46 protein-coding genes (1 of these 46 running past the window's edge) are annotated in these 57,671 nt (G+C 40.8%); 16 read left to right on the forward strand and 30 right to left on the reverse strand.

Features of this window, described 5'->3' with window-relative positions; genetic code table 11:
* Positions 1-137 precede the first annotated feature (137 nt).
* The 12 genes from pyrD to AB4140_RS06680 form a co-directional block, all read right to left on the reverse strand.
* On the reverse strand, positions 138-1,160 hold the full coding sequence (gene pyrD / locus AB4140_RS06625) for a quinone-dependent dihydroorotate dehydrogenase (protein ID WP_372000287.1): 1,023 nt from the start codon (positions 1,158-1,160) through the stop codon (positions 138-140).
* A 64-nt stretch (positions 1,161-1,224) separates the two neighbouring features.
* Positions 1,225-6,069, reverse strand: a complete 4,845-nt coding sequence (locus AB4140_RS06630; protein WP_372000289.1) for an NAD-glutamate dehydrogenase — start codon at positions 6,067-6,069, stop codon at positions 1,225-1,227.
* A 266-nt stretch (positions 6,070-6,335) separates the two neighbouring features.
* Positions 6,336-8,690 (reverse strand): RND family transporter, encoded by a 2,355-nt coding sequence (locus AB4140_RS06635; RefSeq protein WP_102437815.1) that lies wholly within the window; start codon positions 8,688-8,690, stop codon positions 6,336-6,338.
* A 64-nt stretch (positions 8,691-8,754) separates the two neighbouring features.
* Positions 8,755-9,765, reverse strand: a complete 1,011-nt coding sequence (locus AB4140_RS06640) for a YCF48-related protein (RefSeq protein WP_102477261.1) — start codon at positions 9,763-9,765, stop codon at positions 8,755-8,757.
* 49 nt (positions 9,766-9,814) lie between these two features.
* The gene (locus AB4140_RS06645; protein ID WP_372000291.1) at positions 9,815-11,179 is read right to left on the reverse strand and encodes a DUF1329 domain-containing protein; all 1,365 of its coding nucleotides are present in this window, start codon (positions 11,177-11,179) and stop codon (positions 9,815-9,817) included.
* A gap of 13 nt (positions 11,180-11,192) precedes the next feature.
* Positions 11,193-13,253, reverse strand: coding sequence for a DUF1302 domain-containing protein (locus tag AB4140_RS06650; protein ID WP_372000293.1), 2,061 nt, complete (start codon positions 13,251-13,253; stop codon positions 11,193-11,195).
* 313 nt (positions 13,254-13,566) lie between these two features.
* On the reverse strand, positions 13,567-13,782 hold the full coding sequence (locus AB4140_RS06655) for a DUF2835 domain-containing protein (protein ID WP_102437823.1): 216 nt from the start codon (positions 13,780-13,782) through the stop codon (positions 13,567-13,569).
* Between the two features lie 80 nt (positions 13,783-13,862).
* Positions 13,863-16,427 carry an aminopeptidase N gene (gene pepN / locus AB4140_RS06660; protein WP_372000295.1) on the reverse strand — a complete coding sequence of 855 codons (2,565 nt, stop codon included), beginning with the start codon at positions 16,425-16,427 and terminating at the stop codon, positions 13,863-13,865.
* A gap of 93 nt (positions 16,428-16,520) precedes the next feature.
* Positions 16,521-18,629 carry a carboxy terminal-processing peptidase gene (gene prc, locus AB4140_RS06665; RefSeq protein ID WP_372000297.1) on the reverse strand — a complete coding sequence of 703 codons (2,109 nt, stop codon included), beginning with the start codon at positions 18,627-18,629 and terminating at the stop codon, positions 16,521-16,523.
* A gap of 22 nt (positions 18,630-18,651) precedes the next feature.
* Entirely contained in the window at positions 18,652-19,281 is a 630-nt protein-coding gene (gene proQ / locus AB4140_RS06670; RefSeq protein WP_102437829.1) for an RNA chaperone ProQ, read from the reverse strand.
* 266 nt (positions 19,282-19,547) lie between these two features.
* Positions 19,548-20,006, reverse strand: coding sequence for a GAF domain-containing protein (locus AB4140_RS06675; RefSeq protein ID WP_102437831.1), 459 nt, complete (start codon positions 20,004-20,006; stop codon positions 19,548-19,550).
* A 24-nt stretch (positions 20,007-20,030) separates the two neighbouring features.
* Positions 20,031-20,324 carry a YebG family protein gene (locus tag AB4140_RS06680; RefSeq protein WP_102437833.1) on the reverse strand — a complete coding sequence of 98 codons (294 nt, stop codon included), beginning with the start codon at positions 20,322-20,324 and terminating at the stop codon, positions 20,031-20,033.
* 206 nt (positions 20,325-20,530) lie between these two features.
* Here AB4140_RS06680 and AB4140_RS06685 point away from each other — a divergent pair, with 206 nt between their 5' ends.
* Genes AB4140_RS06685 through AB4140_RS06695 form a run of 3 tightly spaced genes read left to right on the forward strand, consistent with a single transcriptional unit; the run spans position 20,531 to position 24,408 of the window.
* Positions 20,531-21,160 carry a paraquat-inducible protein A gene (locus AB4140_RS06685; protein WP_102437903.1) on the forward strand — a complete coding sequence of 210 codons (630 nt, stop codon included), beginning with the start codon at positions 20,531-20,533 and terminating at the stop codon, positions 21,158-21,160.
* Positions 21,150-21,782: a paraquat-inducible protein A gene (locus AB4140_RS06690; protein WP_102437835.1), complete on the forward strand. Its 633-nt coding sequence runs from the start codon at positions 21,150-21,152 to the stop codon at positions 21,780-21,782. Before AB4140_RS06685 ends, AB4140_RS06690 begins: the two co-directional genes overlap by 11 nt.
* Positions 21,769-24,408, forward strand: a complete 2,640-nt coding sequence (locus tag AB4140_RS06695; protein ID WP_372000299.1) for an MlaD family protein — start codon at positions 21,769-21,771, stop codon at positions 24,406-24,408. Before AB4140_RS06690 ends, AB4140_RS06695 begins: the two co-directional genes overlap by 14 nt.
* Positions 24,409-24,485: 77 nt before the next feature.
* Here AB4140_RS06695 and AB4140_RS06700 read toward each other — a convergent pair whose 3' ends face one another.
* Entirely contained in the window at positions 24,486-25,712 is a 1,227-nt protein-coding gene (locus AB4140_RS06700; RefSeq protein WP_102531769.1) for a nucleoside recognition domain-containing protein, read from the reverse strand.
* Positions 25,713-25,866: 154 nt separating this feature from the next.
* On the opposite strand from AB4140_RS06700, the gene rsmF reads away from it, so the two are divergent.
* Positions 25,867-27,297, forward strand: a complete 1,431-nt coding sequence (gene rsmF, locus AB4140_RS06705) for a 16S rRNA (cytosine(1407)-C(5))-methyltransferase RsmF (RefSeq protein WP_372000301.1) — start codon at positions 25,867-25,869, stop codon at positions 27,295-27,297.
* A 299-nt stretch (positions 27,298-27,596) separates the two neighbouring features.
* Here the strand turns inward: rsmF and AB4140_RS06710 are convergent, their stop codons facing one another.
* The 8 genes from AB4140_RS06710 to apbC all read right to left on the reverse strand — a co-directional run bounded on the left by AB4140_RS06710 (position 27,597) and on the right by apbC (position 34,308).
* Entirely contained in the window at positions 27,597-28,385 is a 789-nt protein-coding gene (locus AB4140_RS06710) for a TatD family hydrolase (protein ID WP_102437843.1), read from the reverse strand.
* Between the two features lie 199 nt (positions 28,386-28,584).
* Complete coding sequence (locus AB4140_RS06715) at positions 28,585-28,911, reverse strand: PilZ domain-containing protein (protein WP_076536275.1); 327 nt, start codon at positions 28,909-28,911, stop codon at positions 28,585-28,587.
* Between the two features lie 9 nt (positions 28,912-28,920).
* The gene (gene holB / locus AB4140_RS06720; protein ID WP_372000332.1) at positions 28,921-29,883 is read right to left on the reverse strand and encodes a DNA polymerase III subunit delta'; all 963 of its coding nucleotides are present in this window, start codon (positions 29,881-29,883) and stop codon (positions 28,921-28,923) included.
* Between the two features lie 41 nt (positions 29,884-29,924).
* Entirely contained in the window at positions 29,925-30,554 is a 630-nt protein-coding gene (gene tmk, locus AB4140_RS06725; protein WP_102437847.1) for a dTMP kinase, read from the reverse strand.
* On the reverse strand, positions 30,551-31,561 hold the full coding sequence (gene mltG / locus AB4140_RS06730; protein WP_372000304.1) for an endolytic transglycosylase MltG: 1,011 nt from the start codon (positions 31,559-31,561) through the stop codon (positions 30,551-30,553). The genes tmk and mltG overlap by 4 nt, the downstream gene beginning before the upstream one ends.
* 1 nt (position 31,562) lies before the next feature.
* On the reverse strand, positions 31,563-32,378 hold the full coding sequence (pabC, locus tag AB4140_RS06735) for an aminodeoxychorismate lyase (protein ID WP_102520018.1): 816 nt from the start codon (positions 32,376-32,378) through the stop codon (positions 31,563-31,565).
* A 164-nt stretch (positions 32,379-32,542) separates the two neighbouring features.
* Entirely contained in the window at positions 32,543-33,181 is a 639-nt protein-coding gene (udk, locus tag AB4140_RS06740; protein WP_372000306.1) for a uridine kinase, read from the reverse strand.
* Between the two features lie 11 nt (positions 33,182-33,192).
* Positions 33,193-34,308 carry an iron-sulfur cluster carrier protein ApbC gene (gene apbC / locus AB4140_RS06745; RefSeq protein WP_372000307.1) on the reverse strand — a complete coding sequence of 372 codons (1,116 nt, stop codon included), beginning with the start codon at positions 34,306-34,308 and terminating at the stop codon, positions 33,193-33,195.
* Positions 34,309-34,463: 155 nt separating this feature from the next.
* On the opposite strand from apbC, the gene metG reads away from it, so the two are divergent.
* Positions 34,464-36,512, forward strand: a complete 2,049-nt coding sequence (gene metG / locus AB4140_RS06750) for a methionine--tRNA ligase (RefSeq protein WP_372000309.1) — start codon at positions 34,464-34,466, stop codon at positions 36,510-36,512.
* An 80-nt stretch (positions 36,513-36,592) separates the two neighbouring features.
* On the opposite strand, the gene AB4140_RS06755 is transcribed toward metG, so the two are convergent.
* On the reverse strand, positions 36,593-38,533 hold the full coding sequence (locus tag AB4140_RS06755) for a monovalent cation:proton antiporter-2 (CPA2) family protein (RefSeq protein ID WP_102437860.1): 1,941 nt from the start codon (positions 38,531-38,533) through the stop codon (positions 36,593-36,595).
* Positions 38,534-38,579: 46 nt separating this feature from the next.
* Positions 38,580-39,347 carry a Nif3-like dinuclear metal center hexameric protein gene (locus AB4140_RS06760; protein WP_303409898.1) on the reverse strand — a complete coding sequence of 256 codons (768 nt, stop codon included), beginning with the start codon at positions 39,345-39,347 and terminating at the stop codon, positions 38,580-38,582.
* A gap of 196 nt (positions 39,348-39,543) precedes the next feature.
* On the opposite strand from AB4140_RS06760, the gene AB4140_RS06765 reads away from it, so the two are divergent.
* Positions 39,544-39,906 carry a hypothetical protein gene (locus tag AB4140_RS06765; RefSeq protein WP_102437862.1) on the forward strand — a complete coding sequence of 121 codons (363 nt, stop codon included), beginning with the start codon at positions 39,544-39,546 and terminating at the stop codon, positions 39,904-39,906.
* A gap of 69 nt (positions 39,907-39,975) precedes the next feature.
* Here AB4140_RS06765 and AB4140_RS06770 read toward each other — a convergent pair whose 3' ends face one another.
* Complete coding sequence (locus tag AB4140_RS06770) at positions 39,976-40,458, reverse strand: glycine zipper 2TM domain-containing protein (RefSeq protein ID WP_102437864.1); 483 nt, start codon at positions 40,456-40,458, stop codon at positions 39,976-39,978.
* Between the two features lie 53 nt (positions 40,459-40,511).
* On the opposite strand from AB4140_RS06770, the gene aat reads away from it, so the two are divergent.
* The 3 genes from aat (at position 40,512) to infA (ending at position 42,224) form a co-directional block, all read left to right on the forward strand.
* Entirely contained in the window at positions 40,512-41,219 is a 708-nt protein-coding gene (aat, locus tag AB4140_RS06775) for a leucyl/phenylalanyl-tRNA--protein transferase (RefSeq protein ID WP_102437907.1), read from the forward strand.
* Positions 41,179-41,922, forward strand: a complete 744-nt coding sequence (locus AB4140_RS06780; RefSeq protein WP_102437866.1) for an arginyltransferase — start codon at positions 41,179-41,181, stop codon at positions 41,920-41,922. The genes aat and AB4140_RS06780 overlap by 41 nt, the downstream gene beginning before the upstream one ends.
* An 83-nt stretch (positions 41,923-42,005) precedes the next feature.
* Positions 42,006-42,224, forward strand: a complete 219-nt coding sequence (infA, locus tag AB4140_RS06785; RefSeq protein ID WP_011496276.1) for a translation initiation factor IF-1 — start codon at positions 42,006-42,008, stop codon at positions 42,222-42,224.
* A gap of 181 nt (positions 42,225-42,405) precedes the next feature.
* On the opposite strand, the gene clpA is transcribed toward infA, so the two are convergent.
* Together clpA and clpS are read right to left on the reverse strand one after the other, a co-directional pair.
* A complete protein-coding gene (clpA, locus tag AB4140_RS06790) occupies positions 42,406-44,664 on the reverse strand; it encodes an ATP-dependent Clp protease ATP-binding subunit ClpA (protein ID WP_102437868.1) in 2,259 nt (752 codons plus the stop codon).
* Between the two features lie 58 nt (positions 44,665-44,722).
* On the reverse strand, positions 44,723-45,031 hold the full coding sequence (gene clpS / locus AB4140_RS06795) for an ATP-dependent Clp protease adapter ClpS (RefSeq protein ID WP_102437870.1): 309 nt from the start codon (positions 45,029-45,031) through the stop codon (positions 44,723-44,725).
* 193 nt (positions 45,032-45,224) lie between these two features.
* Between clpS and cspD the strand changes: the two genes are divergently transcribed.
* Positions 45,225-45,431 (forward strand): cold shock domain-containing protein CspD, encoded by a 207-nt coding sequence (gene cspD / locus AB4140_RS06800; protein WP_055024439.1) that lies wholly within the window; start codon positions 45,225-45,227, stop codon positions 45,429-45,431.
* 359 nt (positions 45,432-45,790) lie between these two features.
* Here cspD and AB4140_RS06805 read toward each other — a convergent pair whose 3' ends face one another.
* Positions 45,791-48,016 carry an NADP-dependent isocitrate dehydrogenase gene (locus AB4140_RS06805; protein ID WP_372000314.1) on the reverse strand — a complete coding sequence of 742 codons (2,226 nt, stop codon included), beginning with the start codon at positions 48,014-48,016 and terminating at the stop codon, positions 45,791-45,793.
* Positions 48,017-48,298: 282 nt separating this feature from the next.
* Between AB4140_RS06805 and AB4140_RS06810 the strand changes: the two genes are divergently transcribed.
* The 6 genes from AB4140_RS06810 to AB4140_RS06835 all read left to right on the forward strand — a co-directional run bounded on the left by AB4140_RS06810 (position 48,299) and on the right by AB4140_RS06835 (position 53,968).
* Positions 48,299-48,952, forward strand: a complete 654-nt coding sequence (locus AB4140_RS06810; RefSeq protein ID WP_102477245.1) for an rRNA large subunit pseudouridine synthase E — start codon at positions 48,299-48,301, stop codon at positions 48,950-48,952.
* A 36-nt stretch (positions 48,953-48,988) separates the two neighbouring features.
* Positions 48,989-49,468: an NUDIX hydrolase gene (locus AB4140_RS06815; RefSeq protein WP_372000316.1), complete on the forward strand. Its 480-nt coding sequence runs from the start codon at positions 48,989-48,991 to the stop codon at positions 49,466-49,468.
* Positions 49,469-49,588: 120 nt separating this feature from the next.
* Complete coding sequence (mnmA, locus tag AB4140_RS06820; protein WP_372000318.1) at positions 49,589-50,707, forward strand: tRNA 2-thiouridine(34) synthase MnmA; 1,119 nt, start codon at positions 49,589-49,591, stop codon at positions 50,705-50,707.
* A gap of 3 nt (positions 50,708-50,710) precedes the next feature.
* Positions 50,711-51,331: a high frequency lysogenization protein HflD gene (hflD, locus tag AB4140_RS06825; RefSeq protein WP_076536241.1), complete on the forward strand. Its 621-nt coding sequence runs from the start codon at positions 50,711-50,713 to the stop codon at positions 51,329-51,331.
* Positions 51,332-51,386: 55 nt separating this feature from the next.
* Complete coding sequence (purB, locus tag AB4140_RS06830) at positions 51,387-52,757, forward strand: adenylosuccinate lyase (protein ID WP_102437878.1); 1,371 nt, start codon at positions 51,387-51,389, stop codon at positions 52,755-52,757.
* A gap of 80 nt (positions 52,758-52,837) precedes the next feature.
* Positions 52,838-53,968 (forward strand): cupin domain-containing protein, encoded by a 1,131-nt coding sequence (locus AB4140_RS06835; RefSeq protein ID WP_102477243.1) that lies wholly within the window; start codon positions 52,838-52,840, stop codon positions 53,966-53,968.
* Positions 53,969-54,064: 96 nt separating this feature from the next.
* On the opposite strand, the gene lpxM is transcribed toward AB4140_RS06835, so the two are convergent.
* The 3 genes from lpxM to pheT all read right to left on the reverse strand — a co-directional run.
* Positions 54,065-55,000 (reverse strand): lauroyl-Kdo(2)-lipid IV(A) myristoyltransferase, encoded by a 936-nt coding sequence (gene lpxM / locus AB4140_RS06840; RefSeq protein WP_102437882.1) that lies wholly within the window; start codon positions 54,998-55,000, stop codon positions 54,065-54,067.
* Positions 55,001-55,177: 177 nt separating this feature from the next.
* Positions 55,178-55,477 carry an integration host factor subunit alpha gene (gene ihfA / locus AB4140_RS06845; RefSeq protein WP_102437883.1) on the reverse strand — a complete coding sequence of 100 codons (300 nt, stop codon included), beginning with the start codon at positions 55,475-55,477 and terminating at the stop codon, positions 55,178-55,180.
* 4 nt (positions 55,478-55,481) lie between these two features.
* Positions 55,482-57,671 carry the 3' portion of a phenylalanine--tRNA ligase subunit beta gene (gene pheT, locus AB4140_RS06850; RefSeq protein ID WP_372000321.1) on the reverse strand. The gene runs 198 nt beyond the window's last position, so 2,190 of the gene's 2,388 nt are visible here — the last part of the coding sequence; the start codon falls outside the window, past its right edge; it ends in the stop codon at positions 55,482-55,484.

The raw sequence follows: 57,671 nt of genomic DNA on the forward strand, positions 1-57,671 counted from the left end.
AATATCAAAATATTATTTAAAAACTTTGATATATTTATCATTAAGTTATAACGATCGTAAGATCGTGATTGCGATCGCTATAACTTGATTAGATCTGATTTATTGGATCAAAAGACTAATTTTTAGATCAACTTATATTATTTAGCTTTATAAGCATTAACAATATCGTTTATTAAACCCGGACCTTGATAAATAAAGCCAGTGTATATCTGTACCAATTCTGAACCTACATCAAATTTAGCTAAGGCATCTTCGGCACTATTTATTCCACCGACGCCAATAATCGGGATCTCACCGTTCAAATATCCCGCTAATTGTCTGATCACTTGAGTAGAAAGATCCGTCAACGGCTTACCACTTAAGCCACCCGCTTCGTTAGCATTGTCTAAGCCAACAACCGCATCACGGGTTAAAGTGGTATTTGTCGCAATCGCTCCATCAAATTTACTTTTTAATAGCGATTCAGCAATCTTTTCAATTTCTTCAGAGGTTAAATCCGGGGCAATTTTTAGTGCTATTGGTACATACTTATTGTACTTTTTAGCGAGTTCTGTTTGTTTTTCTTTTAATGAAGATAGTAAATCGTCTAATAACTCACCATATTGCAGCGTACGTAGACCTGGAGTATTAGGTGATGAGATATTTACCGCGATATAATCCGAATATTGGTAGACTTTTTCCATGCAGATTAAATAATCATTCTTACCTTCATCTACTGGGGTATCTTTATTTTTACCAATATTTACACCAACAATAATATCGGATTTCTTCGCCATTAAATTTCTGACTAAATTATCTACACCTTTATTGTTAAAACCCATTCTATTAATGATTGCTTTTGCAGGTTTTAAGCGAAATAAACGCGGTTGTTCATTACCCGGTTGTGGACGAGGCGTTACCGTACCGACTTCAATATGACCAAATCCCATCGCATGAAATGAATCAATTGATTCGCCATCTTTATCCAATCCAGCCGCCAAGCCAACTGGATTTTTAAAATTAATGCCCATACAAGTCACAGGCGCTGAGGCAACTTTTTGACTGTAAAATAGGTTTAAAGGGTTGTTTCCAGTATTTTTTAAACTTCCGATAGCGATATTATGCGCGATCTCTGGATCCATCTGAAACATTACTTTTTGTGCAACTTTATAAAAAAACATGCTTTCTCCTAAACCTAAAAAAAGCCCCGGCTATCGCCAGGGCTCGTTCACTTATTATAAATAATTATCTCGGTCCTTCGCAATGAAGGATCAATAAATTAAGTTCTCGCAGTGCCACTGAGAATTTTGCAAAATCATGGCTTTGAGACACCTTAAATTCAGTCAGTAGGTTAAACCAGCGTTCTAACAACTTTTGATTATTATCAATCCACTGGTTAATGATCACATCTGCATCGCAAGAGTCTGTACAGGCTCGAAGGACTGTAGAGCTTAATGAGCGCTGTTGCCAATCTAACTCTTCTCTGAAGGCTGCGCGGGCTAATCCTTGCCAATGATTGGACACTGGTTGAATACTAATCTGTTCTAAGAACCAATGTAATTCAACTTTTGCACCTAATCTGAAATACGTTTCAGCAACCAGTTTTACTGATTTGTCCTCAAGTTGGGCAATTTGAGCAATATCTAATGCTGAGAATAAGGTACTCATTTTAGCGATAACATGCGCTAAAGACTCTGGTACTTGCTGTTCCTGGAGTAATTTAATTTCAGTTGAAATAGCCATAACTTCTGCAGAAATCATATATTGATCAACATTAGCTTTTAATTCATCAAACACAGGTTTGAAGAATGCTACAGTTTGCTCAATATTTTCACCTTTCTTGCGGTGACGAATTAACCAGCGACAAGCTCTGCGCATGTTACGACGTAATTGGTGCAACATTTCACTTTGAACGTCAGCAGACACAATTCCATTAAGCTTAGTAATTGACTGTGTTAGTTCAGTTAAGCTAAATATTTCTCGAGCCATAGTGTAGCAAATTGCCGCTTCAGCAACTGAGGCACCGGTCTCATCTTGCATACGCTGTACAAAGTTAAAGCCCATATCATTAACCAATTCATTGGCTAATGAAGTTGCAATAATTTCACCGCGCAAAGGATGCGAAATCATCTTATCTGCATATTTATCTTTCAATTGCTGCGGGAAATAGTTCGTTAGCAATTTACTTAAAAAACTATCTTCAGTGATTTCAGCGGTGACCAATTGCTCTTTTAGGACCATTTTGCCATAAGCAACCAATACTGATAGCTCTGGACGAGTCAGTGCACGGTTATTTGCTAAGCGATCGGCTAACTCATCATCTGTTGGTAAAAATTCTAGGGCGCGATCTAATTTGCCATCTTTTTCAAGATATTGAATGTATCGGATATGCTCTTTTAACTGAGCAACACCATGTGCCAGAGTCACAGAAATGGTGCGGGTTTGATCGTTACAGTCTTGCAGAACAATCTCACCGACTTCATCTGTCATTGACTCTAACAGACGGTTACGCTGTTTAACCGTAAGTTCACCATCTGCAACAATAGTATTAAGTAAGATTTTGATGTTCACTTCGTTGTCTGAACAATCAACCCCACCGACATTGTCAACAAAATCAGTATTGACTCGGCCACCATTTGCTGCAAATTCAATACGACCCAATTGGGTTGCACCTAAGTTGCCACCTTCGCCAATGATTTTAGCGTTGAGTTCATTACCGTTGACTCGAATAGCGTCATTAGCACGATCGCCAACTTCAGCATGAGTTTCAGTCGTCGCCTTAACGTAGGTACCAATACCGCCATTCCAAATTAAATCTACACGCATTTTTAGCAATGCTTGCATAAGTTGATTTGGCGTCATGGTGTTTTCGGTAGTATCCAGCATCAGCTTGATTTCTTTAGTCAATTTTAATGACTTAGCTGAACGTTGGAATACTACCCCGCCTTTTGACATTAGCTTGGTATTGTAATCTTCCCAACTTGAACGCGGTAAATTAAATAAACGCTCACGCTCGATATAACTGGTTTCAACATTAGGATTGGGATCGATGAAGATATGCATATGGTTAAATGCCGCCACTAACTTAGTATGACGGGATAACAACATGCCATTACCAAATACATCACCAGCCATGTCGCCAATTGCCAGACAGGTAAAGTCGGTAGTTTGACAATCGATGCCTTCTTCACGGAAGTGACGTTTGACAGACTCCCAAGCCCCTTTGGCGGTAATGCCCATTTTCTTATGGTCATAACCATTACTGCCGCCAGATGCAAATGCATCACCTAACCAAAAGTTGTATTCAATGGCGATTTCGTTGGCAATATCGGAGAATGTTGCAGTGCCTTTATCGGCTGCAACCACTAAATAGGCATCATCTTCGTCATGACGAACCACATCTTTTGGCGGTACAACATTGCCTTCGATGATATTGTCACTGATGTCCAATAACCCGCGAATGAATAAGCGGTAACACGCTTGCCCTTCGTTAAAGAAGGCTTCACGGCCGCCGTCTGTAGGCAGCTGCTTACACACAAAACCGCCTTTTGCACCAACAGGAACAATCACGGTATTTTTAACTTGTTGCGCTTTGACTAAGCCTAGTACTTCAGTACGGAAATCTTCACGACGATCTGACCAACGTAAGCCACCACGAGCGACTTTACCACCACGCAAATGCACCCCTTCAAACCTTGGTGAATACACAAAGATTTCAAATTTTGGCAATGGACGCGGCATCTCAGGAATATCTTCAGGTAAAAACTTGAATGAGATATAAGGTTTAACATCAACATCGTTAATCGTTTGATAGAAGTTGGTACGCAGCGTTGCGTTAATCAAATCTAAGTAACGGCGAATAATGCGGTCATCATCAAGGCTAGAGACATCTTCTAGGCGTAAATCGATTTGCTCATAAAATTTACTGAGAGTGCGGGTTTTAAGTTTAGGGTTAAACTTACGAATAAACATTTTAACTAATAAATCAGCAATTTGCGGATAACGATTAAAGGTTTCTTCGATATATGATTGGCTAAATGTTGCATCAATTTGACGCATATATTTGGCATAAGCACGTAAAATAGATACTTCACGGCCAGTAAGGCTGGTTGCCAACACCATGCGGTTAAAGCCATCATCTTCAAGTTTCTTTTGCCATACTTGAGATAACGCATTTTGGAATCGATCTTGGCTATCTGCCAAGTTTTCAATTGCTGCGCCCTGCACCATCATTAAGAAATCAAGGATCCAATAGGTGGCACCATCTTCAGTTTTCACTTCATATGGACGCTCATTGATGACCCGTAATCCAAAGTTTTCTAACATTGGCAGTACATCAGACAGATGTATCGGTTCATCTTTATGGAACAACTTTAAACGTACTTTATTATCATTTAAGGCTGTTTCTTGCGGCTGATAAAATAGCATGCCTAGTTTATGCTCGTCATTCAACGCTTCAAGGTGCTGAATATCGACCACGGCTGAACTCGGCAATACATCTTCTTTATAGCTTGGTGAAAACGCATTGAGGTAACGTTTAACTAAGCCAGTACCCGATTGCTCACCTAATGAGTTAGTTAATGAACTCTGTAATTTATCTTCCCAAGAGCGCGCCGCTTCAATTAGGTTTTTCTCAATAGCAGCCACATCGACATCCATATTATTATTATCAACTTTCACGATGTAGTGCGTACGCGCTAAAGTCGATTCTGAGAAATAAGTGGTAAATTCAACATCTTCAGTGCTGTTAAAATGCTGCGCTAAAATACGTTGAGTGTCTTGACGTAATTTAGTGTTGTAGCGATCTTTTGAAACATACACCAAACAGGACAAAAATCGGCCAAAACCGTCTTTACGAACAAATACTTTTAATTTGTCACGGTCTTGCATATGTAATACACCACGAGCAACGCTGGCTAATTCATCTTCTTTAGATTGAATTAACTCATCACGAGGTAAATTCTCAAGGGTATTCATCAACGCTTTGTAGTCATGTGAACGTGGTGCTAGACCTGAGCGCTCCATAATCCGTTCAACTTTTTCAGCTAACAGCGGTATTTCTCTGGGGCTACGGTTATAAAGATTGGACGCGTAAAGTCCTAAAAAGCGATCTTCTCCAATCACGTTACCTTTTTTATCAAAGCGTTTAATACCGATGTAATCCACATAAGCGGGCCTATGAACTCGGCTTTTAGTCGAGCTTTTAGTCAGCACTAACAGACTCTCATCTAGAGCTTCTTTTCTTGCTGATTGAGAAAGCGAAGACAGTAATAAGCCACGCTCGCCGTTTTTATTAACAGAGCGGCTCATTAATCCTAAACTTGAATCTAAATCAGGTACTAACTCAACATCACCTTCAACACGCTTTAACTCATAATAGCGGTAACCTAGTAGGGTGAAGTGATGATTATTTAGGTAGGTTAAAAAGCTAATTGCTTCTTCTTTTTCACATTTCGCGCCTGGAAAAGGCTGCTTAGGTAATAATTTTACTGTTTCTGACAATTTGTCAGACATTTTTTGCCAATCAACGACTGACGACACCACATCAGCAAAAACTGATTCAAGTTCTTTACCAATGGCTTTAATATCGGCTTCACTGCTTTGGCGATCAATTTCAATCAAAAACACCGCAACATTTTCTGTGTTTTCATCAGCATCTTTAATAAAAGACACTTCTTTAACTAATTCTTTTTCACGCACCAACGCCATTGGTGTGTGCAGCATCATATGAGCAGTAATCCCCATACGATTTAACGCCATAGCAACTGAATCAACCAAGAATGGCATATCAGGCTGTATAATTTCGATAATACTATGACTTGACTGCCAGCCATGTTTTGACTGACTTGGATTAAATACCCGAATGTGGGTATTGGTTGCAGCAGATTTGTTTAAGGCATTCCAAAGACTTAATACTGCGCCATACAAATCGCTGTCATTACGAGCGTTTAAGTCGTCTTCTGACATATGGGCGTATATACAATGGGCAAATTGCTCAACTTGTTTTGCTTGAGTATTAGGGATTTTTTTATGAATTAAATTGACTACATTTTCTAGTAGTACTGAAGGCATTGCATCTTTAAAGGCCATGTTGCAGTTTCCTTAAGCGTTTATGGCAGCGCTTTTATCATTATATTGGATGCTTCGGCTTGTTGATCCCGTCTTAAACTGAGATCTGCCGCAAAGTTTATTACTAATTTCATGCTATTTCGAGCTAAATTTTAGTGGTAGATCCTCTAAAACCCTTGTTAATTCAAGAATTATAGTCACTAATTGACCAATCAAGCGTTTAGATAGACTAACTATGCAAAAAAAAAAAGGAGCTAAGCTCCTCTTTAATTTATAAACCCTTTAACTTACTTGGGTTTGCGCCAGAAAACGGCTGATAATGCGGGCAAAATAATTATCGCTCCCAACATATTCACTAAAAACATGAATGTTAATAAAATTCCCATATCCATTTGGAATTTCAGCGCAGAAAAGAACCAAGTACTCACACCGATGGCTAAAGTAAGCCCGGTAAAAATAACCGCACTGCCTCGCTCAATTAACGCTTCAAAATAGGCTTGCTGCACCGCCATGCCATTGTTGAGTTTACCTGCCATAGTCGAGAGAATATAAATACCATAATCAACACCAATACCAACACCTAATGCAATCACCGGTAAAGTGCTCACCGCAAGGCCGATATCAAGCCAAGTCATTAATGCTTGTGCTAATGTCGACACCACATATAACGGCACAATCACTGCTACCGTCGCTTTAAGTGATTTGAAGCTAATTAAACATAGGATAAATACAGCGCCATAAACATAAATCATCATAGGTAGCTGCGCTTCACTAACAGCTTCGTTAGTCGCAGCCATGACACCAACAGGGCCAGAAGCCAGTTTAAATTGTAATGTTTCGGTATTGAGCTTTTCAGCTACATCTTTGACTTTAGCAATCACCACTTCAATGGTTTCAGCCTTATGATCTTTCAAAAATAAGAAAATAGGCATCACCGAACAGTTGCCGTTTAATAAACCTGATGTCGTTGGTACTCGTCCTACCGCTTGCACTAAACTTGCTGTGGTTCTTGGCAATATTTGCCACTTAGGGTTACCTTCGTTAAAGCCGGCATTAACCTGCTTAGCCACTGACGCTAAACTGGCTGTTGATTCAACTCCCGGGGTATTGGCCACCATCCATTCGAATTGATCGATCTCAGCTAATATGGAATGATAGGTACAGGCTTCAGGGGTTGCTTCAACAATCACCGTCATATAATCAGTGGTAATTGAATAATTATCAGTAATATAAAAAGTATCTTGGTTGTATCTTGAATCAAGATGCAATGCCGGCGCACCGCCTTGAAGGTCACCTATTTTCATATTACTGGCTTGTTGCAAGCCAAAAGCATATAACAGTGCAGTACAAATCAGCACAATGACAGCATATTTAGGAGTGGCAAATTTAGATAAGCTACGCCAAATCCCTTCAATTTTATCTTTTTGCGCTTTATTCTCTTGAACCGGTTTGATGTTGGTGTAAGAAATAACCAGTGGCAATAAAATTAAATTGGTCAAAATAATAACAGCAACACCTAATGATGCCGATATCGCTAACTCTCTAATAATACCGATATCGATTGCAAGTAAGGTTAAAAAGCCAACGGTGTCTGATAATAATGCAATACCGCCTGGTACTAATAAACTACGAAACGCGGATGCAGCTGCAGCTTTAGTGGCTTGTCCATCACCAACACGGCGCCTAACCGCATTAATCATTTGTACCCCATGGCTTACGCCAATTGCAAACACCAAAAATGGTACAAGAATTGACATTGGATCTAAACCAAAACCTACTACTGTTAACAACCCAAGTTGCCACACCACCGCAATTAAGCTGCATACTAAAGGCAAAATCGTCAGCATTAATGACTTAGAAAATAAATAAACCATCACAGCTGTGATTGCGATAGCAATCAAGAAAAACAGCAGCACGCCCTTAGCGCCTTCAGCTACATCACCAGCCATTTTAGCAAAACCAATAATATGGATTTTGATGGTATCGGTTTCATATTTAGCGCGTAATTCATTTTCAAGTTGCTGAGCAAATTGAATCGTATTTAACGGCTTAAAAGTAACATCCTTTTCAGCGCCTTCAGATGCGGCCATTTCTTCATCTGTTTTTGCTACAAACTCCATTAACTGCGCCGTTAACATAGCTGATGAATAATCATTGGACACTAAGCGGCCAACAATACCGGCTTTTTCGATATTGTCTCTGACAGTATTTAAGCCATATTCATCATTACGAAAGTCAGCAGGAATAACCGGCCCACCAGCAAAACCATCTTCAACGACTTCGGTAAATCGAGTCGAAGGTGAATACAATGACTTAACTTGAGAGCGCTCAACCCCAGGAATGAAAAAGAGTTGATCATGTACATTTTTGAGGGTTTCAAAATACTCTGGGTTAAAAATATTGCCGCTGGTATCTTCCACTGCCACCATGATCCTATTCGCACCACCAAAATCTTTTTGATGCTTGGTATAGGTTTTCATGTATTCATGATTTAATGGAATATTCTTACTAAAAGCGGCATCCATTTTTAATTGGCTAGCTTGGTAACCTAGAAAGAAGGTAATTAATATAAATGAAAATATTACCCACATCCTGTGTCTAAAGAGGTAACTTTCAAATCCATTGACCAGTTTTTCTAACATCTTATCGGCCCTATTATTGTTGTTTTAATTTTAGTTATCATTTTGTGATGGCTATTTGTTATGGCTACTTAAGTTGGAATAAGCCTTTAGTACCTGCAAACCAAAGTTCCCCTTGATTATCACTGGCTACAGCAACAATGTTTTCACCTTGTCTGCGAGCTATGACTTTGGCCTCAAGCTTATTATTGAGCTCAATGATCATGCCAGCGTTACCAACTAAGTAAATTGAACCATCTGTGTTGATATAAGCGTTATGTATCGTTGACTTAACCGGTAATTTAATTTCACTCCATTGTGAAAATTGTTTATCGGTAACAAAAACATGACCACGAAGCCCCATCAAAAAGATATTTTTATCCGTTTCAATGGCATTAAACATTGAACCGTCATAAATAAAATCATGTGCAGTAAAGGTTTTACCATTATCAATTGATGTGGCGACTAACCCCAGTTCGCCAACCATTAATAAACTATTGTCAGCTAATTGAATAACACGGTTAAAATGCGGTAGTAACGCTGCGCGTTCAGATAAATACAGTGCTTCATCTTCAGCCTTTAAATCCGCTAAATAGCCAATATCTTCTTCAAATAAAAGCTCTTCGTGGAATTCTTCTTGCCAGTTCTGACCGCCATCATCGGTGCGATAAAACAAGCCATATGCCCCTAGCGCAATGCCATTTTTATCATCAAAAAATAAAATATCTAATAACGGCTTTTCAATTTCAAATGACTGAAATTGTAAGGTCCAAGTTAAACCACCGTCTTGGGTATGAATGATGGTTGCATCATGACCCACGGCCCAGCCTTGCATCTCATCGAGGAAAAATACTTTGGTTAAGTGCGCGATAACAGGCGTAGTCACTTGTTGCCATTGTTGTTGTTTGACTAAAACATGGCCACGTTCACCAACAGCAACTAGCTTATCGCCAGCGTTAGCAATATCTAACACTAAAGATGATTGAGCAAGGGGTTGGAGTTGAACGCTGAGCGGATCAAATTGAACATTTGCGGATGCAACACTGAAAAAACAGCTAAGGCTGATTACGGCTACATTGCGAAGTGTGCGAAACGACATACAAACTTCCTTAAGAATAACTGGGGCACATGAGCGCCCCATAACGGTCTTAGCGAATACCTGCGCGACGCAGCGCATCAGGTGTGAAATTAGCTTCAGAAAGCTTGGCATCAAAATTATACATGCGGCCTTCGTTGTCTAATCCCATTGCTAAGTAGCGACGAGATTGTAAATCGTGGAAAATTTCTAACGTACTCCAATGAGTCGGAACTTCATAGTAGTTGATAGAATGTGCTGTACCCACACGATAAAGTTCATCACGGTTATCATACATATCGGTTAACGATACTTGCCATGAATCTTCATCGATATAGAAAACACGGGTTTTATAAATATGACGCATACCATCTTTAAGGGTTGCTTTTACTTCCCAAACACGGTGTTTTTCCCAACGAGCATACTCAGGATTGATATGACCAGGTTTTAATATTTGATCATATTTAAGTGCATCAGAATGAAGTTTGTAATCATTGTAAGGAATATAAACTTCTTTCTTACCAACGAGTTCCCAGTTATAACGCACTGGCGAGCCGTTGAACATGTCAAAATCATCTGTGGTTCTTAAACCATCTGAAACAGTACCCGGCGTATCAAAAGCAACATTTGGCGCTTTACGCACGCGGCGTTGGCCAGTGTTATAAGTCCATGCTTGACGAGGTAATGCTTCTTGATCCATGGTTTCTTTAACTAACAATGCAGTACCAGCAAGACGTGCAGGCTGACGAACAACTTGTTTAAAGAAAAACAAGGTATTCGTTTCAGCGAGTTTATCTAGCGTGATCTCTGGACGGCTATATTCAAAACGGATCTCTTCAGCGGTTTCGATCAAGGTGTAAGAGCCACTTTTTGTTGGTGAAGCTTGGCTACGATAAGTTTCCACATCAACACCGCGATAACGCAAGATATGGTTCCAAATCACCTCTAAACCAGTTGATGGAATAGGAAATGGTACACCAATAGATGCCCCACTCACGCCATTACCATTTGAAACTAATTCAGCGTTTAACGCATTCGCTTTAGTGGCTTCGTAAACATACTGAGGAACAGACGCAGTACGACGAGTCTCATAGACATTCATTTTGTAGGTATCTGGATAAAGCTCAAATAACTTCACCTGACCCGGTGTTAAAAACTCAGCATATTGTGCTTTGTTAGCATTGGTAATAGTAAATAACACTTTATCGTTTGGAAAAGGGTCTGGATGATGCATGCCCTTCTCATACCCAGCTGGTGCTGATGTAATCCCCTTATCCCATGCAGGGATAGAGCCATCAGCATTAGCTGCCATAACTGCCCCTAAAGGGGTTAATTCAGTACCTAATTTTGCAGCTTCGGCTTCTGATACTTTCGCCATCGCTACTGGTGCAGTCAGCGATAACATGACAGCAGCCGATAATATCGTCAGTTTCTTCATTATTATTATCCTTTTAGATCGAATACTTGACGTTGAAAGAGACATAATCTCTATCAGTCATTGCATTAGTTGTGCCTACGCCACCAAAGAAGCTGTTATAGGACACATCTGCCCCCCAGCGACTGCGATAGTCAAAGTTTAGACCAACAGCCACAGACTTACGCCCTTCAGTAAATAAGAACATTGGATCTGGTGTAATACCGTCAACATCGTGAGAGAAAATCACCCGCGGTGACATATTCACACCGGCAAAGACATTGTTAAAGTCAGCCTTAGCAACTAAACGATATCCCCAAGCAAAATCAGTAGGGAACGGATTAGTTTCAGGACCGTCATGTAATGCTTCGATAATGCCTGGCATATCAGGATTGCCACCAGAACGAGCTGTTCCTGGGCCATTTAAACGTAGCTCATCAAATCCTGGCATGTCATGGATCCACACGCCGCCCACTTCAGCAAGCATCACTAAATTATCCGTTCCCCAAGTAGGGCCAAATAAATGGGTTAGCGTAAACTGTGCTTGAGTGGTATCTGACAAGATAAAACCATCAATTGTTTCACCAGCTTCGACACCACTAATTTGGGAGACACCATCTAATTCTGGAGCTTTTCCTGCATTAGCAAGTTGTTGCGGCATACCCGCAAATAGCAATTCAACATCATCAATCTGCAGCGGCTCATCAATACGATGGGAGACTTCACCGGCAACAGAGGTATCGCCCACTAATGTGTTAAAACTTGCGCCATATAATTGAATATCTTCAGGATAAACAATTTGTGCTTTAGTGAATGTTTCCATGCTTAGCATGAGTTCACGATCGATTTCACCGCCACTTGCTAATAACTTACCGAAATCACCCGCAATAGCATCATCAGAGAAATCTGACGCTGTACCACTGATAATTGGGCGACGGCTATGGTAGTTCATGTAATACAAACCAAATTCAGTCTCACCGAAATTAGGCGCGTAATAACCTAGTTTGATACCATATTGGCCGTCATCAGCAGGCTCTGCTTCATCTTGAATCAAGGCTACTTTGGTTGCGTATGGCACCATATAAGCTGCCATAGCTTTAAGCTGATCAGGATCAGTGACCTGAGATGCCGCACCATATAATGCGGCATACTCAGACATTAAGAATTCAAGATTAATATCTGGATTTGAGTTGAAGCCCAATTGTGCATTTTGGCTATAGCCGCCAAAACCAGCAAAATCATTAGTGGCAAAATTTGAACCTGGGGTTGGCACCCAAATTGGCTCCCAATCATATTGGTAATAAGCTTCAATGTTTAAATTTTCACTCAGACCTAATGAAGCCCAAACCATGCCTTGTGGACGGAATGCTTCTTTTAGCTCAGCTCCTGGGGCATTCAAGATGTTTAAATCAACTGCGTTAATCACACCGATGCCATGAGGAATTAAGGTACTTTCACCCCATGAAACAACTTGGTTACCCACACGCACTGATAATGGGTTTTTCCCATCATTTAAATCGAAGTTACCGTAAACAAAGGCATCCAATAAGCGAATATCTTTACATTGCACTTCTGATGCGCGGCTATCTTCACACGGGTCAAACTCTTTGCCGGTTAGCGGGTCATTAAAATCATAATCACCATCGCTTAATTTTGTATCGTAGAAATACATACCACGAACAAACAAGCCAAAGTTTTTATATTCTAGAGACAGTTCATGCAAGCCTTTAAAACGTTCAGAGGTGGTATCAGCCTTTGAATAAAGTAGGTTACTCAAATCGTTGTTACTTGAGTAAGAACCCGCTTGATCCCAAATTTGGGCTTTAGAATATATAGGTGTTTGTCCGAAAGGGGCACCAAATGCAGAATAGCCAGACCAATCCATTTGAGGTTGGTTGACCTTACCGATTTGTCCTTCCCAATCTCTATCAGACACACGCCAGCTAGCTCCGACAGTCCAAGTAGAATCGAAAGTACCGCGTACTTCTCCCCAATCAAATGAAACAGCATTAACGCTACTGCTCATCCCCAAAGTTAATGCCGACACCACCCCCAAAGCGAGTGCCGACTTGTTAAAGCGTCTTTTAACAATATTCATTTTGCTTCTCTCCGTAACCTGCCGGATTCGTTGTTATAGGATTTAAACCAACATTTTGTTAGCCTACAGGCAACACCATTGTTACAGCAATTAACATGATTCGGCAAGTTCAAAAAAAAGAAAATTTATGAATGAATTGGTGCAGTTAGATGATTTTATGGGTAAAAAAAGTCAGACTGATTTGAATTGAATGGCTTAAATATATGAGCCGTGAGTAAACTTTAAATGTAATTGTTAACTTTCAATAAGTTAGAGGTGATAATTCCAGCTAATTTAACACCCTCTAATCAATCGACCGTTTGAAGTAAATACTCTAAATCTTGTTTAGTGAAATGAAATTACCTGAGGTATTGAGGTGTAAAATGAAACTGCCATGGATGCCTGAGGCCGTTACAAATGGTCTGAAATACTTACCATTTATATGTAATACTTTGCCGTTACGGTCTAGAACTTCAACGTTTTTTACCACGCCCTGGTAAAAAGGCAGAAAATCATTAAAGCTTACATATATTGAAAAATAAAATTCCATGATGACTCGGTAAAACCCTATAAAAAAGCCCACAATAATTTACTTAAACCCTTGTGGGCGTTAATTGTTATAAACGATAGTTAAGCTTGCTCTAACGCCTTTTCAACTTTCTCGAATAAATCTTTGGATAAATTCGGTAATGCTTTTAATCGCTGTAACGATGCTTTCATCAGTTGCTGACGGTTTTCGTCAAACTTGCTGAATTGAATAAGCGGAGTGATCATTCTTGCCGCTATTTGTGGGTTTAACTCGTTAAGCTTGATCAACACATCAGTGAGATACTGGTAACCTTTACCTGAAGCATCATGGAATTGATAGGTGTTTGCCGCTACGAAAAATCCAATTAATGAGCGTACGCGATTAGGGTTATTGAAACTAAAACTTTCATGCTCAGTGAGCCCTTTAATAACCTCCAACACATCTGCGGTATTTTGCGAGGCTTGTAAGCTAAACCACTTATCCATCACTAGCGGCGTTTTTAGCCACTTTTGCTCAAAATCTTGCATTAATGACTGCTGACAAGTCAACTGGCCCGAGACTGCCGCTTTTAATGCGCCTAAGCTATCTGTCATATTTGAAGCTTGCTGATATTGGTTAATCACCAAGTCTTCATATTCAGAAGACACTTTAGACAACAAACTTAAGCAAATATTCTTAAATGCACGACTTGCTGCATTATCTTCATTAATCAAGCTACGATAGCGCGTTACCAGCTCGTCTAAACAAGACTCTGCGATTTCATTAACCACAAACTCTCTTGCAGCCGCCAAGGCATCTAAGTTCACTGTCTCTACTTGTTCAATTAATGCTGCAGCACTTGGGAATGCCAAAATCTCAGCCACTAGCGCTTTATCGATGCTTTCATCGAGGATAATTCCTCTAACAGCTTCAATGACTCTGGCATCTAAATGCATCGTTTCTTTCGCTTCAAGACTGGCGACGTTTTGCCACACGGCTTGGCTAAATAACCCAACAGATGCTTCCCAGCGAGCCACTTCGCTTGATGCGTAGCGCGTTAAGTGCACTAACTGATCAACATTAAATTGATAATCAAGTCTTACTGGCGCTGAAAAGTCTTGTAATAATGATGGAATTGGCGCTGACGCAATATTGTCAAACACAAAGGTTTCCTGTGCTTGTTTTACATCTAACACGGTATTAGCAACTGACTGACCTTGAGTATCGAGTAGCTCAATGCTGAACGGGATATGTAATACCTCCCCTGCAACACCGTTAGACATCACAGATTGTGCAACAGTCAGTGAATATTGCTTAGTCGCAGCATTATAGTGATCTGTTACTTTAAGCACCGGAGTGCCTGCTTGCCTATACCAGCGTCTAAATTGAGACAAATCGATTCCGCTTGCTGTTTCCATCGCGTTGACAAAGTCATCGCAGGTTACAGCTTGACCATCATGACGCTCAAAATAACACTTCATTCCTAGCTGGAATTTAGCTTCACCTAAAATGGTGTGCATCATGCGAATGACCTCTGCGCCTTTGTTATAAACGGTCACGGTATAGAAGTTATTCATTTCAATGACAGATTCAGGGCGAATAGGATGTGACATAGGTCCAGCATCTTCGGCAAACTGTTGATTTTTCATGACACGAATAGCTTGAATGCGGTTAACAGCGCGAGAACCTAAATCGGAACTAAATTCTTGATCTCTAAATACCGTGAGCCCTTCTTTAAGGCTTAATTGGAACCAATCACGACAAGTCACTCGGTTACCTGTCCAGTTATGGAAATACTCATGCCCAACAACGGATTCAATGCCATGATAGTCTTCATCTGTCGCGCTGGCGGTATCTGCTAATACATACTTGGTATTAAATACATTGAGGCCTTTATTTTCCATTGCACCCATGTTGAAAAAATCTACCGCGACTATCATGTAGATATCTAAGTCATACTCTAAATCAAAACGCGACTCATCCCATGCCATCGACTTTTGCAATGACACCATGGCGTGGTTGGCTTTATGTAAATTACCCTTATCCACAAATACTTGTAGCTTTACTTCTCTTCCACTACGGGTGATAAATTTATCTTCTAATAAATCAAAATCGCCTGCAACTAACGCAAATAAGTAGCTCGGTTTTGGGAAAGGATCTTGCCAACGAACAAAGTGGCGACTTTCATCAGCACAAGTGCCCTGCTCGACTAAATTACCGTTACTCAATAAAAACGGAAACGCTGCTTTATCTGCTTCGATTCTGACGCTATAAATGGCTAAAACATCGGGGCGATCAAGGAAATAAGTAATTCGTCTAAAGCCTTCTGCTTCACACTGAGTGCAATAAGCGCCATCGGACATATACAAACCTTCTAGGCTTGAGTTAGCTTCAGGATCTTGTTTAGTCACAACAGTTAATTCAAACTCAGATAGCTCGGTGTCAATGATAAGCTCATTGCTGTCTACTTTATAGTTAGCTTTTTGACCGTTAATCAATACTGAGGTTAACTGTATTTGCTCACCGACTAAATGCAAAGCGTCTTTGTGCTCACCAACTCTTTGAACTTTACTCGTTGCAACGACCTGAGTTTCTGCACCTTTTAAGTCAAAATCTAATGCAATATGACTAATGGTAAATAAAGGTGATTTATAATCTTTAAGATGTTTTGCTTGTGCTTGAGTCATAGGTAATCCTTGAATAACACTGCTCTTGTTAGAGCTAAAATTCACTTAATAAAAAACGCGCTAAAAGCGCGTTTTTTTGGCACGAAATAAAGTTTACTTCACTGCGAGTTTCTTTGCATCAACCATGTCTAAAGTGATTAATGCTGTTTCTTCTAAGAAAGCATCTGGCTCAACTAACTCATCTTCAGCTTCTTCATCACTTGCTTGTGCAACTTCAGTTGCCTCAGTGTTAGTATCTGCACTGTCTTCGATTTCTTCATCGTCATCTAAAGAGGCTAATGGTTCTAAACCATTTTTAACACGGCGTTCATTGGTTCTATCAAGTAAGCGCTTATCATCATCTTCACGGGAAGCGATTCGCTCACTTTCAACTAATGAAATGGTTTTATCATCATGATGCTTCTTAAATTCAGCGATATCTTCAAAGATATAGCCAAATTCAACGTCTGCTTTAATACGTTGCTGATGCTTTTCATCAAGCTTAGTAATTAGCTCTGGCTTGATATTGCCTAAGGTGCCATATTGCGCGACAGGCACCTTGTCCCATGGCAGTGCATTCTTCTCTTCAGATTCACCATATTCACCCGGCTCTAATGCACTTGGGAACATAATATCTGGCGTCACACCTTTAAGTTGGGTACTGCCACCATTTATGCGATAAAACTTAGCAATGGTGTATTGCACGTGACCAATTGGTTTGTCGTACATGTCATAAATTCTGCCAAGGCTTTTGTGCTGCTGCACTGTACCTTTACCAAAACTAGCTTCACCAACAATTAAGGCTCTATCGTAATCTTGCAATGCCGCAGCAAAAATTTCAGACGCTGATGCACTATAACGATCAACCATGACAGTTAATGGGCCATCATATGCGCTCTTGCCATCATTATCGCGGTTTTGAGTAACTCGGCCGTTGGCATCACGAATCTGAACCACTGGGCCCATATCAATAAACAAACCGGTTAATAATGTGGCTTCTGTTAAGGCTCCGCCGCCATTGCGACGTAAATCAATGATAACGCCTTCAACGTTTTGCTCTTTTAATTTAACCAATTCTTTTTCTACATCAACTGACAAGTTCATGTAAAAACCAGGAATTTGAATCACACCGACTTTACGGTTGGCATAGTCTCCTTCTGTTGGCTCAATCACTTTTGATGTTGCTGCGCGATCTTCTAAACGAATTTTGTCGCGGATAATGGTCACTTCAAATGCTTTTGCATTGGCGCCACCTTTTTTAGGTAAAATTTGTAAGTTAACTTCACTGCCTTTTGGGCCTTTAATTAACTCTACAACATCGTCTAATCGCCAACCGATAACATCAACAATTTCACCGTCTTTTTGGCCTACGCCAATAATTTTATCTTCAGGTGATAATTTTTCACTGGTAGCAGCGGGGCCACCAGCAACTAAACTTTTAATAATAGTATAGTCATCATCCATTTGCAGTACAGCGCCAATGCCTTCAAGGCTTAAGTTCATTTCCATTTGGAAACGTTCTGCATTACGAGGAGACAAGTAACTGGTATGAGGCTCTACCGTGCGAGCAAAGGCATTCATCACACCTTGGAATACATCTTCGCTTTGTGTTTGACTTAAACGCTTGATGGCATTGTTATAGCGCTTGCCTAATACTTCGACGGTTTCTTTCCAATCTTTACCAGCAAGTTTTAGATTCAGTGCGTCATATTTAACTCGTTGACGCCATAGCTCATTGAGCTCAGCTTCATCTTTTGGCCAAGCAGCTTCTTCACGATCAAACTCGTAAGCATCGCCGGCTTCGGTAAAGTCGAATTCTTTATCAAGTAAAGTAAGCGCATAAGCAAAACGTTCATAACGACGTTTTTGCACTAAGGAGTACATATCAAAGGCGGGTTCGATATTGCCAGATTTGACCATATCGTCAAACGAATGCTGATACTGTTTAAAAGTATCAACATCAGCTTGAGTTAGAACATTGCGACGAAAATCAAGTTGTTGCAAATATCTTTCGTAAATCAACTCAGAAAAAGCATCATCAAGTTCAAAGCGATGATAGTGAGAACGAGTAAATAAATTCGTTACCCTTTTACTCGCAACCTTGTGTTGAGGCTCTTGCTCAAGTTTAGGTAACTCGTTGATTTGAATCGTTGGTGTTATTGCCCAAGCCGAAAAACCGACAAATAAAGTGGCAATCGACGCAGCCAAAGTGAGTTTTCGCATCAACAAGTTACTCCTTAAATGATCACGATAATAAAATATGCTCTGCACGAACTTTTACGATTAATCCAGTATCAAGCTGTACATGGATATCTTCTTTCTTGATGTCAGTGATAACACCAGGTACAGGGTTTTGCCCTAACTTGACACTAACACGTTGTTTTTGCTTAAGCTCGTCAAATTTAGCAGCAACATAATTAATTTTAGGCGCTGCAGGTTTTGCAGGCTTAGCTGGACGGTCTTTTTTAACCGGCGCTTTAGCTGCAGGTTTTCTTGCTGGCTTTTTAGGGGCCGCTTTAGCCGCTACAGCTTGACGCTTAGCTTTGGCTTTTTCTTGACCTTCTTTCAACGTTTGTTGAGCGTGGTCAATATGTTCTTGCTCCAATTCGCCACAATCTTGACCGTCAAGATCGATACGTTGAACACCCGCTTTAACGCCTTTCAAGTAGCGCCAGCTGCTTGTATAACGTCTAAGTGCTACACGTAATTGTGTTTTACTTACTTTAGAATCATCAGCCAACCTAGCAGCTAAATCTTGAAACAACCCAATTTTTAATGGCTTAGTTTCACCTTCTGCAATAAAGCATAAAGGAAATGTTTCATATAAATACGCTAAAACTGCGTTGGTGTCGGTCAACTTGTCTGTTGATTCCATTTTTACTTCCACGTTATAAAAGGGACTGAGTCTCAGCTTTCTTTGCGAGTACAGTCGTTTATCTTTCGTTAAACAGATCTTGCTTAACGTTCAAATTAGCACTTCTTATTCGATTGCTAAAGCAATTGAAACATGCTTTAACAAATTAACTCACTTAGCTGTAATTTTACAGTAAATAAATTTTATCCATAGCAATGCGCGCTGTTCGGTATTATAAAGCTCATGGCAGCGATTGCGACCCGCAATTTGCTATATTTGGTCGCTAATTAAGCAAATAGGCAAGATTCAAAGCTTTTTACTAGCATTTCTAAGCCTTTTCTATCGTCTGTATCAAAACGATTCAATGATGGGCTATCAATATCTAATACCGCAACTACGTCATTGCCTTGGCGAACAGGGACTACAATTTCAGAATTACTGGCAGCATCACAGGCAATATGTCCTGCAAATTGATGCACATCTGCCACTAATTGTGTTTCATCATTTGCCGCTGCTGTGCCGCATACACCTTTACCGATCACAATACGTGTACAAGCAACTTTTCCTTGAAACGGACCAAGAACGAGTTGTTCTTCACGCTTAATATAGAAGCCAACCCAATTTATATCATCTAAGTTGTCATTTAATAACGCTGAAAAGTTTGCCATTCCTGCAATAAGGTCGTCTTCACCGGTCATTAATGCCAGTACTTGGCGGTTTAATGTGTCATAAAACTCAGCTTTCATTTTCCATCCTAAGTGAGGTTTTTATTATTCTGCAGCCGCTTTTTTAGTGGCTTTTTTGTTTGCTGTTTTGGGTGTAGCCGCTTTAGGCTTTACGATCCCTTTTAATAAATTTGCAAGTTCATCCTTGTTAGATGCAAGATAAAAAGCAAGTTTTTCGACACTATTTTCCTCTATTTCCAGCTCAGCGCCAGAAATAAAAGGCACTAAGTTATCCGCAATGTCGAGCATTTTGTCGTAGGCGTCAGCTTCTTTCTTAGATGTAAACGTCATCTTCTCAACCCCTTCTCTTACCACGACAAACTTTGTTATTACAGCCATGATTAACCTCTTACTGTTTTTATATACAGTGCATAGAGTGTCATAGAACTAACTTCTGATGCAAGTATTCTGATTATTCTGGTATTATTAGGTTTTATTGTAACTTGATAAATAATATTTCCACTGTGTTTTTAATCAAAACAAAGCGTTTTTTATTATTTTATTGCTCATTAATATTTCACTACATGGACGGTTTTCCTTTATCTATGCCGAAAAGTCTTGACCCGAACACCATTATATTATGCCGCTCCTGTGACTTAGCCGTTCAAAAGCGCGCCTTACCGTCTAATGTTCGCGCGTTATGCCCTCGCTGTCATACTGCACTTTATGACGTTCCTTACTGCTCAATCAATGGCATGCTTGCCTTGTGTATCGCGGCATTATTATTTTATATTCCGGCTAACTTTTTACCCATCATAGAAATCAACTTTTTAGGCAGTGTGCGAACAACAACAGTTTTTGAAACGGCTGTGACGGTGTGGCTGCAAGGTTATTGGATAGTTGGCATCGCTGTGATGGCGGCAGCGGTCATTGCCCCGGGATTATTAATTTTATCGATTTTATTACAAGTCACCATAGTTAAACTTAAATTGCACTCCTGTTTTTGGCAAAAGACATATCGCGCACTGCTTAAAAACCATGCGACCTTATCGCAACTTACTATGCTTGAAATTTACGTCATTTCATTTTTAGTAGCTGCGTTTAACTTGTCTGACTTCTCAGATATTTATTTAGGCATGGGCACCTTCTGTTTTTGTATGCTGTTTTTAGTTATCTTATTTTTACAACGGGAATATAATTTAGAACATATGTGGGGAATGGCTTATGAGCGCTAACACTCCTGCGCGGCAAGGAATACAAATCGGTTTTTGTTTATGCACTGTTTGTCGAAAAATCAATAACATCAGTCGTGACCGTTGTAGTCGCTGTGATTCTAAAATCCAAACACGTAATCATGCCAGTTTACAGCAAAGTTGGGCGTTATTGATTACCGCAGCCATTTTGCTGATCCCAGCTAATATCTACCCAATCACTGTGCTCACCAATCAGGGCAAAGTCACCTATGACACCATATTTACTGGTATTGTGCATTTGGTTCACTCTGACATGATCCCTATTGCCATTATTGTCTTTACTGCCAGTATATTGGTGCCTTGGCTAAAAATTATAGGCTTAGCGATTTACTTAATCGCTATTAGCTTTAATCTGCCAGTTTCTAAAAAGAAACTCATGATAGGCTTTCATATTATTGAATGGATTGGCAGATGGTCGATGCTGGATTTATTTGTTATTGCGTTAACTGTCGCCGTCGTTAATATGGGGCAATTACTTGATGCTAAACCCGCACCTGCAGCAACCGCATTTGCGTTAGTCATTTTACTGACTCAGTTAGCAGCAAAGGTATTAGATACTCGTTTACTTTGGGATCGCTTGGAAAAAAACAATGACACAAATTGAATCACCAAAAGTTGTTAAAAAGAAATTATTCTCGCCGATTTGGTTATTACCGATTGTTGCCTTGGCCCTTGGCGCTTGGCTTGGTGTAAAAAGCATCAAAGAATCAGGTATCGAGATTATTGTGCACTTCCCTAATGCCGTTGGTATCGATATCGGTAAAACCTTAGTCAAATACCAAGGTTTGACCGTTGGTAAGGTGACAGATATCAGTATCGACAATGAATTGTCTGGCGTTAATGTCAAAATTATTATGGATTATCGCTCTGAACCATTTCTCAATAAAAATTCCAAGTTCTGGTTGGTCACGCCTAAAGCCAGTATCACTGGTATTGAAGGTTTAGATACCTTGTTTTCAGGCAATTATATTGCCGTTCAACCCGGTGATGGCAGCTCAGCATCTGAATTTGTCGCCTTAAAAGATGCGCCAACTATGCTTCCTGATACTAATGGGGTGCTTATTACGCTGACCACCTCAAAATTAGGCTCACTGGATATCGGCTCAATGGTGTTTTACCGTCAAATACCTGTAGGGAAAGTTGTAAACTATCGCTTAATTGACAGCGATACCATTAATATCAGCACGTTTATCGAGCAACAGTACGCCCATTTAGTGACACAAGAGTCCCAGTTCTGGAACGTGTCAGGTCTAAAAATTGATGCGTCTATGTCGGGCATTAAAGTCAATACCGAAAGCTTGGCATCGCTGCTCGCTGGCGGAATTAGTTTTAATTCAGTCGCTAATTCTGCCGCGGCGCAAAATGGTGACAACTTTGTGCTTTACCCTGATGAAGAAAGTGCTGTCAAAGGCATCGAATTCACTCTGCTAGCCGATAATGCTGATGAGATTAATCAAGGCTCAACGTTAGTTTATCGCGGCATTGATGTGGGTAAGATTCATCAAACCCAACTAACTGAAAACGGCGTGAAGTTTTTAGCTAAGTTTGATAGTCAATACCAACACTTATTAAACGCAGATACCCAATTTTGGATTGCAGGTGCTGATATTTCTTTAGAGGGCGTTAAGCACGCTGCAAGGTTGATCACTGGTAGTGTAGTCAATGTACTACCTGGAGTGAGCGACAACGCGCTGCCACAAGAGTATCAATTACAATCTCAAGCACCGGACCTTATGCAAGCTAGCCAGTTGACCATCAAATTAACGTCTGATGAACACAGTGGTTTAAGCGCTGGGGCTGAGGTGCGTTACAAACAAATGCCTATTGGTGAGATTAGCCAAGTAAAATTATCTGATGACTTTAGCCGTGTTGAATACTCAGTGGACATTCAGCCTGAATATTCATCATTACTCACTGTGGACAGTTATTTTGTGTCTGAATCGGCGCTTGCCATAGATGCCTCCTTAGATGGCGTAAAGGTCAAAACCCGAGATATTAATACCCTGCTTGCTGGCGCTGTATCTTTGGTGCCAGGTAAAGCTAAGGCTGTAGTTAAACCTCAAGCAAAATTTTCGTTATATCAATCTGCTGATCAAGCCTTAACGGCCTTGAATAAATCATCAATGAGTACCTTGGCGCTAGACAGTATTGATGGCGCAGGTTTAGCTCATGGCTCACCGGTTTATTACAAAAAAATGCGTATTGGCTCTGTCTCAGAAGTAAATTGGAACAGTCAAACTGATAAGTTTTCAATCACGGTGGCCATTCAAAAAAGGTTTACTAACTTGGTTCGAAGTAACAGCGTATTTTGGCGAAATGATGCCGCCAGTATCAATGCAAGTTTATCTGGCATTGATGTTGATATCGCTCCATTAGAAGGCGCCTTAAAAGGCAGTATTAGCCTAGGTTTGTTGCCAGAAAACCAACAAGGCAATCAAACTCGTTTATATGATTCTAAAGAGCTGGCCCTAAAACAGGCCAAAGCCATAACACTATCACTACCAGCTGATGCCAAAGTAGCTGCAAAAGCAGCGATTCGTTATCAAGGCCATCAAGTGGGTGTGATCCAACAGGTTAAACTCAATCAAGACTTAGCCAACTTAACCGTGAGTGCTTATCTTTATGGTGAATACGCACAACATTTCACCAAAGAAGACAGTGAATTTTTTGTCGTCGATGCACAAATTTCATTAGTGGGTATTAAAGCGCCAGAAACCTTGATAACCGGCCCTTACATTGGCGTGTTACCTGGCACGTCAGAACGACAAGCAACACAGTTTGATGGTCTCCTAGCTGCGCATTACGATGCGGATATCGATGAAGATGCATTAAAAGTGACCCTAGTTGATAGTCAGCTTGGTTCGATAAAAATTGGCACCCCAATTTTCTTCAGAGGTATTGCTATTGGGCAAGTGGATGGTTACTCATTATCTTACAATGGCAACCAAGTATTAATGTATTCACACATTGAAAAACAATATGCCCACTTAGTGAATCAAACAAGTCAGTTTTGGGATGCATCAGGTATAAAACTTGAAGTGGGTATTTTCTCTGGCGCTCAAATTGAAACAGGCTCTCTTGAAACGCTGCTTTCAGGTGGCATTTCAGTCGTGACCGAGGAAGTAACGGATAAAACGAATCAATTAGCTCTCGATGAAAGATTTACCCTGCATAACAAAATGAAAGCCGAATGGCGTAAATGGAAACCTGAACAAGTGAAGCCTTTATAACCTTTCTGCGCGTAGATAACATCCAATAAAAATCGGCATTTGCCGATTTTTTATTGCTCGTTTAATAGCTGTTGTGCTTAGCCATAAAACCAATAACAAACGGCGATGGCTGCCATTATTCCGCCGACGTCTGCCGCTAAGCCACAGCCCAATGCATGGCGGCTATTTCGAATACCGACAGAGCCAAAGTACACCGCAAGTACATAAAAGGTGGTTTCTGTGCTTCCTTGAAAAATCGCCGATAAACGACCCGCAAAAGAGTCTACCCCATGATGCTCCATCGTTTCTAACATCATCGCCCTTGCCCCAGAACCACTAAATGGTTTCATTAACGCCGTAGGCATGGCATCGACAAAACGGCTGTCAAACCCCAACAAGCTCACTAGGCCTGCTATGCCTTGAAGGGCAAAGTCAAGGGCGCCCGATGAGCGCAATAATCCAATGGCGAGTATCATTGCCAACAAATATGGAATTAACATTATTGCTTGGGAAAAACCGCTTTTGGCCCCTTCGACAAACTCATCATAAATGGCGACTTTGCGGTAACCAGCAATCAGGATAAAACTCATAATTAAGGCTAATAATATGCCATTACCTAATACAGTCGATAATGTTCCAATGGCTTCAGCAGATAGGGTTAATAAATAAAACACACCCGCAATTAATATACTAAACAAAGTTGCGCCATAAGCCAGCACCACACTATTGATTAAAGAAATACGCTGAACAATTGCCACGACAGATAAACCCACTAAGGTTGATGCCACTGTGGTTAATAGAATAGGTAAAAACACATCTGCAGGATTGACTGCACCTTGCTGAGCTCGATACAAAAATACCGTCACTGGCACTAAAGTGACTGAGGAAGTATTGAGCACTAAAAACAAGATCTGCGCATTGGTCGCCACGTCTTTATTTGGGTTTAGGCTTTGTAAGTCTTGCATCGCTTTAAGACCAAGCGGCGTAGCTGCATTGTCTAGGCCTAACATGTTTGCGGTGAGATTCATGGTGATACTGCCGTAAGCTTTATGCCCCCTTGGCACCTCTGGCATTAACTTTGATAATAACGGCTCAAATAGTTTAGCAAATACCGTAACCACACCGGCTTTCTCACCCACTTGCATCAGCCCCATCCATAGCGCTAATACACCAATTAAGCCAATGGATATTTCAGCAGCTAACTTAGCGCTACTAAAAATAGCTTTAACCGACTCCCCTAATACCTCAACATGGCCATTAAACAATTGCACGATTATGGCGATTGCTGCCGTTAAGAAAAAAAACAACCAAACTCTATTTAGCACTGAATACTCCGTTATTTTTCACAGCTGTAGTTTTCAACATCAGCTGTTAGCGAATGTGTTGGTTGCGCTTTCTTTAACAGGGTGAGCGACACCGTGAAAATGCATGATATAATCTATCGCATTATTACACAGTTGTTTTATCGATATTTTTACTATGGCTCAAATAAATCCGCAATACTTAACCCATATTGCTACAGAACTCCCCGCACATCTTAATATGGACGACTTTATTGCTGCCTGTAATCGTCCTTTACGTAAATCAATCAGAGTAAATACTTTAAAGATTTCCGTGGCGCAATTTACCCAAATAATGACTGATAATGGCTGGCAGTTTGAAGCTATCCCTTGGTGCGCTGAAGGTTTTTGGGTTTCAGTCAGCGATGATGTGCAACTTGGTAATATGATTGAGCATATTCAAGGCTTATTTTATATCCAAGAAGCCAGTTCGATGTTGCCACCTGTTGCGCTGCTACAAAATGATAACCACAGTAAACTGATCCTCGATGTCGCCTCAGCGCCTGGCTCAAAAACGACTCAGTTAGCCGCCTTAATGGATAATCAAGGCTTATTAATTGCTAATGAGTACTCTGCCAGTCGCGTTAAAATTTTGCACGCCAACGTGCTTAGAATGGGCGTAAAGCAATGTGCCCTCACCCATTTTGATGGAAAAGTCTTTGGGGAGTATTTATTTGAAAAGTTTGATGCTGTGTTGCTCGATGCACCATGCGGTGGCGAAGGTACGGTTAGAAAAGACGTTAATGCGCTTAAAAACTGGCAATTAGATGATGTTGTTGATATTGCCGAGACTCAAAAACAGCTGATCCAATCCGCCTTTTTAGCCTTAAAGCCCGGTGGCACATTGGTTTATTCCACTTGCACCTTAAGTCAGCTTGAAAATCAGCAAATTTGTCAATTTTTAAAACAAACCTATGCCGATGCGGTTGAATTTATTCCTCTAACTGATTTATTCCCTGGCGCAAAACAAGCCTGTACCCAAGAAGGTTTTTTACACGTTTGGCCACAAATTTATGATAGCGAAGGTTTCTTCGTCGCTAAAATTGCTAAAACCGCATCTGTTGAACGAATTAAAAAGCAGCCTAAGCCTCAGCGTAACTTCCCGTTTTCTGTTGCGAATGCCAAACAAGTATCCGCCATTGAACAATACTTTAGCACCACCTTTAATCTCACTTTACCTGCAGATCATACGGTGATGATCCGTGATGATGAGTATTGGTTATTTCCAGCTGAATTTAACGATTTCACCGGTTTAATGCGTTATCAACGCATTGGGGTCAAATTGGCCGATGTGATGAAAAAAGGCTTTAAGGTGAAACATGAAGCCATTATCTGCCTTAGGCGCTATATCAGCTCAGACGATAAAATTATCGAACTTGATGCTCAACAAGCGAAAGACTTTTTAATGGGCCGTGATATCGCCACTGATAGCTTTAGCGATTTAGACTTAACCCCAAAGGGCGAAATGATTGTCACTCATCACCACAGTCCATTAGGGGTGGTAAAGCATTTAGGCCATAGATTGAAAAATAATTTACCAAGAGAATTGGTAAAAGATAAAATAGAGTAGATACACTTTATTGCCGATAATTCAGCGACTTTTATCGTTTAACAATTATCAGTAGGCGCTAGTTGTTAAGCTATTGCGGCATAAAACACTGACCGGTTGCGCGATTTTTAGGCAAAGTATGATTAACGGGTCTATACTGAGAAGTAAGATTTTTAGTGAAATTGGTTTTCGACAGTAGCGCAAGGCTCTTTTCTAAAAGAGCCGTTCCCCTAGACCCAGAACAATTGGATAGTTTTGGGTCTCTTTTTGCCTAAAATTCAGCCTAAACTTAATATCAAAATTTACCACAAAAGCGTAAGTTAACGCTTGGCTAATATTGCAGCCTCTTTGAACAAGTTAAAAAAGTTCTCCGTGGTATATTCGGCTAAATCGATATATTTCTCACCCCGTAACTCGGCAACAAACTCAGCAACATCTCGCACAAAAGCTGGTTGGTTTTCTTGCCCTCTGTGCGGTACTGGCGCTAAATACGGTGAGTCAGTTTCAACCAGTAGCCTGTCTTTAGGTACTTTACGGATCACGCTACGAAGTTCACCGGCATTTTTAAAAGTGACAATACCTGACACCGAGATATAAAAACCTAAATCAATCGCTGCTTTGGCCATTTCCCAGTTTTCTGTAAAACAATGCAATACCCCACCCACTTTGTCTGCGTAGCCAGCTTTTAACATGTTAATAGTATCTTCGCGGGCATCACGAGTGTGAACAATCAGCGGCTTATTCACCTCTACGGCTAAGGCTATTTGTTGTTCAAAGCATTGTTGCTGCAATACTTTCGTTTCAGGGGCATAAAAATAATCAAGGCCGGTTTCACCAATTGCCACGACTTTTTTATCAGTGGCAAATTGCTTAATTTCACTGACATTGAGACCGTCTTTAACGTCAAGTGGATGCACCCCTGATGATAAGAATATATTATCAAAGTCGGCCATTTTATCGCGCATGGCTTCAAAACCTTGCTGGCGAACATTAACACAAAGAAGATATTCAACCCCGCGAGATTTTGCAGCATCTACAATAGCGTGCAAACTAGCTTGATCTGGCGCGGATTTTAAGCGGTCTAGATGACAGTGAGAGTCGATTAACATGATGATTCTTTAAAGGCTTAAACAAGCCAGCAAGAATACCTAGGGGAGGATTATCTTTCAAGCTGATTTTCATATCAGCAGTTACCACAGTTTAATCAAAGGTTAGATTTGGTTTTGACATTTTTTGTTTAACTTAATTGTATTAGCCAAATAAAACCTATGATAGAGGAAGAACCTTTACAGTACCCTTGTTTAACTATTACATGGTACAAGTCATGTCACTTGAAGATAACTGAGTAGAAAGCAGCTTTTCAATATGATGTTTATGACTTTCAGGATCGGTTTTTATTTTTACGCCAATACCCGCAGGTCGGCCGCCTGATGCACCAAGTGGATTAATCCACACCACCACACCTTGAAAATCAGCCATTTGTGAAGTACCTGGCAACTTATAAGCTATGGATAACTCCTGACCTAGAAAGTGGCTTTCTGTGGTCGAAATAAACAAACCCGCAGGTTTAATGAATGGCATATATGCTCTGTACAACTGGTGCAGAGTATCAAAATTTACAACAAGATCGGTCATAGTGTAATTCTATTGTCTGTAATGAATAAGTTGTCTAAATTCAAGAATGTAGTCTTGACATAATGCAGGCGCGTTTATACTCGCCATCGTCGCTAATTTTTGGCACATTTGCGCGACTTTCGATGAGAAACCAATGATGTTACTCGCAGCTAATGCGTCGAGCTCTTTACTTTTTAACACATATTGCCTTAAGTACAAATATAAAACATTAAGTGCATCAATAATTTGTTGCTCTGATAACTTAATTAAACTGCCAGTCAAATGTCCTGATTTAATACTGTTTGCCCAATCGACTCGATATTGCAGTAGTTGTTGGTAATGTTGATTACCTAGGCTTTCAGCTAATTTCAACGGCCCACCAATCATACTTAAACACCAAGTCACATCATGGGCTTTCTCGCCATAAGGAGGTTGTGGTAATAATTGATGGGAAGACAGCCAAGCTAATACTTGGCGTCTATCAGGGGCATTAAAGGCCACATTCTGGCAGCGACTTTTAATGGTTGCTAACAATCTTGAAGGCACGTCTGTTTGTAAAATAATTAAAATATTATTACCCGGCTCTTCTAAGGTTTTTAATAACGCATTGGCTGACGCTAAATTAAATTGCTCGCAGTTTTGAATAATGGCGACACGTTGACCGCCTTGCTGGGCTGTGACCGTTAATTTTTGACATAAGTCGCGAATTTGATCGACCTTGATTTGATTGCCATCAGCTTTAATCACATGACAATCAGGGTGTGTTTCCGCTTTAAATAACAGACAGCTTTTACATTGACCGCATGCCCCAACAGGGGTTAAGTTTTGGCACATGGCGGCATGGGCCATTTCATGAGCAAATAAATACCCTCCTAGACCGGTATCTATGGTTAACAGTTGTGCGTGAGCACTATGCCCGTTTGCTAACTCATTTAAGAATCGCTGAAACGGTTCATCTAACCAGGGCAACTGATTTAATCCAAAAGCTTGCATCAATGACTCACTTTACGCTGTTTTAATCAAGGTCATTACCATTACACAAGATTCGCTGCTAATGCGACTCGGATCTGTTCATGGACTTGATCAATGGGTTTACTAGCATCAATAACTAAAATTGAGCTATCTTCAGCAGCAAACGCTAAAAAGGTTTCTCGAGCACGAATAAAGAAATCCAATTCTTGTTGCTCGATGCGATCTAACTCACCACGTTTGGCTGCGCGGGCTAAGCCTAATTGCGGTTCAATATCTAAATAAAGGGTTAAATCGGGCTTGAAGCCCTGTAAACAAGCATCACTAATGGATTTTACTAATGGCATTAATCCTCTACCGCCGCCTTGGTAAGCTAACGACGAGAGGTTATGTCTATCGCCTAATACCCAAGTTCCGTTGGCTAAAGCGGGCTTAATGACATTTGAAATTAACTGAGTACGGGCTGCGTAAAACAGTAAACATTCAGCCTCATCACACAGTGGATCACTATCATCAGCAATTTTGACTAAATCTCTAATTTTTTCTGCTAATGGCGTACCGCCTGGCTCACGGGTGCATATTGGCGCTTGATGACAATGGTCTGTAATAATTTGCTTTACTAATTCAACTGCGCTGGACTTACCCGCGCCTTCTAATCCTTCAATTGTAATGAATTTAGCGTTGTTTTTACTCATTTGCTATTTCTCTGATATTCGTTAACTGCACGGTTATGTTGTGCAAGTGTCTTTGAAAAAACATGGCTGCCATCATTTCTTGAGACAAAGTATAAATAATCGACTTCAGCAGGTTTTGCTGCTGCAAACAAAGCAGCTTTACTTGGCGCTGCAATCGGTGTTGGCGGTAAACCATTTATACGATAAGTATTAAATGCCGTGTGTTCTCGTAAATCACTGCGAGTGATATTACCTTGGTAGCGATCGCCCATGCCATAAATAACGGTCGGATCTGTTTGAAGACGCATGCCTAATTTTAAGCGATTATTAAATACTGCAGCGACCCAATCGCGCTCTTCTGGCTTGCCTGTTTCTTTTTCGATGATTGAAGCAATGATCAATAACTCATAGGGTGTTTTTAGTTTAAGATCTTTATCGCGCTGTTGCCACGCAGCCTCTAAAGTGGTTTGCATTAATGTATAACTGCGTTGCAGCACCGACTCTAAACTATCGCCTGCATGATATTGATAGGTCTCAGGGAAAAACTTACCTTCTGGTAAATTTGAATCGTCACCATTTTTCAATAACACTCGATTGAACACTTGCTCATCAAAAGTTAGATGCGGTGATGTGGCCAACACTTGTTGCCATTCCTTAATGGTCTTGCCTTCGATTAACGTTACTGAAAAGCTGATTTGGTCACCCGAATTAATCTTATTCAGTAAAGAGGCCAAGCTGTCACCCGGCTCAATTTGATATAAGCCTGTTTTGATATGGGCATATTCAGGTTTAAGCTTAACCAGATATTTTAATTTCCAGCTATCTGTTAGCCATTGTTTGTGCTCTAAATCTTTAGCAAGCTTGGTGACATTCATGCCCTGTGAAATAGTTAACTCAACAGGCGCATCGACGGTGAGAGTCTGATTGGGATAAGCAATTATCTGTTGATATCCCCAGTAACCGACAATGCAAGCCACTGTGGTTAGGGTCATCAAAAATGCGAGTAAAACGGTCAGTATTTTTTTCATATTAGAGTGATAATTGTAACTGTTTAATTAAGTTATGGCTCATAGGCCAGCTGGAATATTGGTTATCATCAAGATGATTAATATTAACAACGCCCAACAGGCTGTTGCTGATAAAAACATGATCTGCTTGCTTAAGCCTGGATAAGCTGATTGGTTCAGCGTAAACGTTAATGTTGTTTTCTAATAACGCGATAATAACTTGTTGTCGCATCACCCCTGATACACCGCTGTGGCTGATTGCTGGGGTATAAACATTTTGGCCTTCTACAATAAAGACATTGGCCATTGATGATTCAACCACATTGCCATCGGTGTCAAGTACCAGCCAGTCATCGCAACCTTGTGGTAATAGGTTTTGCTTTATCAGCACTTGCTCAAGCCGATTAAGGTGTTTCATCCCAGCAAGTATTGGTTGGCGCGCTAAGCTAATCGCCGCTAAAGATAAACTGATCCCCTGCTGTTGCCATTGCTGATAGTGAGCGGGAATATCATGTAAGGAAATGACGCTTGTTTGCTCCACAATGTCTGGGGCACTGTAACCTCGACCACCTACACCGCGGCTAATGAGTATTTTGATACAGCCTTGGTTTAAAACCTGGCCGTGCTGCTCAAGCTGATTTATTAACTCAAGTTGATTTTGTAATGCAAAGCCCAAACGCAAACATGCTTGCTGCAATCGCTCAATATGTTCATCAATGAATAACACCTTACCCTGTAACACACGCATGGTGGCAAATGCACCATCACCGTAGGCTAAACCTCTATCCAGTGGGTTAATTTGCTGTTGTGGTAATCCATTAACAAATACTGATGCCATTCTCGTTCCTGAGTGTTATCTGACTGCCAGCTTGATATTAGCATGTCGATTCAAGCGGTTTTACACAAAAGAATGGCCCCATTTGTAGGAGCCTTTCTGTGTCATCATTTTATCTTAATACAATTTTAATCCGCAAAACACGGCTATATTAAGCGTGCTAATATCTAGCGTGCCAATAAATGCTGTATTCTTGCTTTAAGAATATCGGTTGCAATACGGTTTTTACCACCACGAGGCACGATAATGTCAGCATGTTGCTTAGATGGCTCAATAAATTGTAAAAACATCGGCCTAACGGTCGCTTTATACTGAGAAATCACAGATTCCATGGTACGCCCGCGCTCAGCAACATCACGTGATAGACGACGTAAAAAACAGATATCTAACGGCGTATCCATAAATACACTGGCATCCATTAATTCACGCAGTTTAGGATCCGTTAATAATAAGATACCTTCTAAGATAATCACCTTTTTAGGTTTCATATCGAGTGTCTTGGTAATACGTGTATGTTCCTTATAGCTGTAGCAAGGAATATCAACAGACTCGCCTCTTTTTAGCTGTTTTAAATGCTCAGCTAACAATTGATGATCTAACGCTTTAGGATGGTCATAGTTGGTTTTAAGACGCTCATCCATTGATAGATGACTTTGGTCGCGATAATAGGCATCTTCATTGATTACGCCAATTTGATCGGTACCTAAATCACGCTTTAATTCTTCAAAAATAGTTTGAGAAATTAAACTTTTACCTGATGCTGAAGCACCTGCAATACCGATAATGACACATTGCGGAGAATTCATTATTTAAAACCTTACTCGTCGTCTGAAATACTAATTGAAACTGTCTTTTTACTTTGTTGCTTGGCTAGTTGAGCCCCAACTTTACGGGCGATCTCACGATAAATCCCAGCAACTTCTGAATCAGGCTGACTCACAACTGCAGGGTTACCTTCATCCATTGATTCACGAATATTTATATTAAGCGGTAAAGCGCCTAATAATGGTACTTCATAACGTTCAGCTATTTTACTGCCACCATGCGTACCAAATGGATGTTCTTTATGGCCACATTCAGGACATAAATGGAAACTCATGTTCTCGATAATACCCAGCACTGGAATATCGACCTTTTGGAACATGGTAATGCCTTTTTTAGCATCTTCTAACGCGATATCTTGCGGTGTCGTCACCACGACAGTGCCACTTACTGGGAATTTTTGTGAAAGCGTGAGTTGAATGTCACCGGTTCCAGGTGGTAAATCAATCACTAAGTAATCAAGTTCTGGCCACTGAGTTTCAGTTAATAACTGAGTTAATGCACCCGCCGCCATTGGCCCACGCCACACAGCAGCTTCACCATCACCTAACATAAAGCCGATTGATTGGGCAGTAATGCCATGAGCACTGGCTGCGGTCATCATTTTCCCGTCAGGTGAAGTCGGTTTAAAACCTTGTAAACCCAGCATCATAGGAATTGACGGACCGTAAATGTCAGCATCTAAGATGCCCACTTCAGCACCTTCTGCTTTTAAAGCTAATGCAAGGTTAACTGCCGTGGTTGATTTACCCACGCCGCCTTTACCTGAAGCCACAGCAATGACTTGCTTAATATTTGGCAATGGCGCTACAGAGCTAACCGCAGAAAATACTCTTGGCTGAAAATCAATTTCGCACTCTACTTCATCAATAGCATCAAGTACGGCTAATTTTTTAGTCACATCCATGACAGTATCACGATATTGCGTCATACATGGGTATGGATAAACTAACCCAAGTGATAAACGTTTGCCTTCAATTGAAAGCTTAGTGACACAACCTGCAGATACAAGCCCTTCGGCTAAATATGGATCTTGATATGCATCTAAAATACTCAACACGGGACCTAATAGGTCAGCACTTAATTGATAATCTGTATGCGAAGTAGACAAAAGCAGAACTCCCAGCGATAAATTTGTTCAAGTGTACCAGAATTCAAGAAAAATGAGCGCAAATTTAGCCCATTTTGTTGTTGTTTGATGAAATAATCACTTTGATCGGTTAGTATCATCAACATATATTTGGTGTAATCGATTGTTGAGACAAAATGACAAATTCACAACGTAAAATTCTGGTGACAAGTGCCCTCCCATATGCAAATGGTCCTATCCATTTAGGTCATATGCTTGAGTATATTCAAACTGATATTTGGTCTCGTTACCAAAAACTTCGTGGACATGAATGTCACTATATTTGTGCAGATGATGCCCATGGCACCCCAATCATGCTGAAAGCCCAACAACTGGGTATTACACCAGAAGAAATGATTGCTCAAGTTCAAAAAGAACATGAACAAGATTTCGCTGATTTCAATATCAACTTTGATAACTTCCATAGTACGCACTGTAAAGAAAACCGTGAGCTTGCCAGCGATATTTATCTGAAGTTGCGTGATGGTGGTTACATTAAAACCAAAACCATTTCTCAATTATTCGATCCTGAAAAAGAAATGTTTTTACCAGACCGCTTTGTCAAAGGCACTTGCCCGAAATGTAAGAGTGAAGATCAATATGGTGATAACTGCGATAACTGTGGTGCGACTTATAGCACCACAGATTTAATCAATCCTTACTCGGTCGTGTCAGGTGCTACGCCAGTAATGAAGGACAGTGAACATTTCTTCTTTGACTTACCTGCATTTGAAACCATGTTAAGTGAATGGCTTGCATCAGGTTCACTACAACCTGAAATCGCCAACAAGCTAAGAGAATGGTTCGAACAAGGTCTGCAGCAATGGGATATTTCCCGTGATGCGCCTTATTTTGGTTTTGAAATACCAGAGCAACCAGGTAAATTTTTCTACGTATGGTTAGACGCACCTATCGGTTACATGGGCTCGTTTAAAAACTTATGTGATAAACGTGGTGACCTTGATTTTGACGAATTTTGGAAAAAAGACTCTACAACAGAGCTTTATCACTTCATTGGTAAAGATATTGTCAACTTCCACGGTTTATTTTGGCCTGCAGTGCTAGATGGCGCGGGTATTCGTAAACCTACTGCTGTTTATGCACATGGTTATGTTACGGTAAATGGTGCCAAAATGTCTAAGTCAAAAGGCACGTTTATTAAAGCGCGTACTTATTTAGATAATTTAGATCCTGAGTATCTTCGCTATTACTACGCGGCGAAATTAAACAGCCGTGTTGATGACTTAGATTTAAATCTAGAAGACTTCGCACAGCGAGTGAACTCTGATCTAGTTGGTAAATTAGTGAACTTAGCCTCACGTACCGCTGGTTTTATCAGTAAACGTTTTGACGGCAAGTTAGCTAAAATCAACGATATGACTTTGACTGAGGCCTTTTTAGCTAAACAGGATATCATTGCTGATTTATATGAGACTCGTGAGTTTGGTAAAGCGATGCGTGAAATTATGGCTTTAGCTGACATGGCAAATGCCTATGTTGCTGATGCCGCGCCTTGGCAGTTAATCAAACAAGAAGACAAGCAAGATGAAGCCCATCAAGTGTGTAGCAATGCACTTAACTTGTTCCGCATCTTAGTCACTTACCTTAAACCGGTACTACCTAAGCTAGCTGACAATGTTGAAGCTTTCTTACAGACGCCATTAACATGGGATAATTTAGCTGTAGATCTAGCTGGCCATGAAATTGCTAAGTTTAAAGCATTAATGCAGCGCATTGAAATGAAAAGCATTGAAGCTATCATTGAGGCATCAACTGAAAACTTACAAGTAACTGCAAGTAAAGTGACTGATGCTGCGCCGGAAGCTACTCAAACTGAGCTTGAGAAAGAGCCCCTAAGCCCTGAAATTACTTTTGATGATTTTGCCAAAGTTGATTTGCGTATCGCGCTTATTTCAAAAGCTGAGCATATTGAAAAAGCCAATAAACTACTTCGTTTAGAGTTAGATTTAGGCGGCGAAACCAAGCAGGTTTTTGCAGGCATTAAATCTGCTTACGCACCAGAAGATTTGATTGGCAAACACACTGTGATGGTTGCCAACCTTGCACCACGTAAAATGAAGTTCGGTGAATCTGAAGGTATGGTATTAGCCGCCGGCCCTGGTGGAAAAGACATCTGGATTTTAGAGCCTCATGCAGGCGCGAAACCTGGCATGCGAGTCATGTAATTAGCAACAAAGCTTGAATAGTAAGGCCATCGAAAGATGGCCTTTTTTATGGCACTAGCACTCAGATTTTAGGCTGAGATTTATACTGGACTTTGAGATGGTTTTTGACTTGGATTTTGACAATCATCAGAGCTATCACAAGGCGCCTCTTTGGCAAAGTTACGGCTATTATAAGCCTCAGTATCTGCTTCAATGGCTTGCTTCATTCGCTCTTCGTAAAGCATAAACAGACTGATGAAATCATTGCCATAGCGTTCACCTTCAGGTCGCTTCAACCATTCTTTATATAAGGCATCTGCCGCTTCTTTTTCAACTCTTTGATATGTTAGCTTTTGCTGACTGACTAACTCATCAGAAAATCCCATTGCCCGCATCGACGCCGCACCAACTTTCAGGGCGGAGTGGAAGGTTTCTGACTCGACAAAATCTGCGCCAGCTTCTCGCAATAAGTGCCCATGACCACGGTCAAAAGCACGGCTGATGACTTTAAGCTGTGGGTATTTATGTTTAAGGTACTTAACCAACTCAATACTACTTTGCTGATCATCAATGGCAATGACAAAGGCGGCAGCGTTGGCAACACCTGCTGTTTCTAATAAATCAGGCCTGGTGGCATCACCATAAAAGGCTTTGGTTTTGATTTTTCTCAATGTATCCACTTGGGATGCCTGACGGTCTAGTACAACCGTTTTCACCCCGTTAGATAACAGTAATCGATTGACTATTTGACCAAAACGACCGATACCGGCAATGATCACCACACCTTGCTCATCAACCGTATCTTGTTCCCGCTCGTTTGAGTTCTTTTCATATTTGGGCACAATAAACTTTTCATAGAAGATGAATAAGCCTGGAGTCAAAAACATCGACAAGGCAACCACAATAGATAATGGCTGGGCGATATGAATGGGTAATACATCATTTTGTTGGCTAAAGCTCAATAACACAAAACCGAATTCACCCGCTTGAGCGAGACTTAGGGTAAACAGCCACCTATCACTACCTGTAATTCGGAATATAAAAGACAATATAAATAACACCAATGCCTTTAAAAACATCACCCCAAAAGTAATGGCTAAAATGGCTCCTAGATATTGCCATAAGATGTCAAAATCAATCCCCGCCCCCACGGTAATGAAAAATAGCCCCAGTAATAAACCTTTAAACGGCGCAATATTCGCCTCAAGTTCATGCTTAAACTCACTATTAGCCAGTACCACACCTGCTAAAAATGTGCCTAAAGCAGGTGAAACCTCAACCAAACTCATTAATGCCGCAATGCCAATAACTAACAATAATGCCGCAGCAGTTGAAATCTCTCTGACACCAGAATCTGCAACAAATTTAAAAATGGGTCGAGTTAAATAATGGCCGCCAAAAATAACAAAAGCGATTGAGAGCACTAAAACGATGGCATACACACCACTGGAGAGTTCAGCCACCAAGGATAACTCTTCATGATGGGCTGCTGCCTCAGACACCGCTGTTTGTGTCACTGCGACTAATTCAGGTAACGCTAGCAATGGGATTAACGCCAACATGGGGATCACGGCAATATCTTGAAACAGAAGCACTGAGAATGCATTTCGACCGGCAGGCGTTTTAATTAAGCCTTTTTCATTAAAGGTCTGCAATACAATTGCTGTTGAAGACAATGAAAAAATCAAACCTATGGTTAATGCGATTGACCATTGAATATCAAATAACATCGCAATGGCCATCACACCGCCCACTGACAAGCCAACTTGTAACCCGCCCATGCCAATAAGACGATGCCGCATGGACCACAGCATTTTAGGCTCTAACTCTAAGCCCACCAGAAATAACATCATCACTACACCAAATTCAGCAAAATGCTGAATGGTGCTGGTTTCACTGCCAACAAGGCCGATGATGGGACCAATGACCAGTCCGGCAATTAAATAGCCAAGCACTGAGCCAAGCCCTAAACGCTGAGCCAATGGTACGGCGATAACTGCAGCTGATAAATATATAAACGCTTGTAAAAAATACTCAGTCATCCATTTATTCCTTATCTGTAGTTATTTTGCGCTCAGGTGACAAACATTACACAGGGTTCACAATATCAATATAGTGATGGGTTAAACCAAATTCATTGGCTAAATGTTCACCTAAAGCTTTTATACCAAATTGCTCTGTAGCATGATGACCTGCGGCAAAGTAATGGATCCCTTGCTCCATAGCGCAATGAAAGGTCCTTTCTGACACTTCACCACTGATAAAGGCGTCAACGTACAAGCCTGCAGCATGATCAATATAATCCTGCGCCCCGCCAGTACACCAAGCAATAGATGAAATAACCTCAGTCTCGTCACCAATGTGTAATGGCACTCGATTAAGCTTCTCTGTTAATAATGCATTAACTTGTGCAACAGTTAATGGCTGAGGAAATTTCCCCTGCCATAGTAAATTTTGCGGTATATCGGTACACACCTCAACATCGACAATACCTAATTCTTTAGCTAATTCAGCATTATTACCCAGTGTTTGATGTGCATCTAAAGGTAAATGATAGCCGAATAAATTCATATCGTGGGTCATTAGTGATTTTATTCTTTGGTATTTCATACCAGTAAGCACTTCGGGTTCATTTTTCCAAAAAAAACCATGGTGCACTAAAATCGCGTCTGCATTTAATGCTGCAGCTTGATCGATTAATGCTTGGCAAGCGGTAACGCCAGTCACAATCGTGCTGATGTGTTCAGTGCCCTGCACTTGCAGCCCATTGGGAGCGTAATCTTTAAACTGATTCACATTCAGAAAATCATTGAGATATTTAGACAATTGTTGGCGAGATACAGACGTTAATGACATAAAACTAACCCTAAATTTATTGATAGTAATAGTGTAACGCAGACCAATACTTATTGAAAAACCCTTGTTAAGATTGGCTAATAGCTGAGCGATTTTTGCATAAATTGGACTTTTAAGTACATTAAACATTAAAATTAGCCCACGGGATGTTGAACACATTAAATAAACTATTCAATAAATAAAAATAGGTCTCAAAATGTCAAACTTGACAAAAGAAGCGCTTATCGCTGAATTAACCGCGGCTCTTGAAAATCAAACTGGTAAATCTGTTGAAATTGAACAGAAAGGCAGTTGGTACAAAATTGATGGCGGCAAGTCGATACGCTTTAGCGAACTTGAGAAAATGCACCTTGAAGCCACACAAGGTCAAACCGCTGTTGCGCCTGTAGCAGATAAGCCGGTTAAAGCAGTTGTCGCAAAAAAAGCAGTTGCTAAAAAGCCTGCTGTTAAAGTTGCAAGTACACCAGCAACGTCAACTTCTGGTGGTAAAACGCCAAAAGAATTATGGCGTGAAAAACTAGCTGCGGCAGGTAAAAGTACCTTACCTCGCGGTTTCTAGTTTCAGGTGCGTTTACACAATAAAAAAGGAGCTTAGGCTCCTTTTTTATTGTGTAAATTACATCCAGACTTACATGGCTAAATCAACTCTGACATAGCCTTTTAGATAAACCACCCTCACTTCGTCACCTGCGTTAAATGCCATGCCAGGATCTTGATCTTGAATCACCATCACTTGGCTACCATCATCAAGGTTTATCATCATTTCAATGAGTTTATATTCTAATGTTCTGGTCGTGTTTCCATACTGATTTGCAGCAGCGCCGCCCACTAACGCACCAAGCACAGTTGCAACATCTTGGCCTGAGCCACCACCAAATTGATGGCCAATAACGCCGCCCACCAAGGCGCCGCCAAATGTTTTCCAGCCAACATTTCGATCTTCCACCAACTGGGTTTGAGTGACATGTTTAATTGATTCAACTTGGCCGTAGACAACCTTTTCTACTGGGACAGCTTGATTTCGGTCGTAGGCCGCACTTGCTGGCACTGAGATTAAGATAAACAAAATCGCACTAAAAAGTGCTCGAGAACAGTTTGTGAGTTTCAACATAGGCAAAATTCCGCTAACGTATGCATAAGGTCTACTCATTAATATACTCAATTGTGAACTCACTGTCCTATTTAAATAAACTGCCTTTGTTTCCTGATCCACAACAAGCATTGTCAGATCCCAATGGTTTACTAGCTGTTGGTGGTGATTTAAGCCCGCAACGCCTTGTGGAAGCCTACTATCAAGGCATATTCCCTTGGTTTAATGAACACGACCCCATCCTTTGGTGGTCACCAGATCCTAGAGCCATTTTTATCCCCAAGCGACATGCAGTAAATAAAAGTATGTTAAAGCTGCTCAAAAAAAGTCCATGGCGCTTTAGTATTAATAAAGCCTTCACTGAGGTTATCCATGCTTGCTCACAACCTAGGCTCACACAGCAAGGCACTTGGATTTCATCTGACATCCAGCAGGCCTATATACAGCTGCATAAACTGGGAAAAGCACATTCAATTGAAGTGTGGGATAATGATGAGCTAGTTGGCGGCTTATACGGCATTGCAGTGGGAAGCGTGTTTTGTGGCGAGTCAATGTTTCATCGTCAATCTAATGCCTCAAAAGCGGCCTTTGCTATGCTCAACCAGCATTTATTCGACAAGGGTTTTAAACTCATTGATGCACAAATTATGAACCCTCACCTAGCCAATTTAGGCGCCGTAGACGTTCCCAGAAAAGCATTTTTAGCTCAACTAAAACAATTACGAAATCAAGTTATTAACGATGATACTTGGTTACAACAAGAGGTCTATTTTGAGTTCTAGAAGCATTAGCGTTGGCCTAACCCAGCCGTTTGATTGTAATTATATTGACGGTTTACAAGAGCAATTACTTGTTATTCAAGAGTCTGAACTTGACGCAAACTTATTCGAACAATTGTTAGGAATGGGTTTTAGACGTAATGGCAGTTCAATTTACAAACCCAGATGTCCTAGCTGTCAGGCTTGTCAGTCCATTCGAGTGGATGTTGGCCAGTTTAAGGTATCCAAAAGACAAAAAAGAACCTTAAAGAATAATCAAGATTTAACCTGGAAAGTTACGCACGAGCGTACGGCGGCACATTATCAATTATATGAACAATATATTATTGGTCGCCATTTTGATGGTCCTATGTATCCTCCCTCTGAGAGCCAGTTTAACGACTTTCTTGCTTGCCAGTGGCTACCTGATACCTTCATTGAAGTTTATGATCAACAAAAGCTCATTGGCGTTGCTGTAACCGATATGATGACGCATTCAATGTCGGCAATTTACAGTTATTTTGACCCCGAATATGCAAAACGTTCCTTAGGGTCATATATGATTTTATTGCAATGCCAGCTCGCGCAGCAAAAACATAAGCAATTTCTTTATTTAGGCTACCAAATTGATGAAAATCGTAAAATGAATTACAAGCGTTTATATCGTCCTTATCAAATCTTAACAGCTCAAGGATGGCAACATATTGAAAAAGAACCTATGCTTTAGTGTTTCAAGCCTTTACAGCTCGCGCTTTTTACGGCATGATACGGCGAATTTTTTATATTTGAAGGCATAAAGGTAACCAATTAATGGCGAAAGAAGACAACATTGAAATGCAGGGCACTATCCTTGAGACCTTGCCAAATACAATGTTCCGCGTAGAACTTGAAAATGGTCATGTAGTGATAGCACACATTTCTGGCAAGATGCGCAAAAACTACATCCGTATTTTAACGGGTGATAAAGTCACTGTTCAGTTGACTCCTTACGATTTAAGTAAAGGTCGTATCGTCTTCCGCGCACGTTAATCCTGCCTCATATATTAAAAACCCGGCTTTAATGTCGGGTTTTTTATTTGCTAGCTATCCTGGCAAATACTAAGAATTAGCAGTAATTTTTAGTAATAGTAATTAGGCGATTAACGTCAAGAAAAAATGGCTATCTGAAAACAGATAGCCATTTTTATTTGAGCCAAATAATTAACAAGGTTTAAGAGACTTTCTCTTCACATTCGCAACTGATCACCAGCTCATTATCTTTGACATCAACTTTTGCTATTCCACCAGCTTCAAGCTTGCCAAATAAGATTTCATCAGCCAATGGTCGTTTGATTAACTCAGTAACAACACGGCTCATCGGGCGAGCGCCCATATTTTTATCGTAACCCTTTTCAGCTAATAAAGTGCGCGCTTCATCAGTGACCTCGAGGGTGACACGCTTCTCATCTAACTGCGCTTGCAGCTCAATAAGGAACTTATCGACAACCTTAGCAATAATGGTCATATCAAGATGATTAAACCAAATAATCGAATCTAAACGATTTCGAAACTCTGGTGAAAACACTTTATTAATTTCTGACATCGCATTAAGGCTGTTGTCTTGTTGCTTAAAGCCTATTGAAGTACGGATAGACTCTTGAACGCCAGCATTGGTGGTCATCACCAAGGTCACATTTCTAAAGTCTGCTTTGCGACCGTTATTATCGGTTAAGGTACCGTGATCCATGACTTGCAACAGCAAATTATAAATGTCAGGGTGAGCTTTTTCGATTTCATCTAGCAGCACCACACAATGCGGGTTTTTAATTACGGCATCAGTAAGTAAACCGCCTTGCTCGTAACCGACATAACCGGGTGGTGAACCAATTAAACGTGAAACCGTATGTCTTTCGGTATACTCAGACATATCAAAACGGATAAGCTTCATGTTTAAACATGATGCCAACTGATTAGTCACCTCGGTTTTACCCACCCCAGTAGGGCCGGCAAATAAGAAACTGCCCACAGGCTTTTTCTCTGCACCTAAGCCGCTTCGAGATAAACGTATGGCAGAGCTAAGGCCCTCAATGGCTTTGTCCTGCCCGAATACCAACATCTTAAGGTTACGTTCAAGGTTCTTAAGTAAATCTTTGTCAGTAGACGATACGGACTTCTCAGGAATACGTGCTATTTTGGCAATAATGGCTTCAATTTCTGGCTGACCGATGGTTTTTTTACGTTTGCTAGCTGGCAGCATCACCATTCTAGCGCCCGCCTCATCAATCACATCAATGGCCTTGTCAGGCAAGTGACGGTCATTAATGTGCTTAGCTGACAAGCTGGCCGCAGAACTGATTGCAGCCTGAGTGTAACGAACCCCATGATGTTCTTCATACTTTGATTTAAGTCCCAGTAAAATCTTAGTGGTTTCAGCAACCGAAGGTTCGTTAATATCAATTTTTTGGAAACGACGGGCTAAAGCCCTGTCTTTCTCAAAAATACTTTGGTATTCCTGGAATGTGGTTGAGCCCATACATCGAAGTGAGCCGTTGGATAACAAAGGTTTTAACAGATTTGAGGCATCCATTACCCCACCTGAAGCGGCACCTGCACCAATGATGGTATGAATTTCATCAATAAATAAAATCGCATGTTCATTTTTGGCCAGCTCTTTTAATAGCCCTTTAAAGCGTTTTTCAAAATCACCACGGTATTTAGTGCCAGCGAGTAATGAGCCTAAATCTAACGAATACACAGTAGCATCTTTGATAACATCAGGTACTTGCTCATTAACGATACGGTAGGCTAAACCTTCAGCAATGGCTGTTTTACCCACACCAGCCTCACCGACCAATAATGGGTTATTTTTACGACGACGACATAAGGTTTGAATCGCTCGTTCAACTTCATCATCACGGCCAATGAGTGGGTCTATGACCCCATCTTTAGATAATTGATTTAAGTCTGTAGCAAATTGAGCCAATAAACTTCTATCTTCACCGGCTTCAGTGCCTTCTTCGCTGGCTTCTGGGTTATTTATCTCTTCGTCACTATCGTCTTTTGGTAAACCGTGGGAGATATAGTTAACCACATCTAAACGCGTTATTTCGCAGCGACGCAGTAAATATACAGCCTGAGACTCTTGCTCACTAAAAATAGCAACTAAGACATTGGCACCTGTGACTTCATTACGACCTGATGACTGCACATGAAATACTGCACGCTGAAGCACACGTTGAAAGCCTAAGGTAGGCTGAGTTTCACGTTCTTCTGTGGTGTCAGCGATTAATGGGGTTGTTTGTTGGATGAAGTTAGATACTTCCTCGTGTAAACGAGACAGATCTGCACCACAGGCTAATAGTGCTTCTTTAGCCGATGGGTTATTAATTAATGCTAATAATAAATGTTCTACTGTCATATATTCATGACGTGAATCTCGAGCTTGTTGAAAAGCGAGATTCAAGGTGACTTCAAGATCTTTGTTTAGCATAGCACCCCCTAAAAATACTCAAATACTGCAGAGTTACCGGTTGTGAACAGCAAGTTCACTATGCGGCTTCTAATGTACACAGCAACGGATGTTCGTTTTCTCTGGCAAATTGATTTACTTGTAAGACTTTGGTTTCAGCGATCCCAAATGAAAAAACACCACATATTCCTTTACCTTGGTGATGGATAGCCAACATGATGTCTGTGGCTTGCTGTTCATCCTTGTTAAAAAAGCGTTGAAGCACTTCAATAACAAAATCCATCGGTGTGTAATCATCGTTATTTAACACGACCTTATACATTGAAGGTGGTTGTAGCTCCGATTCAACACGCTCTTTAGTGTGCTCTACGCTGCCTAATCTACCCATGTGTTAATACTAGCCTCTAGTTTGGTACAAGACCAATTGATATTATTAAATTAATTAAATGTTGTCATTTTGTTAATTTTTACTTGACATCTTTTCGTACAAATTTCATTCTGTTTGCAGGCGGCACATGTAGACCGCTCTTAATAAGTTTTACTATCTTACTGGTAAGTAGGCAACAGAAGGAAGTGGAAGTATGGCAAGCGGAACTGTTAAATGGTTCAACAACGCCAAAGGATTCGGGTTTATATGCCCAGATCAGGGTGGCGAAGATGTTTTTGCACATTATTCAACTATTGAAATGGAAGGCTACAGAACGCTAAAAGCGGGTCAGCCTGTCGATTTCGAAACTGAGCAGGGCCCAAAGGGCATGCATGCTTCAGCCATTTCACCAACAAAATAGTCGGTGAAACTATAAATCAAAAAGGCAGAGATTTTAATCTCTGCCTTTTTTATTGGGCAAATAAAAAGTAAATATTAAACTGTTTGCCTAAAAAAACACCTAATCGTAAATAAAACTGAGGTTCAATTCATCTTAACTTAAGCAACTTCAACCTCCGGCGTTAACAAATTTGCTGACAGAGGCTAAATCTCACTGAGCCTAGTTTCAGTATTCAAGCCTTGAAAGCTTATCCCATTAACTGAGTGCGATTAAAATCAGTCGAACTGGCTATGGCGGCAAACAGGCACAAAAAAGCAGAGAGCAAGCCCTCTGCTTTACGGCATCAATTTTATGCCTTCAATTTAGCCACAAAAAAACGCTTAATGTGTAATAAATTGATTTAGTAATGCACTTGGACGCATGGCAGCTTCAGCTTTTGCTGCGTCTAAACGGTAGTAACCACCTAAATCAACAGCAGGGCCTTGTGATGCATTCAATTCCGCCACAATTGCCGCTTCGTTAGATGTTAGCGACTCAGCAAGTTCAGTAAACTGCGCAGCTAATTCCGTATCAACAGTTTGCACTGAGACAGCTTGAGCCCAATACATGGCTAAATAAAAGTGACTACCACGGTTATCAAGCTCACCAACACGACGTGAAGGTGATTTATTGCTATCAAGGAATTGGCCGATAGCAATATCTAACGTATCCGCTAGCACCTGTGCTTTAGGGTTATTTGCTGTTTGGCTTAAATGCTCTAAAGAAGCCGCTAATGCCAAAAATTCACCCAGTGAATCCCAGCGTAAATGGCCTTCTTTCTCAACTTGTTGAACATGCTTAGGTGCACTACCACCCGCGCCTGTTTCAAATAAGCCACCGCCATTCATTAACGGCACAATTGATAGCATTTTAGCACTAGTGCCTAATTCAAGAATTGGGAATAGATCAGTCAGGTAATCACGCAGTACGTTACCCGTTACAGAAATAGTATCTAAACCTTGTTTAACGCGAGCGAGTGTCACTCGAGTTGCTTCTACTGGTGCAAGAATTTGTATATCCAAGCCGTCAGTATCATGATCTTGAAGATAAGCTTCAACTTTAGTGATTAATTGAGCGTCATGAGCACGCTTACTGTCTAACCAGAAAATTGCAGGCGTGGCACTTAAACGTGAACGTCGAACTGCTAACTTAACCCAATCGCGGATTGGTGCATCTTTTACCTGGCACATTCTGAAAATGTCACCAACTTCAACATTATGCGTCATCAACACCTTGCCAGCACGGTTAACAACGTTAACAACACCTGCTTGTGCAATTTCAAATGTTTTATCATGACTACCGTATTCTTCGGCTTTTTGAGCCATCAAACCGACGTTTGGCACACTGCCCATTGTGGTTGGGTTAAATGCGCCATTGGTTTTACAAAATGCAATTGTTTCTTGATACACACCGGCATAACAACGATCAGGGATCATTGCTTTGGTGTCTTTAAGTTGGCCATCTGGGCCCCACATTTTACCTGAAGAACGAATAGCTGCAGGCATAGATGCATCAATAATAATATCACTTGGTACGTGTAAGTTAGTGATGCCTTTATCTGAATCAACCATCGCCAATGCTGGACGTTTAGCATAAACCGCAGCAATATCAGCCTCGATTTCTGCGCGCTGGGCTTCTGGTAATGTGGCAATTTTTGCGTATACATCACCAAAACCATTGTTAACATCAACGCCTAATTCATCAAACTGCACTTGGTGCTTGTCAAAAACCTCTTTAAAGAAAACTTTTACAGCGTGACCAAATAAAATCGGGTCTGATACTTTCATCATTGTTGCTTTAAGGTGCAATGACAATAGTACATCTTCAGATTTAGCCGCTTCGATTTCTCGCTCGTAAAAGGCAACTAAAGCTTTGTTGCTCATTACTGCGGTATCAATTACTTCACCGGCTAATAAAGATAAGCCCGTTTTCAAAGCTACTTTTTGGCCATCTGCTTGGGTTAGCACGATATCTACAGTATCAGCATCAGTCAGGGTGACTGATTGCTCACTACCGTAAAAATCACCTTCATTCATATGCGCAACGTGTGATGCTGAATCACTTGCCCATTTACCCATTGAATGCGGGTTTTTCTTAGCGTAATTTTTTACCGATGTTGGCGCGCGGCGATCAGAGTTACCTTCACGCAATACCGGGTTTACTGCACTGCCTTTAATCTTGTCATAACGTGACTGAGATTCACGCTCTGCATCAGTCGATGGCTCATCTGGGTAGTTTGGTATATCGTAACCTTTCGCTTGAAGTTCAGCGATACAGGCTTTTAACTGTGGAATTGACGCACTGATGTTAGGTAACTTGATAATATTAGCTTCAGGCGTATTTGCCATTAGGCCTAACTCAGTGAGTGCATCAGCAATTTTTTGCTCTGCAGTTAACTTTTCAGGAAAGTTAGCAATAATACGGCCAGATAAAGATATATCTCTAGTCTCGACTTTTACACCTGCAGCATTGGTAAATGTGCGGATGATAGGGAGTAATGACAGCGTAGCTAATGCGGGGGCTTCATCAGTTTCAGTATAAATGATCGTTGGAGAATTATCTTTCATGCTTTTTCCTACATTATTGAAATAAATAGTTTTTATAAATTATTATTGTAATAAGTATCTACCTAAAAAGACCTTTAATCTATTGTTAAAGTGTAATTTTGCGGCACAAATCCATATGAAATTTGAAAAATAAATAGTGGCTGCTTGTTTTTTAAAAACGGGTACAGATCACATTTTTAGGCCAACATCATAGACCATTATGTGCAAGATTCAAATTCCACTAAGGCCCAATGCCGAGTAAACTATACAAAATGAATCAATTTCATCATTAAAGGCTTTTATATGTCAGTCAATGGCAAACCAAAACGTTTCAGTAATAAATTTGCATCCCCAACATCAACTCGCCCAATGAAAAAAGGCTTTAAACGCCCAGTAGCTAAGCCAGTATCCGATCCCGTAATTGTGTTGTTTAACAAACCTTTTGATGTTTTATGTCAATTTACCGATGAATCTGGTCGCCAAACCTTAAAAGATTTTATTCCAGTAAAAGACGTTTATGCTGCAGGACGTTTAGATAGAGACAGTGAAGGCTTATTGCTACTCACTAATGACGGTAAACTGCAGGCGAAATTGACCCAGCCGAAAAAGAAAACCTTTAAGACTTATTGGGCTCAAGTTGAAGGTGAGCCAGATGCAGCGTCAATAAAAGCACTCTGCCAAGGGGTTGAACTAAAAGATGGCATGACCTTGCCAGCAAAAGCAAAAGTAATCGATGAACCTGCGGTTTGGGAGCGAACCCCGCCAGTGCGTGAGCGAAAGTCTATTCCAACAACCTGGTTAGAAATTCAAATTTGTGAAGGCAGAAACCGACAAGTGAGACGCATGACCGCGCATATCGGCCACCCTACTTTAAGATTAATTCGCTATAAAATAGGTCAATGGAGTTTAGATGACATTAATTGTGGTGAATATAAAGTCCACAAACAAGAAAGTTAATCTGTCACACAAGATTTTTAGGCAATAGGATAAGTCATGGTGAAACCACGTTATAAACCCAATACCACTGTTGCTTGTGTTATCCATTGTGATAATAAATTTTTATTAGTTGAAGAAATTATTGATGGTGAAGTGCGCTTTAACCAACCTGCAGGGCATTTAGAAGCCAATGAAACCATCATTGATGCCTGCATTCGGGAAGTAAAAGAAGAAACCGGATTAAATATTACTATTTCGGCACTCGTTTGCATCTACCAATTTAGTGCATCAAACGCATTGTCTTTTATGCGATTTACTTTTTGCGCACAAGTAAACAAATGCGTTGAATGCACCCCAACAGATCCTGCTATTAGTGCCTGCCATTGGTTAACTATAGAACAGGTAAAAGCCCGTCAAAATCAACTTCGCAGCCCATTAGTACTCAAATCTATTGAAGACTATTTACATAAACCCCACAGCCCATTATCACTGATTAATAGTGAACTGCAGATCATAGCCGCAACCAATAATGCATGATAGAATATGCGCCGCACATTTTGGAGATTTATAGGTTCATTTGTCAGCGCACTTGAAATGCACTAACGGCGACCACATTATAATCTCTAACTACCCAAACACTCATGGTTTCTAGGTTTTATGACATTAAGTACTCCCAATCCAAATGGTAAAAAAGTCATCGTTGGCATGTCCGGCGGTGTAGATTCTTCTGTTTCTGCGTATTTGCTTATGCAGCAAGGCTACCAAGTAGAAGGATTGTTCATGAAGAACTGGGAAGAAGATGATACCGATGAGTATTGTGCGGCTTCTGAAGACTTAAAAGATGCCCAGTCCGTCTGTGATAAATTAGGCATTGAACTTCATACAGTTAACTTTGCGGCAGAGTATTGGGACAATGTTTTCGAGTATTTCTTAGCGGAATATAAAGCAGGTCGTACCCCAAATCCCGATATCATCTGTAACAAAGAAATCAAATTCAAAGCATTTTTAGAATTCGCTGACGAAATTCTTGATGCTGACTATATTGCTATGGGCCACTACGTTCGCCGTTATGACAGTGCTGACGGAACTCAAATGTTACGTGGTGTTGATGGCAATAAAGATCAAAGTTATTTCCTCTATACCCTTAGTCATGAGCAAGTGGCTAAAAGTTTATTCCCTGTGGGCGAATTAGAAAAACACCAAGTTCGTGATATCGCCAAAGAAATGGGCTTAATCACCCATGATAAAAAAGACAGTACTGGCATCTGCTTTATCGGTGAGCGCAAGTTTACTGACTTTTTAGCAACCTACTTACCTGCTCAGCCTGGTGATATTGAAACCGCTGATGAAGGTGAAGTGATTGGTACCCACCAAGGATTGATGTACCACACACTAGGCCAGCGTAAAGGTCTGGGTATTGGTGGCTTGAAAAATAGTAACGATGATCCTTGGTATGTGGTTGATAAAGATTTAACCCGCAATGTGCTCGTTGTGGCCCAAGGTGGTAAGCATCCACGGTTAATGTCTACTGGCATGTTGGTCAATCAATTACATTGGGTTGACCGCAAAGGCCCAAGCGCACCAGCAAAAATTACCGTTAAAACTCGTTATCGTCAGCAAGATGTGCACTGCACTGTGACTTATGATGATGACAGTAACTTAAGGGTTATTTTTGATGAACCCGTTGCTGCGGTAACGCCGGGGCAATCTGCAGTATTTTATGATGGTGAAGTCTGCCTTGGCGGCGGAATCATTGATTGTTTAATTAGAGGATAGTCTGTGAGCCAAGTCTTATTTGAACGCACTATGGCGTTTGCCGGAATATTACAAGCTATTGCTCAAGTACAACATATTGCTCGTCATGGTGATTCAGATGAAAGCGCACTTGCTGCAAGTCTGAACACCATCATGGTCACAGATCCTGATTCTATTAGTGATATCTATACCGATAAGCAAGCACTTAATAAAGGTTATCAGCTCATTGAAAACCAATTGGGTGATGGTAATAGCAAGGATGTGGAAACCACCCGCTACCTTGTTGGTATGTTAGCACTGGAGCGCAAACTGGCTCGCTCAGCAAATGGCTTAGGCATGTTAGCTGAACGCATCAACCAAGTGCATCGACAACTACACCATTTTGCGATTACTGATGAACAAATCATCGCCAGTCTTGCCAGTATTTACAGTGATACCATCAGTGAACTGGGACCTAAATTGCAAATTTCTGGGAATCCAGCTTATTTACAACAACCGCAAGTACAACAAAAAATTCGTGCTTTATTGCTAGCAGCGATGCGCAGTGCCGTTTTATGGCGACAACTGGGAGGCAAACGCCGTCACTTAGTTTTTGCCCGTAAAGCCATTGTGGATACCGCTATCAGTAGCCGTAAAAATAATTAACGATTCACCCTACAAATATTCCAACTTACAATAAAAGTTCATCAAGGAGCTTCAAATGGATCTTTCTGCACTGACAGCTATCTCGCCGATAGACGGTCGTTACGGTAGTAAAACCACCTCTCTACGAGGTATTTTCAGCGAATTCGGTTTAACAAAATACCGTGTTCAAGTTGAAATTAACTGGTTAAAACTACTTTCAAGTTGCCCAGAGATTGAAGAAGTTCCGCCATTTAGTGAAGACGCATTAGCGTTACTAGATAGCATTAAGGATAACTTCAGTGAAGAAGACGCTTTGCGCGTTAAAACGATTGAAAGAACCACTAACCATGACGTTAAAGCGGTTGAGTATTTCATCAAAGAACAAATTGCAGATAACGCTGAATTAGTTGCAATCGACGAATTCGTACATTTTGCTTGTACTTCTGAAGATATTAATAACTTATCTCACGCATTAATGCTTAAAGAAGCACGTGAATTAGTATTAGCGCCTCAGTGTCTAGAAATTGTCAATGCGCTTAAGCAATTAGCAAGAGACAACAAATCAGTACCATTGATGTCACGTACACATGGTCAACCGGCTTCGCCTTCTACGCTGGGTAAAGAAATGGCTAACGTTGCCGTTCGTTTAGAACGCCAACTAGACCAAATCAATGCAGTAGAAATCATGGGTAAAATCAATGGCGCTGTGGGTAACTACAATGCTCACCTTTCTGCTTACCCAGAAGTTAACTGGCATGAGCTGTCACAACGCTTTGTGACAAGTTTAGGTATTAACTGGAACGCATACACCACTCAAATTGAGCCCCATGATTACATCGCTGAGTTATTTGATGCTATTGCCCGTTTCAACACCATCTTAATCGATTTCGATCGTGACATTTGGGGCTACATTGCATTAGGTCACTTCAAGCAACGCACTATCGCTGGCGAGATTGGTTCATCAACCATGCCGCACAAAGTTAACCCAATTGATTTTGAAAATTCTGAAGGTAACTTAGGTATTGCTAACGCGTTAATGCAGCATTTAGCCGCAAAGCTTCCTGTATCAAGATGGCAGCGAGATTTAACTGACTCAACAGTATTGCGTAACTTAGGTGTTGGTATGGCGCATTCATTAATTGCTTATCAAGCAACAATGAAAGGCATCAGCAAGCTTGAAGTGAATGAAGCAAACCTTCGCGCTGAGTTAGATAAAAACTGGGAAGTATTAGCAGAGCCAGTACAAACAGTGATGCGTCGCTACGGCATTGAAAAGCCATACGAGAAATTAAAAGAGTTAACCCGCGGTAAGCGTATCGACGGCGATCAACTTGCAGTCTTTATCGATGGTCTAGAGTTACCTGATAACGTTAAAGCTGAACTTAAAACAATGACGCCAGCCAACTACATTGGTCGTGCTGAAGCATTTGTTGACGAGTTAAAATAATCTTCCACTCAATAACAACTATTGATTGTTGAATAAGGATAGGCGGCAGTTCCATAAGGATTGCCGCCTTTTTTAATACTATGTATACATTAAATTTTGATACTGCTGAGTTCATCAGTAAATATTGGCAACAAAAACCTATAGTCATCAAAAATGCCTTTAAGGCATTTGAAGATCCAATATCGGCCGATGAACTTGCAGGCCTAGCCATGGAAGAAGATATCTCTTCTCGCATCGTTAAAACTGAAACCGATGACTGGAAAGTGATTCAAGGGCCGTTTGAAGACTATGACGAACATGGCGATGACAAATGGCAGTTACTTGTGCAAGCGGTAAACCATTGGTATCCGGAGTCTCAACCACTGGTTGAAGCATTCAGATTTTTACCTGATTGGCGTTTTGATGACTTAATGGTATCGTTTGCCACCCCACAAGGCGGCATTGGGCCACATATTGATAATTATGATGTGTTCTTGATCCAAGGAGAAGGGGAACGCCGCTGGAAAGTGGGCCATAATGGCGAACATCAATGCCGTGGTGGAGATCCATCAAGTCCATTAGTCGATGACTTTGAACCCATTATTGATGTGGTGCTCAGCAAAGGCGATATGTTATATATTCCGCCAGGCTACCCTCATTGCGGTGAAACCTTAAGTCTTGCAATGAGTTATTCTATTGGTTTTAGAGCGCCAAGTCAGCAAGAATTATTAACTGAGTTGGCTGATTCGCTGATTGATAACAGTGCTGGCCAACATAGATTTACCTCTAGCGAAGAAGCTGCAAGCCATGGCCTAGTCAGTCAAACTCAGCAGCAAGGGATCATGGATTTACTGGCTCAATTAGCAACTGATCCTGCCCAATACCAAACTATGCTAGGTAAGTTACTCAGCCAAAATCGTTTTGAACTCGATATCAATCCCTTTGAAGCGCCAATTTCAACAACAGATGTTAAGGAAGCCATTGAAGATGGCGCTAACATGCAACGTATTGGCGGCTTAAAGGTATTAAGCCTAGAGGCTGATACCCAAGCGCAGTTGTATATCAATGGTGAAGTGGTTTGCGCCGCAGGGATTGAACAAGACATCATCGCCGAGATCGCCAATAATCACCTACTCACTCAATCGCAGCTTCAAAACTGGCTCAATGATCAGCAAGTCATGACGGTATTAACCCAGCTTATCAATCAAGGTTGGTATTACTTTTCAGAGTAACCGTTAATTAAAGTGACATCTTAGCGCCACACTAATTTTCCTTTAACCAAAAAAAAGCACTCATCGAGTGCTTTTTTGGTTTATTAGTTATTCAAATTAATAGATTTTTGCTTGCCCTTCTGGACGGGTTTTAAGGAATTTCAAAAACCACATATATTGCTCAGGGTAAGCTTGAATAACTTGCTCAACCATTTTATTTAAAGCAATGGCTTCGTTATCCTTACCTTGCATATCTTCAGGCTTAACTTGCGGCATCACGGTCAACTTAAACTGGTAAGCTGCTTTGTCGTAACCAATTTTTACCGGTAAAACCTGCGCCTTACCTGCTTGCGCTAAACGCCCTACTACCGGTAAGGTGGCTTTTTCTGTTGCCAGCAATGGAGCAAATACACTTTGCTCAGGACCTAAATCTTCATCTGGTAAATAAAAGAAGCTATTATCTTGCTTTAATTCAGTGATTAGCGCGCGTATGCCCGCCTCTCGCATGTAAACGCGGCCATTCTTACTACTGCGTAGTCGATTACTAAACCAATTGAATAAGCCGTTATTATGAGCTTTGGCCATGGTAACCATAGGCAGTTCGATATTTAAACGCAGCCCGGCATAATCAATCGGCCATACATGGGGCATGATAAAAATAATCGGCTGGCCAGCATCACGCGCGGCTTGCACATGTTCAAAACCTGTAATACTGACTCGACGCCTTAGATGCGCATCTGAGCGAATTAATAATTCAGCTTGAGATACCAAGGTTAAAACAAACATATCGACGTTGGCGTTAATTAACTCATCCACCTCAGTCGCTGACTTCTCAGGAAAACATGTTTGAATATTGATACGCGCAATATTGATGGGTTTTTTCGCATAAGACAGTACCAGCTTGGCTAATAGTCGCGCTATAGGATCTCGCAACCAAGCAGGCATCACCCCAAACATAAATAACACCATAATGGCTAGCCATGTACCCCAATATTTCGGGTGCAATAAAGATAGGGTAAAGCGACGATCGAAATGTTTTGCTTGTCTAGCCAAAAGAAACCTCAAAGATTACATTAACACAGTGAAACAAAGAGCCTAAGGAATTGGCCATAATACCAATTTATCAGCGGGACAACATCTGAATATTGTAAAATTGCTACTTTGAATCTTGCTTAATTTGTTAAAATAAAAAAGCCACTCAATGAGTGGCTTTTTTATTAAACAGTGAAACTACTTCTTTTCAGCATTTGCTTCTTCAACACGTGTTTTGAGTTTTTGTCCCGGACGGAACGTCACTACACGGCGAGCTGAAATAGGAATATCTTCACCAGTTTTTGGGTTCCTTCCCGGTCTTTGGTTTTTATCGCGCAAATCAAAGTTTCCAAAGCCAGATAACTTGACCTGCTCACCACTTTCAAGTGCTTCTCTAATCTCTTCAAAGAAAGACTCAACCATCTCTTTGGCTACACGTTTATTCATGCCAAGTGTTTCGAAAAGATGTTCTGCCATTTCGGCTTTGGTAAGTGCCATACTTTTAATCCCTCAACAATGCGTTGAACTCGCTCTTAAGTGCCGAGACAACTGAATCAACAGTTTCAGTGATGTCTTTTTCTTCAAGTGTACGAGTAATGTCTTGTAATGTAAGTGCGATTGCAAGGCTCTTTTTGCCAGCGTCAACACCTTTACCCCTGTATACATCGAACAAGTTTAAGCCAACCAACTGATTTTCGCCAACTTTTCTTATCAAATCCATAACATTAGTTGCAGAAACTTCTTCGTCTACAACGACTGCAATATCACGTCGATTAGCAGGAAACTTAGATACAGCCTGGGCTAGCGGCAAACTGGCTTGCAGTAAAGCGTCCAGTTCTAACTCAAAAACAATTGTTTTGCCATTAAGGCCAAAAGGCTTCTCCAAACTCGGATGGATAGCACCTATGACACCAATAACTCGATTATTTCTCAATATTTCAGCACATTGCCCTGGATGTAGAGCTGAATGTGTTGCACTTCTAAAAGTAAATTCAGAAGTCGAAACTGTCAAGCCGATAATTGATTCTAAATCGCCTTTTAAATCAAAGAAGTCGACAGTTTTAGATTCCATAGACCAATGTTCATCATTTTGAACACCAGAAATTACTGCACCAATCATCGCTTCTTGTCTAACACCAGAATCTGCTTTGGCATCAGGAACAAAGCGTAAACCGGTTTCAAATAAACGTACGCGACCTTGTTGACGACTTTGGTTATAACCAACAGAAGTTAACAAACCGGTGAACATCGATAAACGCATCGCTGACATTTCAACCGAAATAGGATTCGGTAAAATCATTGCTGGCTCATTTGGATGAACAATGTTTTGTAACTTAGGATCAACAAAGCTATAGGTCACCGCCTCTTGGAAACCGCGCGCCACTAATACACTGCGCACTTTGCTTAATGGAATATTCGCTTCTTTGTGATCAGACATACTTAATGAAGCAACAGGTGCAATATTTGGGATATTGTTATATCCATAAATACGGGCAACCTCTTCGATTAAATCTTCTTCAATGGCCATATCAAAACGATATGTTGCCGTGGTCACATTCCAAGCGTCAGCAGTTACTGCAACAGTAAATCCAAGACGCTCAAGAATTTCTGTTACATCAGTATCAGGAATATGATGACCTAGAATTTTGTCTAACTTGCTGCGACGCAAAGTGATTTGAGCCGGCTTAGGTAAATGCGCTTCAGACACTGCTTCAGCAACAGGACCTGCTTCACCACCACAAATATCAAGTACTAAGCGCGTAGCTCGGTCCATCACTTTATGTTGAAGCTCTGGGTCTACACCACGTTCAAAACGGTGTGATGCATCTGTGTGTAAGCCTAAGCGACGCGATTTACCCATAATGGCTAAAGGCGCAAAGAATGCGCACTCTAATAAAATATCTTGGGTCTTTGCAGTTACGCCTGACGCTTCACCGCCAAATACACCCGCTAAGGCAACGGCTGCTTTATCGTCAGCAATCACTAGGGTGTCACTTGGTACTGTAATTTCGTTACCGTCAAGTAAAGTAAGCTTTTCAACGCCGTCGCTTAAACGCACTTGAATAGCACCATTTAAGGCTGCTAAATCAAACGCATGCATTGGCTGACCATATTCAATCAATACGTAGTTAGTAATATCTACAATGGGATCGATTGAGCGAATACCGCTACGACGTAACTTCTCTTGCATCCATAAAGGCGTTGCTGCCGCTAAGTTTACATTCTTAACCACACGGCCTAAATAACGAGGACAGGCATCTGCTGCAATAACGTTAATTTCAACTTTATCATCGATAGTTGCAGTAACAGGATCCCACGTCGGCTCAGCAACCGCTTGACGGTTTAATACACCAACTTCGCGCGCTAAGCCTGCCATACCTAAACAATCTGCACGGTTAGCGGTTAAATCAACGTCGATGATGACATCGTTTAGTTGAAGATATTCACGGATATCTTTACCAATCGGCGCATCTGCAGGTAATTCAATAATACCGTCACTTTCGATATCAATACCGATCTCACCGTATGAACACAACATACCAAATGATGGCTGGCCGCGTAGTTTGGCTTTTTTAATTTTAAAATCGCCAGGTAGCACTGCCCCAACCATTGCTACCGCAACTTTTAAGCCTAAACGGCAGTTTGGTGCACCGCAAACGATATCAATTAACTCATCGCCGCCAACATTAAT

It is taken from the genome of Shewanella sp. 10N.286.51.B2 (assembly GCF_041469265.1).
GTDB lineage: Bacteria > Pseudomonadota > Gammaproteobacteria > Enterobacterales > Shewanellaceae > Shewanella.

Bases quoted from the DNA above. Each gene is read 5' to 3' on its own strand.
- AB4140_RS06815 (WP_372000316.1), top strand. From the start codon at position 48,989: ATGGTGAAACCACGTTATAAACCCAATACCACTGTTGCTTGTGTTATC.
- udk (WP_372000306.1), bottom strand. From the start codon at position 33,181: ATGAATTCTCCGCAATGTGTCATTATCGGTATTGCAGGTGCTTCAGCA.
- AB4140_RS06645 (WP_372000291.1), bottom strand. From the start codon at position 11,179: ATGAAGAAACTGACGATATTATCGGCTGCTGTCATGTTATCGCTGACT.
- metG (WP_372000309.1), top strand. From the start codon at position 34,464: ATGACAAATTCACAACGTAAAATTCTGGTGACAAGTGCCCTCCCATAT.
- AB4140_RS06635 (WP_102437815.1), bottom strand. From the start codon at position 8,690: ATGTTAGAAAAACTGGTCAATGGATTTGAAAGTTACCTCTTTAGACAC.
- tmk (WP_102437847.1), bottom strand. From the start codon at position 30,554: ATGAGTAAAAACAACGCTAAATTCATTACAATTGAAGGATTAGAAGGC.
- prc (WP_372000297.1), bottom strand. From the start codon at position 18,629: ATGCGAAAACTCACTTTGGCTGCGTCGATTGCCACTTTATTTGTCGGT.
- purB (WP_102437878.1), top strand. From the start codon at position 51,387: ATGGATCTTTCTGCACTGACAGCTATCTCGCCGATAGACGGTCGTTAC.
- AB4140_RS06630 (WP_372000289.1), bottom strand. From the start codon at position 6,069: ATGGCCTTTAAAGATGCAATGCCTTCAGTACTACTAGAAAATGTAGTC.
- AB4140_RS06755 (WP_102437860.1), bottom strand. From the start codon at position 38,533: ATGACTGAGTATTTTTTACAAGCGTTTATATATTTATCAGCTGCAGTT.
- AB4140_RS06835 (WP_102477243.1), top strand. From the start codon at position 52,838: ATGTATACATTAAATTTTGATACTGCTGAGTTCATCAGTAAATATTGG.
- AB4140_RS06765 (WP_102437862.1), top strand. From the start codon at position 39,544: ATGTCAAACTTGACAAAAGAAGCGCTTATCGCTGAATTAACCGCGGCT.
- clpA (WP_102437868.1), bottom strand. From the start codon at position 44,664: ATGCTAAACAAAGATCTTGAAGTCACCTTGAATCTCGCTTTTCAACAA.
- AB4140_RS06780 (WP_102437866.1), top strand. From the start codon at position 41,179: ATGATACTTGGTTACAACAAGAGGTCTATTTTGAGTTCTAGAAGCATT.
- AB4140_RS06685 (WP_102437903.1), top strand. From the start codon at position 20,531: ATGCCGAAAAGTCTTGACCCGAACACCATTATATTATGCCGCTCCTGT.
- mltG (WP_372000304.1), bottom strand. From the start codon at position 31,561: ATGAAAAAAATACTGACCGTTTTACTCGCATTTTTGATGACCCTAACC.
- AB4140_RS06805 (WP_372000314.1), bottom strand. From the start codon at position 48,016: ATGAAAGATAATTCTCCAACGATCATTTATACTGAAACTGATGAAGCC.
- clpS (WP_102437870.1), bottom strand. From the start codon at position 45,031: ATGGGTAGATTAGGCAGCGTAGAGCACACTAAAGAGCGTGTTGAATCG.
- AB4140_RS06680 (WP_102437833.1), bottom strand. From the start codon at position 20,324: ATGGCTGTAATAACAAAGTTTGTCGTGGTAAGAGAAGGGGTTGAGAAG.
- proQ (WP_102437829.1), bottom strand. From the start codon at position 19,281: ATGGAATCAACAGACAAGTTGACCGACACCAACGCAGTTTTAGCGTAT.
- AB4140_RS06695 (WP_372000299.1), top strand. From the start codon at position 21,769: ATGACACAAATTGAATCACCAAAAGTTGTTAAAAAGAAATTATTCTCG.
- cspD (WP_055024439.1), top strand. From the start codon at position 45,225: ATGGCAAGCGGAACTGTTAAATGGTTCAACAACGCCAAAGGATTCGGG.
- pyrD (WP_372000287.1), bottom strand. From the start codon at position 1,160: ATGTTTTTTTATAAAGTTGCACAAAAAGTAATGTTTCAGATGGATCCA.
- infA (WP_011496276.1), top strand. From the start codon at position 42,006: ATGGCGAAAGAAGACAACATTGAAATGCAGGGCACTATCCTTGAGACC.
- AB4140_RS06715 (WP_076536275.1), bottom strand. From the start codon at position 28,911: ATGACCGATCTTGTTGTAAATTTTGATACTCTGCACCAGTTGTACAGA.
- pepN (WP_372000295.1), bottom strand. From the start codon at position 16,427: ATGACTCAAGCACAAGCAAAACATCTTAAAGATTATAAATCACCTTTA.
- rsmF (WP_372000301.1), top strand. From the start codon at position 25,867: ATGGCTCAAATAAATCCGCAATACTTAACCCATATTGCTACAGAACTC.
- AB4140_RS06710 (WP_102437843.1), bottom strand. From the start codon at position 28,385: ATGTTAATCGACTCTCACTGTCATCTAGACCGCTTAAAATCCGCGCCA.
- AB4140_RS06655 (WP_102437823.1), bottom strand. From the start codon at position 13,782: ATGGAATTTTATTTTTCAATATATGTAAGCTTTAATGATTTTCTGCCT.
- AB4140_RS06770 (WP_102437864.1), bottom strand. From the start codon at position 40,458: ATGTTGAAACTCACAAACTGTTCTCGAGCACTTTTTAGTGCGATTTTG.
- AB4140_RS06650 (WP_372000293.1), bottom strand. From the start codon at position 13,253: ATGAATATTGTTAAAAGACGCTTTAACAAGTCGGCACTCGCTTTGGGG.
- pabC (WP_102520018.1), bottom strand. From the start codon at position 32,378: ATGGCATCAGTATTTGTTAATGGATTACCACAACAGCAAATTAACCCA.
- AB4140_RS06760 (WP_303409898.1), bottom strand. From the start codon at position 39,347: ATGTCATTAACGTCTGTATCTCGCCAACAATTGTCTAAATATCTCAAT.
- ihfA (WP_102437883.1), bottom strand. From the start codon at position 55,477: ATGGCACTTACCAAAGCCGAAATGGCAGAACATCTTTTCGAAACACTT.
- AB4140_RS06690 (WP_102437835.1), top strand. From the start codon at position 21,150: ATGAGCGCTAACACTCCTGCGCGGCAAGGAATACAAATCGGTTTTTGT.
- AB4140_RS06810 (WP_102477245.1), top strand. From the start codon at position 48,299: ATGTCAGTCAATGGCAAACCAAAACGTTTCAGTAATAAATTTGCATCC.
- mnmA (WP_372000318.1), top strand. From the start codon at position 49,589: ATGACATTAAGTACTCCCAATCCAAATGGTAAAAAAGTCATCGTTGGC.
- AB4140_RS06675 (WP_102437831.1), bottom strand. From the start codon at position 20,006: ATGAAAGCTGAGTTTTATGACACATTAAACCGCCAAGTACTGGCATTA.
- AB4140_RS06640 (WP_102477261.1), bottom strand. From the start codon at position 9,765: ATGTCGTTTCGCACACTTCGCAATGTAGCCGTAATCAGCCTTAGCTGT.
- holB (WP_372000332.1), bottom strand. From the start codon at position 29,883: ATGCAAGCTTTTGGATTAAATCAGTTGCCCTGGTTAGATGAACCGTTT.